Origin of the sequence: Georgenia yuyongxinii (genome assembly GCF_006352065.1) — a bacterium.
Classification (GTDB): Bacteria; Actinomycetota; Actinomycetes; order Actinomycetales; family Actinomycetaceae; genus Georgenia; species Georgenia yuyongxinii.
Genome location: NZ_CP040915.1, coordinates 1,026,387 through 1,084,057 on the forward strand (window position 1 = coordinate 1,026,387; position 57,671 = coordinate 1,084,057).

General features: G+C 72.7%; 51 protein-coding genes (2 of these 51 cut by a window edge). 28 read left to right on the forward strand and 23 right to left on the reverse strand.

All coding sequences use genetic code 11. The features are described from left to right. From FE374_RS04615 to FE374_RS04635, 5 genes are all read left to right on the forward strand, one after another. Positions 1-1,166: the 3' portion of a PIG-L family deacetylase gene (locus tag FE374_RS04615; protein WP_139927450.1), read on the forward strand. The gene continues 13 nt to the left of window position 1, outside the view; the window shows 1,166 of its 1,179 coding nt (coding positions 14-1,179); its start codon lies off the left edge, out of view; its stop codon occupies positions 1,164-1,166. Beyond that, positions 1,163-1,576, forward strand: coding sequence for a hypothetical protein (locus FE374_RS04620; protein ID WP_139927451.1), 414 nt, complete (start codon positions 1,163-1,165; stop codon positions 1,574-1,576). Before FE374_RS04615 ends, FE374_RS04620 begins: the two co-directional genes overlap by 4 nt. After that, a complete protein-coding gene (locus tag FE374_RS04625; protein WP_139927452.1) occupies positions 1,569-2,093 on the forward strand; it encodes a flavin reductase family protein in 525 nt (174 codons plus the stop codon). The genes FE374_RS04620 and FE374_RS04625 overlap by 8 nt, the downstream gene beginning before the upstream one ends. Positions 2,094-2,228: 135 nt before the next feature. Beyond that, positions 2,229-4,901 carry a VanW family protein gene (locus FE374_RS04630; RefSeq protein ID WP_139927453.1) on the forward strand — a complete coding sequence of 891 codons (2,673 nt, stop codon included), beginning with the start codon at positions 2,229-2,231 and terminating at the stop codon, positions 4,899-4,901. A gap of 42 nt (positions 4,902-4,943) precedes the next feature. Next, complete coding sequence (locus FE374_RS04635; protein WP_139927454.1) at positions 4,944-5,459, forward strand: GNAT family N-acetyltransferase; 516 nt, start codon at positions 4,944-4,946, stop codon at positions 5,457-5,459. On the opposite strand, the gene FE374_RS20375 is transcribed toward FE374_RS04635, so the two are convergent. Further along, the gene (locus FE374_RS20375; protein WP_139927455.1) at positions 5,383-5,649 is read right to left on the reverse strand and encodes a putative acetyltransferase; all 267 of its coding nucleotides are present in this window, start codon (positions 5,647-5,649) and stop codon (positions 5,383-5,385) included. The genes FE374_RS04635 and FE374_RS20375 overlap by 77 nt on opposite strands. A 450-nt stretch (positions 5,650-6,099) precedes the next feature. Between FE374_RS20375 and fdxA the strand changes: the two genes are divergently transcribed. From fdxA to FE374_RS04660, 4 genes are all read left to right on the forward strand, one after another. Beyond that, complete coding sequence (gene fdxA, locus FE374_RS19485; protein WP_168205596.1) at positions 6,100-6,417, forward strand: ferredoxin; 318 nt, start codon at positions 6,100-6,102, stop codon at positions 6,415-6,417. A 2-nt stretch (positions 6,418-6,419) separates the two neighbouring features. After that, positions 6,420-7,556 (forward strand): succinyldiaminopimelate transaminase, encoded by a 1,137-nt coding sequence (gene dapC, locus FE374_RS04650; protein WP_388042907.1) that lies wholly within the window; start codon positions 6,420-6,422, stop codon positions 7,554-7,556. A 245-nt stretch (positions 7,557-7,801) separates the two neighbouring features. Next, positions 7,802-9,103 (forward strand): citrate synthase, encoded by a 1,302-nt coding sequence (locus tag FE374_RS04655; RefSeq protein WP_139927458.1) that lies wholly within the window; start codon positions 7,802-7,804, stop codon positions 9,101-9,103. A 128-nt stretch (positions 9,104-9,231) separates the two neighbouring features. Then, on the forward strand, positions 9,232-10,002 hold the full coding sequence (locus FE374_RS04660; protein ID WP_139927459.1) for a DUF554 domain-containing protein: 771 nt from the start codon (positions 9,232-9,234) through the stop codon (positions 10,000-10,002). A gap of 130 nt (positions 10,003-10,132) precedes the next feature. Here the strand turns inward: FE374_RS04660 and FE374_RS04665 are convergent, their stop codons facing one another. Together FE374_RS04665 and FE374_RS04670 are read right to left on the reverse strand one after the other, a co-directional pair. Then, positions 10,133-11,116, reverse strand: coding sequence for an ABC transporter substrate-binding protein (locus FE374_RS04665; RefSeq protein WP_168205597.1), 984 nt, complete (start codon positions 11,114-11,116; stop codon positions 10,133-10,135). A 79-nt stretch (positions 11,117-11,195) separates the two neighbouring features. Continuing rightward, positions 11,196-11,636, reverse strand: coding sequence for a MarR family winged helix-turn-helix transcriptional regulator (locus tag FE374_RS04670; RefSeq protein ID WP_168205598.1), 441 nt, complete (start codon positions 11,634-11,636; stop codon positions 11,196-11,198). Positions 11,637-11,810: 174 nt separating this feature from the next. Between FE374_RS04670 and FE374_RS04675 the strand changes: the two genes are divergently transcribed. The 5 genes from FE374_RS04675 to FE374_RS04695 are packed head-to-tail and all read left to right on the forward strand — an operon-like array spanning position 11,811 to position 16,983. Then, positions 11,811-12,752, forward strand: coding sequence for an SDR family oxidoreductase (locus FE374_RS04675; RefSeq protein ID WP_139927462.1), 942 nt, complete (start codon positions 11,811-11,813; stop codon positions 12,750-12,752). Further along, positions 12,749-13,726 carry an amidohydrolase family protein gene (locus tag FE374_RS04680; RefSeq protein ID WP_139927463.1) on the forward strand — a complete coding sequence of 326 codons (978 nt, stop codon included), beginning with the start codon at positions 12,749-12,751 and terminating at the stop codon, positions 13,724-13,726. Before FE374_RS04675 ends, FE374_RS04680 begins: the two co-directional genes overlap by 4 nt. Continuing rightward, entirely contained in the window at positions 13,719-15,263 is a 1,545-nt protein-coding gene (locus FE374_RS04685) for an acyl-CoA synthetase (protein WP_139927464.1), read from the forward strand. Before FE374_RS04680 ends, FE374_RS04685 begins: the two co-directional genes overlap by 8 nt. Continuing rightward, positions 15,260-15,712: a MaoC family dehydratase gene (locus FE374_RS04690; RefSeq protein ID WP_139927465.1), complete on the forward strand. Its 453-nt coding sequence runs from the start codon at positions 15,260-15,262 to the stop codon at positions 15,710-15,712. Before FE374_RS04685 ends, FE374_RS04690 begins: the two co-directional genes overlap by 4 nt. A gap of 11 nt (positions 15,713-15,723) precedes the next feature. Next, positions 15,724-16,983, forward strand: a complete 1,260-nt coding sequence (locus tag FE374_RS04695) for an acyl-CoA dehydrogenase family protein (protein ID WP_139927466.1) — start codon at positions 15,724-15,726, stop codon at positions 16,981-16,983. A gap of 156 nt (positions 16,984-17,139) precedes the next feature. Here the strand turns inward: FE374_RS04695 and FE374_RS04700 are convergent, their stop codons facing one another. From FE374_RS04700 to FE374_RS04720, 5 genes are all read right to left on the reverse strand, one after another. Then, on the reverse strand, positions 17,140-18,081 hold the full coding sequence (locus FE374_RS04700) for a hypothetical protein (protein WP_139927467.1): 942 nt from the start codon (positions 18,079-18,081) through the stop codon (positions 17,140-17,142). A gap of 201 nt (positions 18,082-18,282) precedes the next feature. After that, positions 18,283-19,383, reverse strand: a complete 1,101-nt coding sequence (locus FE374_RS04705) for a hypothetical protein (protein ID WP_230978453.1) — start codon at positions 19,381-19,383, stop codon at positions 18,283-18,285. Then, positions 19,376-20,338 (reverse strand): 2,3,4,5-tetrahydropyridine-2,6-dicarboxylate N-succinyltransferase, encoded by a 963-nt coding sequence (gene dapD / locus FE374_RS04710; protein ID WP_139927468.1) that lies wholly within the window; start codon positions 20,336-20,338, stop codon positions 19,376-19,378. The genes FE374_RS04705 and dapD overlap by 8 nt, the downstream gene beginning before the upstream one ends. 68 nt (positions 20,339-20,406) lie before the next feature. Then, positions 20,407-21,306 (reverse strand): NUDIX domain-containing protein, encoded by a 900-nt coding sequence (locus tag FE374_RS04715; protein WP_139927469.1) that lies wholly within the window; start codon positions 21,304-21,306, stop codon positions 20,407-20,409. 26 nt (positions 21,307-21,332) lie between these two features. Then, a complete protein-coding gene (locus FE374_RS04720; RefSeq protein ID WP_139927470.1) occupies positions 21,333-23,180 on the reverse strand; it encodes an acetyl/propionyl/methylcrotonyl-CoA carboxylase subunit alpha in 1,848 nt (615 codons plus the stop codon). 458 nt (positions 23,181-23,638) lie between these two features. Between FE374_RS04720 and FE374_RS04725 the strand changes: the two genes are divergently transcribed. Further along, positions 23,639-24,484 carry a uracil-DNA glycosylase gene (locus FE374_RS04725; protein ID WP_139927471.1) on the forward strand — a complete coding sequence of 282 codons (846 nt, stop codon included), beginning with the start codon at positions 23,639-23,641 and terminating at the stop codon, positions 24,482-24,484. 27 nt (positions 24,485-24,511) lie between these two features. On the opposite strand, the gene FE374_RS04730 is transcribed toward FE374_RS04725, so the two are convergent. After that, positions 24,512-25,159, reverse strand: coding sequence for a Maf family protein (locus FE374_RS04730; protein WP_139927472.1), 648 nt, complete (start codon positions 25,157-25,159; stop codon positions 24,512-24,514). Between the two features lie 281 nt (positions 25,160-25,440). Between FE374_RS04730 and FE374_RS04735 the strand changes: the two genes are divergently transcribed. The 6 genes from FE374_RS04735 to FE374_RS04760 all read left to right on the forward strand — a co-directional run bounded on the left by FE374_RS04735 (position 25,441) and on the right by FE374_RS04760 (position 36,503). After that, the gene (locus tag FE374_RS04735; RefSeq protein ID WP_139927473.1) at positions 25,441-27,471 is read left to right on the forward strand and encodes an Hsp70 family protein; all 2,031 of its coding nucleotides are present in this window, start codon (positions 25,441-25,443) and stop codon (positions 27,469-27,471) included. A 24-nt stretch (positions 27,472-27,495) separates the two neighbouring features. Then, entirely contained in the window at positions 27,496-30,009 is a 2,514-nt protein-coding gene (locus FE374_RS04740) for a helix-turn-helix transcriptional regulator (RefSeq protein ID WP_230978454.1), read from the forward strand. A 352-nt stretch (positions 30,010-30,361) separates the two neighbouring features. After that, the gene (locus FE374_RS04745; protein WP_139927474.1) at positions 30,362-31,525 is read left to right on the forward strand and encodes an IniB N-terminal domain-containing protein; all 1,164 of its coding nucleotides are present in this window, start codon (positions 30,362-30,364) and stop codon (positions 31,523-31,525) included. A 238-nt stretch (positions 31,526-31,763) separates the two neighbouring features. Continuing rightward, positions 31,764-32,981: an IniB N-terminal domain-containing protein gene (locus FE374_RS04750; RefSeq protein WP_139927475.1), complete on the forward strand. Its 1,218-nt coding sequence runs from the start codon at positions 31,764-31,766 to the stop codon at positions 32,979-32,981. A 103-nt stretch (positions 32,982-33,084) separates the two neighbouring features. Beyond that, positions 33,085-34,986, forward strand: coding sequence for a dynamin family protein (locus tag FE374_RS04755; RefSeq protein WP_139927476.1), 1,902 nt, complete (start codon positions 33,085-33,087; stop codon positions 34,984-34,986). Then, positions 34,983-36,503, forward strand: coding sequence for a dynamin family protein (locus tag FE374_RS04760; RefSeq protein WP_139927477.1), 1,521 nt, complete (start codon positions 34,983-34,985; stop codon positions 36,501-36,503). The genes FE374_RS04755 and FE374_RS04760 overlap by 4 nt, the downstream gene beginning before the upstream one ends. Here FE374_RS04760 and FE374_RS04765 read toward each other — a convergent pair. The 7 genes from FE374_RS04765 to FE374_RS04790 form a co-directional block, all read right to left on the reverse strand. Then, positions 36,471-36,965 carry a hypothetical protein gene (locus FE374_RS04765; RefSeq protein ID WP_139927478.1) on the reverse strand — a complete coding sequence of 165 codons (495 nt, stop codon included), beginning with the start codon at positions 36,963-36,965 and terminating at the stop codon, positions 36,471-36,473. The genes FE374_RS04760 and FE374_RS04765 overlap by 33 nt on opposite strands. Positions 36,966-37,446: 481 nt before the next feature. Next, the gene (locus FE374_RS04770; protein ID WP_139931347.1) at positions 37,447-39,081 is read right to left on the reverse strand and encodes a DUF885 domain-containing protein; all 1,635 of its coding nucleotides are present in this window, start codon (positions 39,079-39,081) and stop codon (positions 37,447-37,449) included. 192 nt (positions 39,082-39,273) lie between these two features. Further along, complete coding sequence (locus tag FE374_RS04775; protein WP_223173645.1) at positions 39,274-40,062, reverse strand: class I SAM-dependent methyltransferase; 789 nt, start codon at positions 40,060-40,062, stop codon at positions 39,274-39,276. A gap of 244 nt (positions 40,063-40,306) precedes the next feature. Continuing rightward, positions 40,307-40,678, reverse strand: a complete 372-nt coding sequence (locus FE374_RS19735) for an acyl-CoA carboxylase subunit epsilon (protein ID WP_230978455.1) — start codon at positions 40,676-40,678, stop codon at positions 40,307-40,309. After that, positions 40,675-42,207 carry an acyl-CoA carboxylase subunit beta gene (locus FE374_RS04785; protein ID WP_230978542.1) on the reverse strand — a complete coding sequence of 511 codons (1,533 nt, stop codon included), beginning with the start codon at positions 42,205-42,207 and terminating at the stop codon, positions 40,675-40,677. The genes FE374_RS19735 and FE374_RS04785 overlap by 4 nt, the downstream gene beginning before the upstream one ends. A gap of 265 nt (positions 42,208-42,472) precedes the next feature. Beyond that, positions 42,473-42,631, reverse strand: a complete 159-nt coding sequence (locus FE374_RS19105) for a hypothetical protein (RefSeq protein ID WP_168205600.1) — start codon at positions 42,629-42,631, stop codon at positions 42,473-42,475. Then, the gene (locus FE374_RS04790; protein WP_139927479.1) at positions 42,631-43,398 is read right to left on the reverse strand and encodes a class E sortase; all 768 of its coding nucleotides are present in this window, start codon (positions 43,396-43,398) and stop codon (positions 42,631-42,633) included. The genes FE374_RS19105 and FE374_RS04790 overlap by 1 nt, the downstream gene beginning before the upstream one ends. Before the next feature lie 78 nt (positions 43,399-43,476). Here FE374_RS04790 and FE374_RS04795 point away from each other — a divergent pair, with 78 nt between their 5' ends. From FE374_RS04795 to FE374_RS04810, 4 genes are all read left to right on the forward strand, one after another. After that, a complete protein-coding gene (locus FE374_RS04795) occupies positions 43,477-44,391 on the forward strand; it encodes a biotin--[acetyl-CoA-carboxylase] ligase (RefSeq protein ID WP_139927480.1) in 915 nt (304 codons plus the stop codon). Between the two features lie 86 nt (positions 44,392-44,477). Further along, positions 44,478-45,656: an adenylate/guanylate cyclase domain-containing protein gene (locus FE374_RS04800; RefSeq protein WP_223173646.1), complete on the forward strand. Its 1,179-nt coding sequence runs from the start codon at positions 44,478-44,480 to the stop codon at positions 45,654-45,656. Positions 45,657-45,783: 127 nt separating this feature from the next. Continuing rightward, positions 45,784-46,470: a response regulator transcription factor gene (locus tag FE374_RS04805; RefSeq protein ID WP_139927481.1), complete on the forward strand. Its 687-nt coding sequence runs from the start codon at positions 45,784-45,786 to the stop codon at positions 46,468-46,470. Positions 46,471-46,506: 36 nt separating this feature from the next. After that, positions 46,507-47,799 carry an ATP-binding protein gene (locus FE374_RS04810; protein WP_230978456.1) on the forward strand — a complete coding sequence of 431 codons (1,293 nt, stop codon included), beginning with the start codon at positions 46,507-46,509 and terminating at the stop codon, positions 47,797-47,799. On the opposite strand, the gene FE374_RS04815 is transcribed toward FE374_RS04810, so the two are convergent. Further along, positions 47,711-48,376, reverse strand: a complete 666-nt coding sequence (locus tag FE374_RS04815; protein ID WP_230978457.1) for a GtrA family protein — start codon at positions 48,374-48,376, stop codon at positions 47,711-47,713. The two genes, FE374_RS04810 and FE374_RS04815, sit on opposite strands and share 89 nt — an antisense overlap. 34 nt (positions 48,377-48,410) lie before the next feature. Here FE374_RS04815 and FE374_RS04820 point away from each other — a divergent pair, with 34 nt between their 5' ends. Then, positions 48,411-49,649 (forward strand): 5-(carboxyamino)imidazole ribonucleotide synthase, encoded by a 1,239-nt coding sequence (locus FE374_RS04820; protein ID WP_139927484.1) that lies wholly within the window; start codon positions 48,411-48,413, stop codon positions 49,647-49,649. A 27-nt stretch (positions 49,650-49,676) separates the two neighbouring features. Here FE374_RS04820 and FE374_RS04825 read toward each other — a convergent pair whose 3' ends face one another. Further along, entirely contained in the window at positions 49,677-51,041 is a 1,365-nt protein-coding gene (locus FE374_RS04825) for a UTP--glucose-1-phosphate uridylyltransferase (RefSeq protein ID WP_139927485.1), read from the reverse strand. A 192-nt stretch (positions 51,042-51,233) separates the two neighbouring features. Between FE374_RS04825 and purE the strand changes: the two genes are divergently transcribed. Both purE and FE374_RS04835 read left to right on the forward strand, forming a co-directional pair. Beyond that, positions 51,234-51,761 (forward strand): 5-(carboxyamino)imidazole ribonucleotide mutase, encoded by a 528-nt coding sequence (gene purE / locus FE374_RS04830; RefSeq protein ID WP_139927486.1) that lies wholly within the window; start codon positions 51,234-51,236, stop codon positions 51,759-51,761. 151 nt (positions 51,762-51,912) lie between these two features. Next, the gene (locus FE374_RS04835) at positions 51,913-52,725 is read left to right on the forward strand and encodes an exodeoxyribonuclease III (RefSeq protein WP_139927487.1); all 813 of its coding nucleotides are present in this window, start codon (positions 51,913-51,915) and stop codon (positions 52,723-52,725) included. 125 nt (positions 52,726-52,850) lie between these two features. On the opposite strand, the gene FE374_RS04840 is transcribed toward FE374_RS04835, so the two are convergent. The 5 genes from FE374_RS04840 to galK all read right to left on the reverse strand — a co-directional run. Further along, on the reverse strand, positions 52,851-54,050 hold the full coding sequence (locus FE374_RS04840) for an ABC transporter permease (RefSeq protein ID WP_139927488.1): 1,200 nt from the start codon (positions 54,048-54,050) through the stop codon (positions 52,851-52,853). Then, complete coding sequence (locus FE374_RS04845; protein ID WP_139927489.1) at positions 54,047-54,793, reverse strand: ABC transporter ATP-binding protein; 747 nt, start codon at positions 54,791-54,793, stop codon at positions 54,047-54,049. The genes FE374_RS04840 and FE374_RS04845 overlap by 4 nt, the downstream gene beginning before the upstream one ends. Next, positions 54,793-55,833 carry an efflux RND transporter periplasmic adaptor subunit gene (locus FE374_RS04850; protein ID WP_139927490.1) on the reverse strand — a complete coding sequence of 347 codons (1,041 nt, stop codon included), beginning with the start codon at positions 55,831-55,833 and terminating at the stop codon, positions 54,793-54,795. The genes FE374_RS04845 and FE374_RS04850 overlap by 1 nt, the downstream gene beginning before the upstream one ends. 259 nt (positions 55,834-56,092) lie before the next feature. Further along, a complete protein-coding gene (locus FE374_RS04855) occupies positions 56,093-56,452 on the reverse strand; it encodes a TraR/DksA family transcriptional regulator (RefSeq protein WP_139927491.1) in 360 nt (119 codons plus the stop codon). Then, positions 56,445-57,671 carry the 3' portion of a galactokinase gene (gene galK / locus FE374_RS04860; RefSeq protein WP_139927492.1) on the reverse strand. The gene runs 33 nt beyond the window's last position, so 1,227 of the gene's 1,260 nt are visible here — the last part of the coding sequence; its start codon lies off the right edge, out of view; it ends in the stop codon at positions 56,445-56,447. Before galK ends, FE374_RS04855 begins: the two co-directional genes overlap by 8 nt.

The window sequence follows — 57,671 nt, forward strand, 5'->3', positions numbered from 1 at the left end:
AGGGCACCCGCACGGCCGAGCTGCCAACCGGCGGTGTGCTCGGCGTCTTTGCGCACCCCGACGACGAGACGCTCGGCGCGGGCGGGCTGCTCGCCTCCGCCGCGCGGGTCGGGCTCCCGGTCACCGTGGTCACGGGTAACCGGGGCGAGCGTGGTCAGGTCATCCCGCGCGAGCTCGCCCATCTCGACGGCGACGCGCCCGCCCTTGTCCACGAGCGTGAGCGCGAGCTCGCCCGCGCGTGCGCCGAGCTCGGTGTGCGCGCCCGCGTCTTCCTCGACCAGCTGCCGGGCCTGGCTGCGCGGCGGCCGCCCCGGTTCACCGACTCCGGGATGGTGTGGACGCGCCCCGGTCTCGCCGGACCCGTGCCGGACGTCGGTCCGGACGCGCAGAGCAGCGTGCCCGTCGAGGTGGCCGCCCGCCTGCTCGCCGGCCTCGTGCGCCGCACCCGCCCGCAGGTGGTCATCACCGAGGAGCCGCACGGCGGTTACGGCCACCCGGACCACGTCCACGCCCACCAGGTCACGATGCGCGCGGTGGAGATGGCGGCCGACGCCGCTGAGGTCGACGACGCTGACGACCCCCTCACCGGGCTCGAGCCGTGGCACGTCCCGGTGGTGCTGTGGGCGGTGGAGAGCGAGATCCGGATGCGTGCCGCGCTGCACTGGCTGGAGGAGAAGCTCGCCCGAGCGCCTCAGTTCGGCGCCCGTGGGGACGCGCTGGCCACCCTGCCCGCCGGCAGCGAGCTGCCCTCGCTGGCCTTCCCGACGTCCAAGGTCGACCTCACGATCGACACGACGGCGGTTCTCCCGGCCGTCGTCGCCGCGATGCGCGCCCACCGCACCCAGCTGCAGAACGTGCACCTGGAGGATCTCAGCCGCAGCGAGCAGCGCGACCAGCCGGCGTGCGGGTGGGTCGCCGTCAGCAACGGGCTCCTCCTGCCCATCATGGGCTCGGCCAGCATGCACCTCGTGCCCGGCTTCGACCGGGTGGACGAGCTCGTCGTCGAGCCGGTCCACCACGCCTACACGGAGCCGGTCCCGGTGGCCCAGCGGTATGGGCTCGCGGGGACGTTCGGGCTGGCGGCCCTCGACGTCAAGAACCGCCTGGCGGAGACACGAGGCCCCGCACGACTCGCCGCCTTCCTCGGCGGGGCGGTCCTCGCGTGAGCAGTCCCGCCAGGCCGGGGGCGGCCGCGACCGCCGCGGCCGCGGTGATCCTCGGCGTGGTCGTGGCGGCGTGCGGCACGCTGGTCCACCGCTGGGAGGCCGCTTCGCTGCCCGGTGGGGTGATCCTTGCGCTGGTGGCCGTGTTGCTGGGCGCCGTCGTCGCACGTGCGCTGGCCGACGGCGGCGGCGTCGCCCTTTACGCCCTCGCCGCGATCCTGACCAGCCAGACGATGACCTTTTTCGGCCCTGGTGGGGACGTGCTCGTGACAGGCGAGCTGCTCAGCAACGTGTGGCTGCTCGGCGTGCCCGTGGCGGCCGCGGCCGCAGCCCTGACGCCGCGGTCCTGGTACGCCGGTGCGCCCGCCGTACCGGCTCGGCACAGCGGCGGCCCGCACCTCGGCGATGTCTGAGGCGTCCGGCGCGGCGGCAGTGACCGACCCCGAAGAGCTCGTCGAGCGGTTCCGTGCGACCATGGGTCGGCTCGCGGGCGGGGTGACCGTCGTCGCCGTCCGCAGCGGCTCGTCGGATCTGGCGATGACGGCGACCGCGGTCGCGTCGGTGTCGCTGCGGCCGCCGATGGTGCTGTTCTGTGTGTACTCCGACGCTCGGCTGCGTGAGGTCCTCGACGAGGTCGAGACCTGGGCGATCAGCCTGGTCGACGCCGGTGCGCTCGTTCCGGCGGAACGGCTCGCGATGCCGGGGCGTCCTGCGGTCGGCCAGCTCCTCGGGGTGCCGCACCACCGCGGGCCCCTGTCCGGCGCCGCACTTCTCGACGGCGCCCAGGGTTGGCTGGAGTGCCGCACGGCATGGATCAAGACCGCCGGGGACCACGACGTGGTGGTCGGCGAAGTCCTCGACGCCACCCTCGGGCCGGCCGGGGGCGGGGCGCTCGTGCACTATTTGGGCCGGTTTCGCGGCCTGACCTGACGGACGGTCATCCTGGTCAGGTACGTCACAACATGGTGACGGGACGCGCGCCGTGAAACGGTCGCGGGCGCGGGAGATTACCATTCACTGGTCGTGCGCGCGGTGCGGCGGCAGGGAAGAGGAAGCAGCGAGCGAGTGGCACAGGACTCCACACCCGGCCGGCCCCAGGAGGGCGGCACGAGCCCCATGCAGGACGGCGCCACGGCCCCAGCCGCGGATGTGCAGCCCGTCCCGACCACCCCGGCCGAGGACGAGGGCGCCGGCCGCGCGGGGAACGGCTCCGAGGGTATGCACGACCTCGACGCCGTACTCACCGCCCGACGTCAGCACGCCGAGCTGGCGGCGGAGTCTGCTGAGCCCGCTGCTGAGGCCGGGGAGCCCGCCGTCGCGTCGGGCGAGCCTGCCGCTGAGGCCGAGGATTCCGCGGTCGATGAAGCGTCAGGCGACGAAGCGTCAGCCGACGACGCGGCGCCCGCGGTCGATGAAGCGTCAGGCGACGACGCGGCGCCCGCGGTCGATGAAGCGTCAGGCGACGACGCGGCGCCCGCAGGCGAGACCCAGGTGCTTCCCACGGAACCGCTGACCCGCACCACTTCCGAGCAGGCGAAGACCACCGAGGTCGAGGAGCCCACCGCTCAGGCCGAGCCCACCCCCGCGGCGGCCGCCCCGACATCCGCGCCCGTCGCCGAACCTGCCCCGACCGACCTCGACGAGACTCAGCCGGCCGAAGCGCAGACCGCGGATGCCGCGCCGGCCACCACCGCTTCGCGGATTGAAGAGGCCGGCGAGGCGTCGGCTTCGCCAACGGTCAGCGCCGAGGAGCCCGCGACGGCGGAGACCGAGGTCGTGCCAGCGCAGCGCGAGCCGGACCCTGAGCCCGCAACCGAGCCGTTGCCGGCCACCGAGCATCTGAACCCCGCCGAACCGTCGGCACCGACCGAGGCCGTGCCGGCGGCCGGGCGTCCGTCCGTTGACGCCGCCCCGGCTGCCGACCAGCCGACCGAGCGGCTCCGTCCCATGGAGGAGCCGATGCCGGCCGCGTCCCCGCTAGCCGTGTTCCCGGCCGAGCGAAAGCCCGATCAGCGCACCGGCCGACGCCGCCGCCGCGGCCTGATCGCCGCCGCGATCGTGGTGGGCGTGCTCGCCATCGCCTACGTCGCGGGCGCCTGGTTCCTCGGCGACCGCGTGCCCGGTGGCACCGTCGTGGCCGGGGTGCACATCGGCGGACTGGCGGAGGACGAGGCGCGGGACCGGCTGCAGACCGAGCTCGCCGCCGTGCAGACCGAACCGGTCCCGGTCACCATCGGCGAAGAGGCGATCGCCACGATCGACCCCGCCGCCGCGGGTCTCCAGCTCGATGTGGACGCCACCCTCGACGACCTGGTCGGGTTCTCCCTCGCCCCCACGACGATGTGGAGCCACCTGTTCGGCGGGGGCGAGGCGCCCGCCGTCTCCACCGCCGACGACGACGCGCTGCGCACCGCGGTCGAGGCCGCGGCCGGGGCGCTCGACCTGGCGCCGGTCGAGGGCTCCATCTCCTACGTGGGCACCACCCCGCAACCGACCGAGCCGGCACCCGGCAAGGCCGTCGACATCGAAGCGGCCCAGGAGTACCTCCTCACGAGGTGGCTCGCCGACGAGCGTCCCCTGAGCCTCCCCACCACCGAGGTGGCGCCGCACGTCGGGGCCGACGCCGTCGACGAGGCCATGTCCAACCTGGCCGAGCCGCTGGTCTCGGGTCCCGTCGCGGTCAGCGTGGACGGTCAGCTGGCCGAGCTCACCCCCGAGGCCCTCGCCGCACACGCGACGTTCGTGGACGTCGACGGCGCACTCGATCTGCAGCTGGACGGCGCCGCACTCGCCAACGCCGTGCACGACGTCAACCCCGAGATCGGGGTGGCCGGCGAGGACGCCAAGATCATCCTCAACGCCAACGCCGAGCCGGAGATCGTGCCCTCCACCTCCGGCCAGGGCCTCGACCCCGACGCCCTGGCCTCCGCCGTCACCGCGGCCGGGACGTCGACGGACCGCACCGCCACGGTCGAGCTCGTGGACGCCGAGCCGGAGTTCACCACCGCCGAGGCCGAGGCGCTCGGCGTGAAGGAGATCGTCGCCGACTTCTCCACCCCGATGCCGTACGACCCCGTCCGCACCCGCAACCTGCAGGTCGGGGCGGAGAAGATCACCGGCGTGCTCGTCATGCCGGGTGAGGAGTTCTCCCTCCTCGAGGCGCTCGGGCCGATCACCGCGGCCAACGGGTTCGTCTCCTCCGGCGTCGTCGAGGACGGGTTCTCCTCCACAGCGCTGGGCGGCGGGCTGTCCCAGCTGTCCACGAACACGTACAACGTGGGGCTCATGGCCGGCATGGACGACGTCGAGCACAAGCCCCACTCCCGCTGGTTCTCCCGCTACCCGGCAGGGCGCGAGGCCACGCTCTGGGAGCCCACCGTGGACATGGTGTGGCGCAACAACACCGACTACGGGATCCTCGTCCACGCCTGGGTGACCAGCAACGCGGTGCACACGCGGCTGTGGAGCACCCAGGTGTGGGACGTCGACATCTCCACCTCGAACCACTACAACATCACCCAGCCCACCACCGTCTACAACACCAACGAGCCGTGTGTCGCCGAGTCGGGCGGCCAGTACGGCTTCACCGTGACCGTCACCCGGGAGCGGTCGCGTGCCGGGCAGGCGCCGGAGACGCAGGACTGGAGCTGGACCTACCAGCCGTGGAACCGGGTGGTTTGTGGGGAGAAGCCGGCGCCGGAGCCTGAGCCCGCGCCGGAAGCCTCGCCCGCGGCCTGATACGGCCGAGGAGCGGGCGTGCGATTTGCGTACAGTGCGCCCATGGACCCGATCCGCCGCGCCCGGCCCGACGACGTCCCCGCCGTCCTGCAGCTCGTCAGGGACCTTGCCGCCTACGAGCGTGAGCCTGACGCCGTCCGGCTGACCGAGTTCGGGCTGCACGCGGCGCTCTTCGGCGAGGAGCCGGCCGTGTTCGCTCACGTCGCCGAGGCCGACGGCGAGATCCTGGGCTTCGCGCTGTGGTTCCGGAACTTCTCCACCTGGGAAGGCGTCCACGGTATCTACCTCGAGGACCTCTACGTCCGGCCCGAGGCGCGCGGCCGCGGCTACGGAAAGGCGCTGCTGCAGACCCTGGCCCGCCACGCCGTCGCGCAGGGCTACGCCCGGATGGAGTGGAGCGTGCTCGACTGGAACGCCCCGTCCATCGAGTTCTACCGCAGCCTCGGGGCCCGCCCGCAGGAGGAGTGGTCCGTGTTCCGGCTCACGGGGGAGGCGCTGGCCGAGGTGGGCGCTCCCGCGGCGGTAACGACGGCGGCGGAGGCACCCGTTTCCCGGTGACCATCGCCGTCGCCGGGACTTCCACCGGCCCGCGGCGGGTGCCCACCACCACGCGGTCCGGGTGGACCTCCAACAGCTCGCCGAGCGCATCGGAGAAGCCGTCCGGCACGCGGTAGCGCACCACCACCCGCTCGCCCACCCGCCACTGCAGCCAGGGCAGCGGTGGCGGGGCGCCGTCGTCGGTCGTCATGGAGTAGAGCCTGCCCCCTCGCGCCCCGCCCCGGGTGTAACCGCTCTTGATGGGCGCGGCTACCCACGGTCGCCATCTGCAGCCGGTCAAAGCCGGCCACGGGCGAGGCACCGAACGCTGGCCTTCCTCCCCGAGACAGGCAACAGCAAGTCGACGAGATGGTCCGGATGGTCGTTTCAACGACCAATCTGGCCACTTCGTTCGGCTAGCCGCCAGGGTTGGCCTTGCACCGCCGACCGACCGTGCGGCGCGTCCGCCAACGCCACACCCGACGTAGTGAGCATGTGCGAACGGCCAGACGGTTGTACTCCATGCGTACGGCTGCACTCCACGTGTCAAGACGCCACAAAGCCGAACCGTCGGCAGTTCGTGAACCCGTCGGGACTGCGCGATACTGAAGGCCGACGTCGCCGCGGCGCCCGCGCCGCCACCAGCGAGGAGGAACTTCCCGTGACCTACGTGATCGCCCAGCCCTGCGTGGACGTCAAGGACAGGGCGTGCGTGGACGAGTGCCCGGTCGACTGCATCTACGAGGGCGCGCGGATGCTGTACATCCACCCCGACGAGTGCGTGGACTGCGGCGCATGCGAACCCGTGTGCCCCGTCGAGGCCATCTACTACGAGGACGACACGCCCCAGATCTGGGCCGACTACTACCGCGCCAACGTCGAGTTCTTCAACGACCTGGGCTCGCCCGGCGGCGCCGCGAAGATGGGCGTCATCGACAAGGACGACCCCATGATCGCGGCCCTGCCCCCGCAGGCCTGAGCGTGCCGCTGCACGGCCGGGCGCTGCCGGACTTCCCCTGGGACTCCCTCGCTCCGGCGAAGACCCGCGCCGCCGCGCACCCCGGCGGCATCGTCGACCTCTCGGTCGGCACCCCCGTCGACCCCACGCCCGCCGTCGCCCAGGACGCGTTGCGAGCCGCCGCCGACGCCCCGGGATATCCCACGACCGTCGGCACCCTCGCTCTGCGCGAGGCCGTCGTCGCCTGGTTCGCCCGCCGCCGCGCGGTCCCCGGCCTGGGCGTCGACCAGGTCCTGCCCACCATGGGTTCGAAGGAGATGGTCGCGCTCCTGCCGGCCCTCCTCGGGCTGGGGGAGGGCGACGTCGTCGTCCACCCGCGGGCGGCGTACCCCACGTACGACGTCGGTGCCCGGCTCGCCGGGGCCACCCCGGTCCCGGTCGACGACGACCCCGCCACCTGGCCGGACGCGCGCCTGGTCTGGCTCAACTCCCCGGGCAACCCCCACGGGCACGTGCTTGGCGTCGACCAGCTTGCCGCCGTCGTCGCCTGGGCACGCGAGCGAGGCGCCGTCGTGGCCTCGGACGAGTGCTACGCCGAGCTGCCCTGGGCCGAGCCGTGGGCCAGCGACGGGGTGCCCTCGCTGCTCGACCCGCGGGTGACCGGTGGGGACCACCGTGGCCTGCTGGTGCTCTACTCGCTGAGCAAGCAGTCCAACCTCGCCGGCTACCGGGCGGCGTTCGTCGCCGGCGACCCGGCGCTGATCGGGCCGCTCACCGAGGTGCGCAAGCACTCGGGGATGATCGTGCCTGCCCCGGTGCAGGCGGCCATGGCGGCCGTCCTGGGCGACGGCGCGCACGTGGACGCCCAGCGCGAGCGGTACCGCGCGCGGCGGGCGGTGCTGCTCGGCGCCGTCGAGCAGGCCGGCCTCGAGCTCGACCCCGCCACCGTGGCCGGTCTGTACCTGTGGGTGCGTGCGGCCGGGGCGACGACGGCGTCCTGGGAGCTCGTCGACGCGTTGTCGCACCGCGGCATCCTCGTGGCGCCGGGATCGTTCTACGGCGGCGACGGCGGCGGGTACGTGCGGATGGCGCTCACCGCGACCGACGAGCGGATCGACGAGGCCGCGCGGCGGCTGCGCGAGGGCGGCCCGCTCGTGTGACCGGCGGGCAGGCGCCGGCCCGGACGCCGTGGTGCGGCGCTCGCGCGTGCGACCGGCCGCGAGATGCGGGCGCCCGCCAGATATGTCCGGACTCGGGCTGCGGTTCAGCCAGTGGGCGGATTCCGTCGTTACCGAGTGCATGGCCTATCTTTGTGTGACGGATCACCTCCCCCGGGGGCCAGCAGCTACCCGGGGCGCAACGAGGCGCTCGGACCGAGTGCCGCCCATTCCCGAGGAGGGGACACATGTCGATTGCCGAGCAGAACGCGGCGGCAACTTTCCAGGTCGACGGTAAGGCGCTGCAGTTCCAACGCGTCGACGCGGTCGAGGGCAACGACGGGATCAACATCTCCTCACTGCTCAAGGAGACCGGGTTGGTGACCCTGGACCCGGGCTTCATGAACACCGCCTCGACCACCTCGGCGATCACCTACATCGACGGCGACGAAGGCATCCTGCGCTACCGCGGCTACCCGATCGACCAGCTCGCCAAGGGCTCCACCTTCCTGGAGGTGGCGTACCTCCTGATCTACGGCGAGCTGCCCGACGCGGAGACGCTCGAGGCGGTGACCCGGCGGATCAAGCGGCACACGATCCTGCACGAGGACTTCAAGGCGTTCTTCACCGCTTTCCCGGCCAACGGGCACCCGATGGCGATCCTGCAGTCGGGGATCTCGGCGCTGGCCACGTACTACCAGCACACGCTGGACCCCAAGGACCCGTACCAGATCGAGCTCTCCACGGTGCTCCTCATGGCCAAGGTCCCCACGATGATCGCGTCGATCGCCAAGCGCGCCACGGGCCTGCCGCTGCTCTACCCGGACGCGTCGAAGTCCTACATCGAGGACTTCATCCGGATGACGTTCGGCCTGCCTTACCAGCGTCACGACGTGGACCCGGCCATCACCCGGGCCCTCGAGATGCTGCTGATCCTGCACGCGGACCACGAGCAGAACTGCTCGACGTCGACGGTGCGGATGGTGGGCTCCTCCCACGCCAACATCTATGCCTCCGTCGCCGCGGGCGTCGGCGCGCTGTCCGGCCCGCTGCACGGCGGCGCCAACGAGGCCGTGCTGGAGATGCTCAACCGCATCCACACCGGCGGCGACACCGTCGACCAGTTCATGACCAGGGTCAAGAACAAGGAGGACGGCGTCCGCCTCATGGGCTTCGGGCACCGGGTCTACAAGAACTACGACCCGCGGGCCGCCATCGTGAAGGAGGCCGCCCACGACGTCCTCCAGCGCCTGGGGAAGAACGACCAGCTCCTCGACATCGCCATGGGCCTGGAGGAGATCGCGCTGCACGACGAGTACTTCATCGAGCGCAAGCTCTACCCGAACGTGGACTTCTACACCGGCCTGATCTACAAGGCGATGGGCTTCCCCACGCAGATGTTCACGCCGCTGTTCGCCCTCGGCCGCCTCCCCGGCTGGATCGCCCAGTACCGGGAGATGATCGCGGACCCGACGACGAAGATCGGGCGCCCGCGCCAGGTCTACACGGGCCAGCCCGAGCGGCAGTACCAGCCGACCGACAAGCGCTGACGCTGCCCGGGTGGCGGCGGTAGCCAACCCCGAGGCGCCCGCACAAGACGCCCCCGCACGGCTCCGGCCGTGACGGGGGCGTCGTGCACGCGGACCGAGGCGGCGGGCCAGGAAAGTAATGTGACGGGGTGGATGGTTTCCCTGGGCTCGGCACGCTGATCAACGTCGGCGCGATCGTCATCGGCTCGACGGTCGGCATGGCCGTCGGGCACCGGCTGCGGGAGGCCACCCGCACCGTCATCACCGACGGTCTCGGCCTCATCACGCTCCTGCTCGCGGCCTCGATGTGCGTCTCCATCGCCGACCCCGCCCTCGTGGCCGCCGTCGGACCCGGGGTGCCGGTGCTCGTCGTCCTGGGGGCCATCCTCATCGGCGGGCTCACCGGGTCGGTGCTGCGCATCGAGCAGGGTCTGGAGGGGGCCGCGGCCCAGCTCCAGGCCTGGGCGTTCCGGCGCAGGGTCGGGGGGCCCGGCGACGCCCACGTCGCCCGCGAGCGGTTCGTCGAGGGCTGGCTGACGGCGTCGCTGGTCTTTTGCGTCGGCCCGCTGGCGATCCTGGGGAGCCTGTCCGACGGGATGGGCAACGGGATCGAGCAGCTGGCGCTCAAATCCGTCCTCGACGCCTTCGCGGCGCTCGCCTTTGCCGCCACCTTCGGGTTCGGCGTCGTGCTCTCCGCGGCGTCGGTGGCGGTGGTCCAGGGTGGCCTGACGCTCGTCGGGGTGCTGCTCGGCTCGGTCGTGCCGGACGCCCACATCGCCGCACTGACCGTGACCGGCGGGCTCCTGCTCGGCGGGATAGGGCTGCGGCTCCTGAACATCCGGAACATCGCGGTCGGGGACATGCTGCCCGCCCTCGTCGTCGCCCCGATGCTGACCCAGGCAGTGGTGCTGCTCCGCTGACGCGGACGGCCCGCAGCCAGATTGCCATTCTGGTCGCAGCGACATTGCCACTGTGGTCGCGGAGTCGGGGGCGACGCGGACGGCCCCGCTCTCGAGGCGAGAGCGGGGCCGTCCGCGGTGCGGGTGAGCGTCAGGGCATGAACGTCGCCATGTCCACCGGCTCCTTGAGCAGGCCGTACTTCACCGACAGGTCGGAGAGCGCCTGCAGGCTGTCCTCGTTCATCTGGGCGCCGAAGTGCTCGACGAGCACCTTGTTCGCGAGCTCCTCGTCCATGTCGAGGAACGTGGTGAGGGTGGCCCGGACCTTGTCCGGGTTGTCCTCGGCGAACGTGGTGACCTCATCGACCGCCGCGACGAACTCCTGGACCATGTCCGGGTCGCTCTCGGCCAGCGGGCCGGCGGTGATGACCGACATGGTCGGCACGCCGGGCATGGTCTCCTGGTAGTTGTACGCCACCAGGTTGGCGCCGGAGTCCTTGAAGATGGTCTGGAAGGGCTCGGGCACCCATGCGGCGTCGATGTTGCCGGACTCGAGCGCCGCCGGCATGTCCGGGAAGCCGAGCTCGACGAAGTTGATGCTGTCCGGGTCGCCGCCGGCCTTGCTGACGATCTCCTTGATCGAGATCTCGCCCATGGTCTTGAGCGTGTTGACCGCGACGGTCTTGCCGGCGAGGTCGGCCGGGGACGCGATCCCCGAGTCGGCCTTGGCCCACACGCTGGTGACGTCGTCACCCTCGGCGTTGGAGTGGGAGTAGCCGGTGACCATCCGGATGTCGAGGCCCTGCTCCTGGGCCAGCATGATGCTCAGCGGGTTGGAGATGGCGAACTGCAGCTGCCCGGACATCACGGCCGGGAGCAGGGCCGCCCCGCCCTGACCCGTCTCGAGGCTCACGTCGAACCCGTGATCGGCGAAGATGCCCTCGTCGATGCCGAGCTGGAGCGCGGCGCTCGGCACGATCGGCAGGACGCCCATCTGGATCTCGGTGGTCTCGGTGGCGGCGCCGGACTCGCCGGAGCCCGTGGTGGAGTCGGCCGGGGCGTCGCTGCCCCCGCTGGAGCAGGCTGTGAGGGCGAGGAGGACTCCTGCCGTCAGGACACACATCCTTGTGCGCATCGCTCGTTCCTTTCGTCGATGGTCGAGTCGATCGGGCATTCGCCGATCGGTTCGGAGGGGTGGCCACCCCGTGGTGGGGCTAGCTCGCGTTCTCGAGCCGGGCGGCGTCGTGCCGCACGATGCGTTGCAGGAGGCCGCGCAGCGTCTCCCGCTCGAGGTCGTCGAGGCCGGCAAGGACCTCGTCGACCGAGGACTCCACCAGGGCCCGAGCCCGGTGGAAGAGGGTGCGGCCCGGGCCCGTGATGACCACCGACTTCTGCCGCCGGTCGGCCGGGTTGGGACGGCGCTCGGCCAGTCCGCGACGCTCGAGGCCGTCGATCATCGCGACGATCTGGCTCGGGTCGAGACGGATGGCGTCGGCGAGCGCACGCTGGCTGACGCCGTCCGTGCCGGCCAGCTGCTCGAGCAGCGAGTAGGAGCGGGAGTTGAGCTCTACCGGGCCCAGCGCGACGTTGGCCGAGGCCACGCCGCGCGCACTGGCAAGGCTGAGCAGCAGGCCGATGTTCTCCGGCGCCCTCATCGGGTGGTGCCCCGGTGTTCTGACATGTGGCGATCGTGGCATGAACGATTGAGGAGGTCAATGATTGACGGAGTCCATGAACTGGGTTCACACTGTCCTCGGACGTCGACGGGGACGGTCCGCCGGCACATCCCGGGCCGAACCGTCGTCAGCGAGGACAAGAAGGAGCCAGAAATGAGCCTGACCGGAAAAGTTGCCATCGTCACCGGTAGCGGCCGGGGCCTCGGCCTCGCCTACGCCCAGGAGCTCGCCCGGCACGGGGCCCGGGTAGTCGTCAACGACGTCGACCAGCAGGTCGCCGACGACGCCGTCGCCGCCATCACCGCAGCCGGGGGCGAGGCCGTCGGCGTCGTCGCCCCGGTCGGCCCCACCGAGACGGCCAAGGCCCTGGTGGCCGCCGCCGTCGAGCACTTCGGCCGCCTCGACATCCTGGTCACCAACGCCGGCGTCCTGCGCGACACGGTGCTGTGGAAGATGTCCGACGACGACTTCGACACCGTCATCAACGTGCACCTGCGCGGCACCTTCACCTGCGTGCGCGAGGCCGCCACCTACCTGCGCGAGCAGGGCGAGGGTGGCCGGATCATCTGCATCGGCTCCCCGACCGGCCAGCGCGGCAACTTCGGCCAGACCAACTACGCCGCCGCCAAGGCCGGCATCGTCGGCATGGTCCGCACGTGGGCCCTGGAGCTGGCCCGGGCGAACATCACCGCCAACGCCGTCATCCCGGTGGCAGCCACCGCGATGACCGAGACGGTGCCCTTCTTCAAGGACTTCGTCGACGCCGCCGCCCGCGGCGAGCAGATGCCGCCCTTCGCCCGTCGGGTGCTCGGGTTCGGCACCCCCGACGACGTCGCCGGCGTCGTCGCGTTCCTCGCCTCCGACGCCGCCGCCGGCATCAACGGCCAGGCCGTCGGCGTGGGCGGGGACCGGCTGGCCGTGTGGTCCCACCCGCAGGAGGTCACCACCGCCTTCACGGACGGCGGCTGGAGCTACGAGGCCCTCACCGAGGACTGGGAGTCGCTCTTCGGCGGCGCCCTGCAGTCCGTCGGCCAGCCCATGCCCGCCCCGCCCGCCAGAGCGGGCACCGAGCCGGGGGAGAAGGTGCGGTCATGACGTACACCTCGGCCCTTGACGTCGCCGCGCTGACCGCGATCGACACCCACGTGCACGTGGAGAAGGACACCCACGGGCACCTCTCCTTGCCCGGGGAGGTGCTCGACGCGGCCGCCAAGTACTTCAAGGCCCCCACCGACCGGCTGACCATCGACGAGACGGCCGACTACTACCGCGAGCGGTCGATGGCCGCGGTCGTGTTCACCGTGGACGCCACCACCAAGCTCGGGCACGCGCCGAACAGCACTGAGGAGATCGTCGCCGGCGCGGCCCGCAACAACGACGTCCTCATCCCGTTCGGGTCGGTGGACCCCCACGCCGCGGACGCCGTCGACCGCGTCCGTCGCCAGATCGAGGACCTCGGGGTGCGCGGCTTCAAGTTCCATCCCTCGCTGCAGGACTTCGACCCGTCCGACGAGCGGTACTTCCCGCTCTACGAGGTCATCGCCGCCGCCGGGCTGCCGGCCATCTTCCACACCGGCCAGACCGGCATCGGCGCCCGGCTGCCGGGCGGCTTCGGGCTCAAGCTGGGCCTGTCCAACCCCATGCTGCTCGACGTCGTCGCCGCGACCTTCCCTGGCCTGACCATCATCATGGCCCACCCGTCCGTGCCCTGGCAGGACGAGGCGATCTCCGTGGCCACCCACAAGGGCAACGTGTACATCGACCTGTCCGGCTGGTCGCCGAAGTACTTCCCGCCCGCGCTGGTCAAGCAGGCCAACTCGGTGCTGCAGGACAAGGTGCTCTTCGGCTCCGACTTCCCGCTGCTCACCCCCGAGCGGTGGATGCGGGACTTCGCGGCGCTCGAGCTCAAGGACGAGGTCCGCCCGAAGATCCTCAAGGACAACGCCGTGCGCGTGCTCGGGCTGGGCGGGCCGTCGTCGCCGACCGCACCGAATCCGGCGACCCAGGCCGCGCCGAACCCGGCGACCCAGGCTGCGCCGTCGTCCCCGCGAGGTGCCGCCCGTGCGTGATCAGGGCATCGGCTCGTGGCCGGCGCGCCGCTGCAAGAACGGTGCGCACCGCACCGCGCTCGTCCACGGGGAACGCACCGACACCTACGCCGACGTCGAGCGCCGCACCCGCCAGCTGGCGAACGCGCTGCGGGCCGACGGCGTGGGCCGGGGCGACCGGGTGGCGTTCGTCGGGTTCAACCACCCGGCGCTGCTGGAGACGTTCTTCGCCGTCGGGCAGCTCGGTGCCATCTGGGTGATCATCAACGCCAGGCTGACCGCCCCGGAGGTGGAGTACATCCTCGCCGACTCCGGCGCCACGGTCGTGGTCTACGGCCCCGAGCACGCCGGGCACGCCGCGAAGCTGGCGCATCTGCCGGGCGTGCGCACGTGGGTCGCGGTCGAGCCCGACGACGGCGCCGCCGACGCGCCGTCGTCCGCCCTGAGCTACGAGGCGTTCCTCGCCGCCGGTGCCACCGACGTCATCGACGAGCCGGTGAGCTGGGACGACCCCGCGATGATCATGTACACCTCCGGCACGACCGGCCGGCCGAAGGGCGCCGTGCACACCCACGGCAGCCTGCACATGCAGTACTTCAACGTGCTGGTGGACCTGGACGTGGCCCGCGACGACGTCACCCTCGCCGTCGCGCCCATGTTTCACGTGGCCGGCCTCAACATGCTCACGCTGCCCACGTTCCTCAAGGGCGGGAAGATCATCATCCAGCCCGGCTTCAAGCCGGACCGGGTCCTCGCCACCATCGCCGCCGAGAAGGTGACGTCGGTCTTCGCGGTGCCGGCGATGATGGACGCCCTCGCCTCACACCCCGACTTCGCCGCGACGGACCTGTCCAGCCTGACGAACGTCGTCGTCGGCGGCTCCCCGCTGCCGGACCGCATGCTGCGCACGTGGGCCGCGCGCGGGATCGGCATCCAGCAGGGCTTCGGGATGACCGAGACGGCGCCGGGCATCTACCTGCTCACCGCCGAGGACTCGCTGCGCAAGCCCTCCTCGGCCGGCCGCAACCACTTCTTCACCGAGGGCCGGGTGGTCCGGCTCGACGGCACGGACGTGGCGCCGGGGGAGAACGGAGAGGTCATCGGCCAGGGCCCCAACGTCATGCAGGGGTACTGGAACAACTCCGGCGCCACCGCCGAGGCGATCGTGGACGGCTGGTACCACACCGGCGACGTCGCCACCGTCGACGAGGACGGCTACATCTACATCCGCGACCGGCTCAAGGACATGTACATCTCCGGCGGCGAGAACGTCTACCCCGCCGAGGTGGAGAACGCCCTGCTCGACCTGCCCGGCGTCGCCGAGGCCGCCGTCATCGGCGTCCCCGACCCCCGCTGGGGCGAGGTGGGCCACGCCTATGTCGTCGCCGCCGAGGGGGCCACGCTCACCGCCGAGGACGTGGTCGCCCGCCTCACCGAGCGGCTCGCGAAGTACAAGGTTCCCAAGGAGGTCGTGTTCGTGGACGAGCTGCCCCGGACCGCCACCGGCAAGCTGCAGAAGCACCTCATCCGAACCCGATTCCAGGAGTCCGCGCTATGACCACCACCGTCTCCCTCACCGAGCTGCCCTCCCTGATAGGCGTTGACCTGGGCTTCACCGAGTTCCGCGAGGTCACCCAGGAGCAGGTGAACACCTTCGCCGACGCCACCGACGACCACCAGTGGATCCACACCGACCCCGAGCGCGCCAAGGACGGCCCGTTCGGGGCGCCCATCGCCCACGGCTACCTCACCCTGGCCCTGGTGATCCCGTTCTGGGGCGAGCTGCTCGACGTCACCGGTGTGGGCACCAAGGTCAACTACGGCCTCGACAAGGTCCGCTTCCCCGCACCGGTCAAGGTCGGCTCGCGCATCCGCATGGGCGCCACGGTCAAGGACGTCACCGAGATCCCCGGCGGTGCGCAGATCACGATCGACGGCGTCATCCAGGTCGAGGGGCAGGACAAACCTGCCGTCGCCCTCACCGGCCTGTACCGGTTCTACTCCTGAGGGGCGGCGCCATGACGACGACTGACGGGGCGGCGGTGACGACTGGGCCACGGGCGACGGCAGGGGCGGCGGTGACGACGCAGAGCTCGGCCGCGGACCTGTACGCCCGGTCCGACCAGTACGGCTACGCGAACCTCCTCACCGATGACGAACGGGCCGTGCTGGCCACGCTGCGGACCTTCCTCGAGACCCAGGCCGCCCCGCTTGTGGCCGACCACTGGGAGCGCGGGGAGTTCCCCACCCAGCTCCTCGGCCCGCTCGCCGGCCTCGACCTCATGGCCCCGCCGTCGCTGACCGGGGGTGGGGCCCGGCCGCGGCAGCTGTTCGAGGGCTTCCGCGTCTTCGAGCTGGCCCGCACCGACGCCTCTCTCGCCACATACTTCAACGGCCAGGCCTCGTTGTTCCGAAGCAACGTGCTCCTCGGGGGCAGCGCCGAACAGGTGGCGAGATGGGACCCGCTCATCACCCGGTTCGAGATGACCGGGGTGTTCGCCCTGACCGAGCCCGAGCACGGCAGCGACATCGCCGGCGGGCTGGCCACCACCGCCCGCCGGGAGGGCGACACCTGGGTCATCGACGGCGCCAAACGGTGGATCGGCTCGGCCGCGTACTCCGACTACCTCACGGTCGTCGCCCGCGATGAGGCCGACAGCAAGGCCAAGGCGTTCCTGGTGCGCACCGACGCCCCAGGGGTGGAGCTGCGCAAGATCGGCGGCAAGATCGCGCTGCGGATGGTCAACAACGCCGACATCACGCTCACCGGGGTCCGGGTCAGCGAGGAGTACCGGCTGCAGCGGGTGAACTCCTTCGCGGACATCGCCGCGATGCTGCGCGCGATGCGGGCCGGTGTCGCGTGGATCGCCACCGGCGTCCAGGCGGGCGCGTACGAGGCAGCCCTGCGGTACGTGCTCGAGCGGCACCAGTTCGGCCGACCCATCGGCGGGTTCCAGCTGGTGCAGGACAAGCTGGTGCGCATGCTCGGCAATCTCACCGCCTCCCTCGGCATGGTGGTGCGCCTGGCCCAGCAGCAGGACGCCTCCGTCTACCGCGACGAGGACTCCGCCCTGGCCAAGGCGTGGGTGAGTGCCCGGATGCGCGAGACCGTCGCGCTGGCTCGGGAGGTCGCCGGCGGTGAGGGCATCACCCTTGCCACCGACGTCGCCCGGTTCTTCGCCGACGCCGAGGCGGTCTACACCTACGAGGGCACCAACGAGATCAACACCCTGGTGGTGGGACGGGCGATCACCGGGCTCAGCGCGTTCACGCGGTGAGCGGTCAAGGCGCCGCTCTGACCTCGGCCGCGGCGTAAGCGGCCGCTCTCGGCGTCCCCTGGTGGCGAGAGCGGCCGCTCTCGGCGAGCGCGCCCGTTCGCGGCTCGGGCGGGTGGCCCACCGGGCGCCCGAGCCGCGAACGGGCGCGCCAGTGGATCATGGACGCACACCCGGCCGAACGGGGTAGATGCCGGCGCCCGCAAGCAGGCGGCCGAACCCCGATGTGTTGAGCGCCTCGGTCCACACCCATCGGACGACGCCCTCGATCTGACGCCGCAGCCGGTCCTCGCGGCGCTTCTCGCGCCACACCACCTTCTCCGGTGGAAGACCTCCGCTGCGCTCCGGCGGCTGGTATTTGATCCGTCCGTCGAACTCGCCGACCTTTCGCTCCTCGACCCACCAAAAGTCCGTCCGGCCGATGAACCCGTCGGCGTCATAGAACACATGCTGCAGCTCGGGGATCGGCACGCCGAGGAGATGCATCTGGGCCCGGCTGAGCGATTCCCCGACCGACTCGGCGCGGGCGTCTGCCCGGTCGATGACCGCGCGGGCTCGCCGGGCACCGCGTTGACCGGCCACCTCGTCGAGGGCTTCATCGAGATGGGCGCGCGCCACCAGCCCGACCCTCAGGACGTAGTCCGCCGCCACGAGCCCGGCGGTGAAGGGGCGCGATCGGGCAAGATCGACCACCGTCCTCGCGGCGCTGGTGACCGCGACGCCGTCGACGAGCGTGATCGCCGGCATGGGACGAACGACGTGACGCTGGATGCAGGCGCTCGACCTCCCGCCGCTCGCGCTGTCGCCGGCGACGTGGACCTTCTCGGGGGGCGGCCCCATGAGCGGAATGCCGAGGAGGACGGCGGCCGATTCGTGTGAGAGCACCGGTGGCGTGCGCATGCCCGCCATTGTCGACAGGACGAACAGCCGATGACGCTCGGAGTTGGTCGCGGTCGCCCAGGCACGCGCATCGGCATAGGCACCCCGCCGCACGCGGGTGAGTGCGCGGCTGCGTGAGGCGCGCTGCGTCGAGCGTGGATCCCGGCCAAGCGCGGTGAGATCCCGGACCAGGATGAGTTCAGGGCCCTCATTGGTGTTCATGGCATCACGGTGGTGCCTTCGGCGAGCCGGTTGCTGGCGGGGTGTGGACAGCCGACGGTCCAGGCTCTGCCATCACGCGTGTGTTGGCGGCTCGCGCGGGTGGTCGACCACGCGCGCGAGCCGCGAGTCGCAGCCGACGGCGCGAGCGGCCGCTGCCGGCGACCCGGTACGAGCGCGAGCGGCCGTTTCTGGCGCCTGCGTTCAGCCGATGAGCACGGCCCCCGGCGCCGCCGACGCCGTGGCGTCGTGCAGCGCGGCCGGCAGCCCTGCCTCGGCGAGCGGCAGCCAGGCGGCGTCGTCGCCGTCGTCGCGCACCCACACCTGCCCGTCCACGGCGACCACGCGGGCCCCGGTCTGGCTTGCGGTGGCCACCGCCCACTGGGCCACCGCCCAGCCGCGCCGCGCGGGCGCCGGGTCGAGGCCGGCGGGCAGGGAGGTGGCGTCCACCTGCAGCACACCGGCGGGCACGACGGTCGCGGAGATGTCGACGAAGTCGCGGGTCAGACGCTGCTGGATCGTGGCGAGCCGGGCGGGTGGGGTCGCACCCGCGATGGGGCCGGCGCTCGCGGTGCCCTCGACGACGGCGGTCGGCGTGCTCTCGCCGTCGCCCGCAGACCCAGGGGCCCCAACGCCGTCCGGCGCTTCCACCACCGGGTCCAGGTGGCAGCTCAGCGAGGCGGGGGAGTAGCCCGACAACGCCGAGGCGAACGCCCGCCCGCGGTCCTCGTGCTGGGCGTAGGCCAGCGGGAACCCCGAGCGCTGCACCCGCTGCGCGGCGTCGGTGATCTCCTGGCTCTCCCACCCCTGGACGGTGACGAGCACGTCGTAGAAGGCGTTGGTGGAGTAGACGGGGTCCATGATCTGCTCGACCGTGCCCCACCCCTGGGAGGGGCGCTGCTGGAAGAGGCCCACGGAGTCACGGTCGCCGTAGTCGATGTTGCGCATCTTCGACTCCTGCAGCGCCGTGGCGATCGCGATCGTCACGGCGCGGGCGGGCAGGTCGCGGTGGGCGGCGTTGGCGGCGAAGAGGGCGGCGTTGTCGGCCTGGTCGGCGTCGAGGCGCTGGACGCCGCCGTCGGCCAGCGCCACGGTGCACGTGCCGGAGGCGGGGGAGTGCACGAAGGTGTTCAGCGCGAGGACGACACCGGTGATCGCCACTCCCAGCGCGCCGAGGGCGAGGACGGCGCCGCCGGTGCAGCCCAGCGCGCGAGAGGACGCCCGGCGCCGGGTGGTGGTCCGCTCACGGCCGGTGCGCCCACCTCCACGCCCGGCCCGGCCGGCCGGGCCCCGCGCCCTAAGCATGCAGGGCGGCGTTGAGCTCCGCCCCGGTGCCGGACCGCGAGATCGCCTCGACTGCACCCGAGAGGGAGTTGCGCCGGAAGAGGAGGTTGTCGCGACCTGAGAGGTCGCGGGCGGAGACCACGGCGGGCTCGTCGAGCTGGCCGTGCCGGGGGCGGGCACCGCCGCCGATGATGACGGAGACCTTCGTGCCGGCCGTGAGGTACAGGCCCGCCTCGACCACGCAATCGGCACCGAGCGAGATGCCCAGGCCGGCGTTGGCGCCCAGCAGCGAGCGCGGCCCCACGGAGATGACCCGCTTGCCGCCGCCGGAGAGGGTGCCCATGATCGAGGCCCCGCCGCCGACGTCGGCGCCGTCGGCGACGACGACGCCCTGGGAGATGCGCCCCTCCACCATGGAGCGGCCGAGCGTGCCGGCGTTGAAGTTGACGAACCCCTCGTGCATGACCGTGGTGCCCGGCGCCAGGTGGGCGCCCAGCCGCACCCGGTCGCCGTCGGCGATGCGCACACCGGCAGGGACCACGTAGTCCACCATCCGGGGGAACTTGTCCACCCCGTAGACGGTGAGGACGCCGCGGGCGCGCAGCCGCGCGCGGGTGGCCTCGAAGCCCTCGACGGCGCACGGCCCGGCCGAGGTCCACACCACGGTGGGCAGCACACCGAAGATCCCGTCGAGGTTGATGCTGTTCGGCTGGACCAGGGTGTGGGAGAGCAGGTGCAGGCGCAGGTAGGCGTCGGCGACCGAGGCGGGGGCTGCGTCGAGGTCGATCTCGGTGCGGACCACCTCGGTGCGGACCAGGCGCGAAGCATCGACGGACGTGGCCGCGGACAGCTCGGCGGGCGCCGCGGCGTCCTGCGGCGGGGCACCCAGCGTGGGCGCCGGGTACCAGGCCTCGAGGGTGTCACCGGTGTCGGTGATCGTGGCCAGCCCGAAGGCCCAGGCCGTGCGCTCGGTCATGCGCCCCAGGGTACGGGCCACCGCTGACACGGCAGCGGGTCCGCCCGTGGCGCGTCCCGCAGATGTGGTCAGTGCCGCACGAGCAGCGGACCCAGCGTGCGCGCCCCGAGTGCTGCCACCCGGGCGGACAGCTCCCGGTCGGCCGTGGCGACCGCGACGTCCGTCACGCCGTCGCCGGTGGCGCCCAGCACGGCGGTCACGGTCTGGACGACGGCGTCGTCACCGCTGCCATGAGCGGTCACCACCCGCACGCCGTCCGTGGGGTCGACGCCGCGGGCGGCCCCCTCGGTCACGAGGACGACCTCGGGGTACCAGCGCTGGCCGGGCAGGTCGACGGCCACGGCATCGAGGCCGTCGCGAGCGAGGGCCGCGAGGTGGTCGCGCAGACGGACGGTGGCACCGGCACGGTCGGCCCACCAGCCGTCCGGGCGCGAGCCCACGACGTTAGCCGCGTCCACCACGAGCACCAGTCGGCGCAGCATCGTCCGCAGCTCGGGCAGGGCGTCCCCGAAGGCAGGCAGCAGATCGAAGCCCTCGATGGAGGCCAGGTCGACCCAGCGGACCTCGAGGCTCTCAGGGTCGGTGACCGCCGGCTCGAAGGGGGCGGTAGCCTGGGCCAGCACGGTCGTGTACGCCCAGTCCGGGTGGACCAGTGCCCGGGCGGCGGTGACCTGGAGCCCGGCGGGGACCACCCCGGCCTCCTCCCGCGCCTCGCGGACCGCGCCGTCCACCGGGGTCTCGCCGTCGCTCAGCGCCCCACCGGGGAGGCCCCAGGTGCCGCCGTGGTGGGACCACAGGGCGCGGTGCTGCAGCACCAGCTGCGGGCCGGCCGGGCCGGTGCGCCACAGCAGCAGACCGGCGGCGCCGTTGAGGCCCCAGTGCCGGCGGCCGCACGAGCACTCCACCCAGCCGTCGCCGGGCTGGCGGTGCACCCGTGCGTCGGGCGGACGGGAGGCGGAGGCGGTCATCCGTCCAGCCTCGCACACGGCCCCGGTCAGCCGGCGTCCGGCGCAGCCTGCTCCACCGGCTCGATCTGGCAGATCACCGCGCCGGTGGCGACGTTGCGTCCCACCGCCGCGGCCATGCCGCTTACCCGGCCGGCGCGGTGCGCCACCAGCGGCTGCTCCATCTTCATCGCCTCCAGGACGACGACGAGGTCGCCCTGTGCCACCACCTCGCCGTCGCCCACGGCCACCTTGACGATGGTGCCCTGCATGGGCGAGGTCAGCGCGGCGCCGTTGGTCCCGCCGGTGCCGCTGGACCGGCCGACGGTACGGCGCACGGGCCGGCGCGCGGCACCGCGGGGTCCGGTGGAGATGCCCAGCCCGGCGGGGATGACGACCTCCAGCCGCTTGCCGCCCACCTCGACGATCACCCGCTCGGTGGCCTCCGCGGGCTCCTCGGCCGGCGCCGCGACGGCTGGGGCCGGCCGGGTGGAGGGCAGCGACCGCAGGTGCTCCGCGTAGTCGGTCTCGATCCAGGTGGTGTGCACCCCGAAGGAGGATGCGCCGTCGTCCGCGGTGAAGTCCGGCTCGGTGAGGACGCTGCGGTGGAAGGGCACCACGGTGGGCAGCCCGACGATCTCGGTCTCGCGCAGGGCGCGGCGGGCGCGCTCGATGGCCTGCGTCCTGGTGGCGCCGGTGATGATGATCTTGGCGAGCATGGAGTCGAAGGCGCCCGAGATGGTGTCGCCGGCGACCACGCCGCTGTCCACGCGGACGCCCGGGCCCGAGGGCCAGGACAGCGAGCTGATGGTGCCCGGCGCGGGCATGAAGCCCGAGGCGGGGTCCTCGCCGTTGATGCGCAGCTCGATGGCGTGCCCGCGGGTGGCGACCTCGGTGTAGCCGAGATCTTCCCCGGCGGCGAGGCGCAGCTGCTCGCGGACCAGGTCGATGCCGGTGACCTCCTCGGTGACCGGGTGCTCCACCTGCAGGCGGGTGTTGACCTCGAGGAAGGAGATCGTGCCGTCCTGGCCCACGAGGAACTCGCACGTGCCGGCGCCGACGTAGCCGGCCTCCCGCAGGATGGCCTGCGAGGCGTGCACCAGGGTCTGCTCCTGCGCGGGGGTCAGGAACGGTGCGGGCGCCTCCTCGACGAGCTTCTGGTGGCGGCGCTGCAGCGAGCAGTCACGGGTGGAGACGACGACGACGTTGCCGGCGGCGTCGGCCAGGCACTGGGTCTCGACGTGCCGGGGCCGGTCGAGGAAACGCTCGACGAAGCACTCGCCGCGCCCGAACGCGGCGACCGCCTCGCGGACCGCGGACTCGTACAGCTCGGGAATCTCTTCGCGGGTGCGGGCCACCTTCAGGCCACGGCCCCCGCCGCCGAAGGCCGCCTTGATCGCGATGGGCAGGCCGTGGGCGTCGGCGAAGGCGAGGACCTCCTCGGCGCCGCTGACGGGGTCGGGAGTGCCGGGCACCAGGGGGGCGCCGACCTTCTGGGCGATGTGCCGGGCGGTGACCTTGTCCCCGAGCGCCTCGATCGCCGCGGGTGGCGGTCCGATCCAGATCAGCCCCGCGTCGAGGACGGCCTGAGCGAACCCGGCGTTCTCGGAGAGGAAGCCGTAGCCCGGGTGGACGGCGTCGGCGCCGGAGCGGCGGGCGACGTCGAGGATCTTGCCGGCGTCCAGGTACGTCTCGGCGGCACGCTGGCCGTGCAGGGCGAAGGCCTCGTCGCTGAGCTTGACGTGAAGGGCGTCGCGGTCGGAGTCCGCGTAGACGGCGACGGTGGCCACACCCGCATCGGCGCAGGCACGGGCCACCCGCACGGCGATCTCGCCACGGTTGGCGATGAGCACCTTCGTGAGCCCGCGAGGGCTCAGCTGGCTCGAGGTGCTCGTCATGCCATGCTCCTGTTCTCTCCCGCGGTCACGGGGTGTGCGGTTGCCGGCCGTGCGGGGCGGCGGCGGCCGGTCCCGGCAGCGTGCCGCCGGGAGGTGAGCCGGCGCGTGGCCCGGTCCTGCCGACCGGCCAACGTTAGCCGGGGGTGGTGCGCCGGTCCTATTTCGACGTGCGGACGCGGCCAAGATTGTCCATCCTGCCAACCAGCACCCCGCCCGGTTGTCGGATACCCACAAGGGTCAGGCACCGGTTCGGGGTGTCTCGGTGTGACTTTCGTAGCACACCCACAAACGAGGCCCCGCCGACGTCCGGCTGCGCCTGGCGCTTCCCCCCGGGCCGGGGGCTTCACGCGCCGAGACTTGCAACTTGCGCCGAGACCTGCCGGTGGAACGGCAGGTCTCAGTCGGAAAGCGCAGGTCTCGCCGCGTCGGACCGGCGAGCGCAAACCCACGGCGGCAGGATGGCCACCGTGTCCACCGCCCCCGACCTGCGTCCACATCCCGTCACGGGCCGGCTCTTCCCCTCCCCGGTCCCGCCGGGCACGGGCTGGCCCGAGGACCCGGCCGACGCCGGCACGCCGGTGGCCACCACCGTGCCGGCCGTCGTGGACCTGGCCCGGGCGGCCGCGGACGTCGGCGAGCTGGACGCGCGGGTCTCCGTCTGCCGGGCGTGCCCGCGTCTTGTCGCCTGGCGTGAGTCCGTGGCCACCACCGGGCGGCGCGCCTCCTTCGCCGACCAGCCCTACTGGGGCCGCCCGGGGCCGGGGGTGGGGGACCCGGCACCGCAGGTCCTCGTCGTCGGCCTGGCGCCGGCGGCCAACGGCACCAACCGCACCGGCCGGATGTTCACCGGCGACCGCAGCGGCGACTGGATCTACGCCGCCCTGTACCGGGCGGGGTACGCCAGCCAGCCGGACAGCTGGGCGGCGGGCGACGGGCTGAAGCTCGCCGGTGCGCGGATCGTCGCGGCCGTACGCTGCGCGCCGCCGGCCAACAAGCCCACCCCCGAGGAGCGGCGCACCTGCGGGCACTGGCTCGATCGGGACCTCGAGCTCGCGGCTCCGGGACTGCGGTCGATGCTCGCGCTCGGTGCCATCGGCTGGGACGCGGCGCTCGCCAGTGCCCGCCGCCTCGGCTGGACCGTGCCGCGCCCCAAGCCCCGCTTCGGGCACGGCGCGCAGACCGAGCTCGTGGCCGCTGACGGGCACCCGATCCGCCTGCTGGGCAGCTACCACGTCAGCCAGCAGAACACCTTCACCGGCAGGCTCACCGAGGCGATGCTCGACGCGGTGATCGCCCGGCTCTGACGCGGCGTGGCAGATCAGCCCCGGCCGTCAGTCCGCGGCCGGGCGCCACAGGTCGGTGATCGCCACCCCGAGCTCGGCCAGGAGCACGCGCAGCAGCGGCAGGCTCACGCCGACCACGCCGTGGTAATCGCCCTCGATCCCCGCGACGAACGGCCCGCCCAGGCCGTCCACCGTGAAAGCGCCGGCCACCCAGAGCGGCTCACCGGTGGCGACGTAGGCGTCGACCTCGGCGTCGGTGAGGTCGGCGAAGTGCACCACCGTGGACGAGGTCGCGGACGCCTCGCGGCCGTCCCGGTCGAGCAGGCAGTGGCCGGTGTGCAGCACGCCGGTCCGGCCTCGCATGCGCTGCCACCGCACGACGGCGTCGGCCGCGTCGGTGGGCTTGCCCAGCACCTCGCCCTCGAGCTCGAGCATGGAGTCGCAGCCGAGCACCACATCGGCCTCGCGGGCGAGTGTGGGGTGCTCGCGCACGTCGTGGGCCTTGGCTCGGGCGAGCAGGAGCACCTGGTCCGCCGGGGGCACCGGCGCCGAGCCGGCGCGGTCGGCCTCCGTGGTAGCGGTGGCGAGCAGCTTCGCCTCGTCGACGCTCGAGGCCGCGACGAGCGGGTCGAGGCCCGCCGCGCGCAGCGTGCTCAGGCGGGCGGGGGATGCGGAGGCGAGCAGGAGCGTGGTCACAGCCGCCCAGGTTAGAGGAGCCGACAGTCGTGGCAGCGAACCCGGTATCCGCCGGGTGATCTTTAAAGGTGACCGAACTGGTTTGTCACAGGTTTGTCACAGCGCCTGGCCTGCATGTATTTGCGGGGGCGAATTGCGCTATACCACCTTTCCCGGCGCGGGAGCAACTATTTCGGGTCAAGTTCCCTAGATCTCCTACAGCCGTCGCAGTACGGTGAGCACCGGTGCGCGGGCGCCTCGCGCCGCCGACTCGGCAACGACCACTGCCATCTGGGGGTTCAATGACGTACTCGGTTGGCGTCGACATCGGCACGAGCTTCGTCGCCGCCGCCATCACCCGGATCGTCGACGGACGCCCGCAGGCGCCTCAACCGCTGCACCTGGGTGCACGGTCGACGGCGACGCCTTCGGTGATGTACTTCGGCGACGACGGGCAGGTCCTGGTGGGGGACGCCGCCGAGCGCCGCGGCACCACCGACCCGGACCGGGTGGTGCGGGAGTCCAAACGACGGATCGGCGACTCCGTGCCGGTCGTCGTCGGGGACCTGCTGGTCGCTCCGGAGGATATCTACGCGACCATGGTGCGCTGGGTGGTCGACCGTGCCGACGAGCAGGAGGGCGCTCCGCCGGACAGGGTCGCCGTCGCGCACCCGGTGGGGTGGGGTGCCTACAAGACCGGGCTGGTGCGCGAGGCGCTGGCCGGCGTGGGCCTCGGCGAGGTGGAGCTCATCAGTGAGCCCGAGGCCGCCGCGCTTCACTACGCATCATTCGAGCGGGTCGAGGTCGGCAGCACGATCGCCGTGTACGACCTCGGTGGAGGGACGTTCGACGTCGCCATCCTTCGCAAGGCCGAGACGGACACCTTCGACGTGCTGGGCCGACCCGAGGGCATCGAGCGGCTCGGCGGCGCCGACTTCGACGAGGCGGTGTTCCGCCACGTCACCGCCGGGCTCGGAGAGGGCTTCACCTCACTGGACCGCACCGACCCCGGCGTCCTCGTCGCGTTGTCCCGGATGCGCCGGGAGTGCACCGAGGCCAAGGAGGCGTTGTCGTCCGACTCCGAGACGGTGGTCCCCGTGCTGCTGCCGGGGATGCAGACCCAGGTTCGCCTGGTGCGCTCGGAGTTCGAGGAGCTCATCGCCGCGTCCGTGCGCGAGACCGTGGCCTCCGTCGAGCAGGCCCTCCGGACGGCGCAGGTCGAGCCGGAGGACCTCACCGCCGTCCTGCTCATCGGCGGGTCCTCGCGTGTGCCGCTGGTCGCGCAGCTGCTCTCAGCCGAGCTTGGCCGGCCCATCGCCGTCGACGCCGACCCCAAGGCGAGCATCTGCCTGGGCGCCTCCCTCGCCGCCGCCTACCCGGGCGCCATCGAGGGCACCGCAGTGCTACTGGGCGACGACGACGTAACCGTGGCGCCGGCGAGGGCGCAGGCCGGCGACGGCGTCGCGCCCGTGACGGAGCCGCCGTCGCCCGCAGGCGCCGCACTGGCCCCGGCTGCGACCGCGTTCGTGGCCAACGCGCCGCACCAGCACATCGGGTCTCGCCGCGGCATCAAGATCGCGGCCATCGCCGGATTGGTCGCGAGCATCACCGTCTTCACCACGGTGGCGGGCCAGACCCCCGAGGTTCAGGAGCTCATCAAGTCCTCGCTCAGGGTGAGTGAGGCGCAGGCCGGGACGCCAGCGGCCGACGGCGGTGAGGCGGTGGCCGCCGGCGAAGACGGTCGGGGCGGCGCCGGCGGCTCGGGCGAGGGCGCGTCGTCCGACCGGTCCGGGGTGGCCAGGCTCAACACGGTCGCGCCGAAACCGGGCGACCCGACCGGCAAGCCAAAGCCGACACCGACGGACGAAGCGTCGACCAAGGTCTCCGCTACGGGCAGCCCCACCACCGGGGTGCCGGGCACGACCTCGACGGGTGGCAAGACCACGCCAGGGACAAACACGCCCGGCGGTACTGCGACGGGTGACGGCAGCGGCACGGGCGGAGCGCCCACCGGGACACCCGATGGCGCTGGCACGCCCACCACGGACCCGACCACGCCCAGCCCGGACCCGACGACGCCCAGCCCGGACCCGACGACGCCGAGCCCGGACCCGACCACGCCGAGCCCGGACCCGACCACGCCGAGCCCGGACCCGACCACGGAGCCCCCACCCGAGCCGGAGCCGACGGCAACGGCAACGGCAACGGCAACGGCAACGGAGGAATCGACACCGCCCCAGGACCCACCACCACCTGCCGACACGCCGCCCGCGGAGGAGCCCCCAGCCACCGGCGCCGCCATCACCGTCCCTGCCGATCCAGTGCTCGGCTGACCTATGGAGGTAGGAGCACGAGTCATGTCGCCCCTTCGCGGCCTACGCGGGCCCGCCGCCGCGCTTCGTGAGGAGCTCGCGGTCGATGCCCACCGACGGCTGCTCGTCGGCGTCTCCGGACCGGGCGGAACCGGGAAAACCTCCCTCCTCACCGACCTGATGTCCGTGTACAGGGCCGCCGGGTTCGAGATCCGCGACGGGCGCGACCCGGTCGCCGACGCCTCCGAGTACACGGCGGTGCTGGTCGACGACGCCCACGAGCTCGCGCCGGCGGTGACTGACCGGCTGCACGGACTCGTGGAGGGGTCGGAGTGCCACCTCGTGGTCGCGTCCCGGCCGTGGCCGCAGACCCCGCCCCTGCGGGCGCTGCTCGCCACTCTCGACCTGCAGCATCCGCCGGTCTCGCTCGGGCCACTGAGCCGTGACGACGTCGCGCTGCTGGTCGCTCACCCGCGCGGACAGGCGCTCCCGGCCGCCGTCGTGGAGAGCCTCACCGAGGCCACCGGAGGGATGCCGTGGCTCGTGCAGCGCGTGGTCGCGGCATGGTCCCGCGAGGGCATCACCCTGCAGCCGGCCGAGGTGCTCGCCCAGCTCGGCCGTCAGCTCGAGCATCTCGACGACCCCCTGCGCGCGTTGCTGCTCGACCTCGCCGTCGGCTTCGACCCGGCGGGTGCGACGCCGCCGCCGGTGCTCGACGCCGACCCCAGCGGCACGGAGGAGGTCCTCGCGCAGGCCCGGGCTGCCGGCTTCATGTCCCCGAGCGGGTCGCTGATCCCGCTGGTGGGAGATGCGATGGTCGCGGCGACGCCGACCCACCAGGTCCGGTCGCGTCAACGTGCGCTCCTCGAAGCCATCGACGTCTCGGGGCGCCCGCTCAACGGCGTCGCCTCCCGGCTGGCTCGCAGCGGCATCGAGGACCCGCGCGTCGCCGAGGCGCTGGTGGCTCAGGGCGACACGCTGCTGCCCCGAGACCCCGCCAAGGCCTTCGAGGTCTATTCGCAGGCCGTCGCGGCAGGCGCAGACCACACCGCCCTGGCAGCGCGTCGCGCTCAGGCGGCCGCGCTCTCGGGCAACCTCGACCCCGCTGGGCGGCTGGTCGACGAGCTGCTCTCGCTGCCCGAACCGCCCGACCTGGGCCGGGCGGTCGACGTCGCAGCGGAGGTCTGGTCGCGCCGCGGGATGCTGTCGCGAAGCGCGGACGTCTACCGCTGGCTGGGCCCCGATAGAATTGGTGCTTCTGCCCCGCTCGCCGCGATCGCGCTGGTCGGCTGTGGCGACCGCGCCGGCATGGACGACATGCTGGCGGCAGCCGGCCCCCCGACGTCACCCACCCTGCTGGCCGCGGTGCCCACGTTGGTGTGCGAAGGCCTGCGCGAGACGCTCGACAGCGCGTCCACGAACGCCATGGGCTCCCTGGTCCGCGCCTCGGACATGATGACGGCGAGCGGTTCTACGCTGCCGATGCCGATGAACCCGGCCGCGTTGGCCGCGCTGGTGGCCCTGCACCTGGGCGAGCTGGCGGTTGCGGAGTCGGTCACCGAGGACGCGCTTGCCGGAAACCAGGGCGGAGCCGGCTGCCGCCCGCGGCTGTTGCTCATGCGGGCCTGGACCGCGATGCTGCGCGACCGTCCCGACCACGCCCGCGCCGCGATCACCGAGGCCCGCTCCGCCGGCGAGGTCCTCTCCCCGCGCGACGAGCTGTTCCTTCGGGCGCTCGAGGTAGGGCTGGCCCGGCGTACGGACGACCCCCCTGGCCTCGTCCAGGCGTGGGGTCGCGCCCGTGAGTCGATCCTCCACTTCCCGGTAGACCTCTTCACGCTGCTGCCGCTGGGCGAGCTGCTTGTCGCCGCCGCGCGGCTGCGGGACTCCGCGCGCATCGAGGGGCACGTCGCCGAGGCGTGGGCGCTGCTCGGCAGGCTCGGTGACCCGCCCTTGTGGACCGTGCCGCTGCACTGGGCCGAGGTCCATGCGGCCATCCTCGCCGAGCGCCCCGGACAGCTCGGGCCACACGCCGCAGCGCTCGTGCGGGCATCCGGGCAGAGCCACTTCGCCGCGGTCCTCGCCGCGGCGGGCCGAGTCTGGGTCAGCGTGCTGGCCGGCGACGTGGATGTCGAGGCAGTGGAGATCGCCGCGCGTGGCTTGGCATCCGTCGGCCTGACGTGGGACGGCTCCCGCCTGGCCGGGCATGCCGCCGCCCGGGCACCCGAGCGCAAGGACATGGCCCGCCTCCTTGCCCGCGCGCGCGACCTGCACCCTGCCGCCGCACTCGCGCCCGAGCAGGCACCCACGGCACCGCCTGGCAGCAACCGGTCCGGCACCCTCTTGGACGACAGCGGGCTGAGCCCGCGCGAGCGGGAGATCGCCGCCCAGGTGCTGGCCGGCAGGACCTATCGCGAGATCGGCGACGCGATCTACATCTCGCCCCGCACGGTGGAGCACCACGTTGCCCGGATCCGGCGCCGACTCGGTGCCTCCTCCCGGTCCGAGCTCCTCGCCCGCATGCGTATCGCGCTCGGCGAGGAGAGCTGGACGTCCTGACGGCGTTCTCACCCGAGGCCGTGGTGGCCTCGAATCGGCGTGCTTCCGCCCGTTGACCGCTGCTCTGGCGACCTCTGTCCCTTCCTCTGGCGGCCTCGCGCGTGACCGTCGCCGCTCAGGACGTGGAGCCTCCCGGCCCGCATCGGACGATCACCCACCCCCCTCACCCCTGATGCCTCACCCCTGGGTAGTGGACCGGCGTCCGTAGGGGGTTTGGTTGCCCACCCCGCAACGTCGGTAATGCTGAGGGGATCAACTCCCGATGTGGCGCTGACCAGCCCGGTCATACGTTCACGGCAGGTCGAGCGGGCCGCCGCTCGACCCTACGTACTCAACGACGAGGAGAAACCCCATGGCAACCACCATCGCCAGCCAGCTGCTCGAGTTCCTGATGAACCTCATGCGAGACCCCCAGGCCGCGGCCGAGTTCCGCGCCGACCCCGAGGCCGCACTCGACTCCGCTGGCCTCGCCGACGTCTGCAGCGCCGACGTGGACGCGGTCATGCCCGTCGTGATGGACCACGCGGTGAAGGTTGGCTCCTCCTTCGGACGCGAGGCCCGGGACGGCCGCGACGGCCGTGACGGTAGGGATGGGCGCGACGGCCGGGACGGCCGGGATGGTCGTGACGGGCACGGACACAAGGACGACGACAAACACGACCGCGACGACGACCACGGTCACGGTCGCGACCACGGTCATGGTCGGGACGACGACGACCACAGCCACGCCGTGCAGCAGATCTCTCACGTGGTGAACAACTACTCCTACACCTCCACGGTCGACGACCGGGACACCATCACCGACCAGTCGGTCAACCAGAACATCTGGGCAAAGGGCGACGTGAACCAGTGGTTCGACAACGACGCCATGATCGCCTCCGGTGACGACTCGATCGCGGCCGGCGGTGACGTGGACGTGGACAACTCCACGAACAACTCCATCAACGTGCTGGCGCACGACTCCAACGTGGAGATCGGCAACACCGACGTCGACATCAACGACTCGTTCAACGACGACCACTCCACGGACAACTCCGACCACTCGACGAACGTCATCAACGACTCGTTCAACGACAACTCGGACAACTCCACCAACCTCGACGTCGACATCGACGACTCCTTCAACGACGAGTCGGTCGACGTGGACGTGGACGTGGACGACTCCTTCAACCAGGACAACGACGGCGTGGACATCGAGGAGGTCGACGTCGACGACTCCTTCAACCAGGACAACGACGGCATCGACGTCGAAGAGGTCGACGTCGACGTGGACAACTCCAACCAGGACAACGTCACGATCTCCGACAACGAGGTCGGCAACACCGAGATCTCGGACAACGTCGTCATCGCGGACAACGAGGTGGGCAACACCGAGATCACAGACAACGTCGTCATCGAGGACTCCTTCGACGACAACTTCTCGAACAACTTCACCGACGACGACGTCCTCGACATCGACGACCAGGACTTCGTGGACGTCGACAACACGGCCAACGACAACGAGCTGGAGCTCTGACGCTCCGACCGACCCGCCGGCCGGCCGTCGCAGCAGTCGCGAGGGCCGGCCGGCGTCTCCACCAGCCCCTACGGGCGCCCCGGGAGCGAACCCCTAGTCCCCGAATCGGTGATCCCCCTCCAGGTACTCCCAGGCAGGGGGCCACTCCCCGATGTGACCGCTTTCGCGCCGGACATACGTTCACAGTCACCGGACGGGCCGCCGTCCGCAAGACCGTTCCCAAGGATGAGGACACTTCATGACCAACATCGCCACCTCGCTGCTCGATTTCATTCTGGGCTTGCTCAGGGATCCCGAAGCGGCGGAGAAGTTCAAGGACGACCCGGAGGGCGAGCTGCACAAGGCAGGCCTGGACGACGTCAGCAGCGACGACGTCGACGCGGTGCTCCCAGTCGTGCTCGACTACGCGCCGGTCCGGGTCGACTCCTCCTTCGACCGCAACTACGACACCGGCGGCAACAGCTCGTGGGCTGGGCAGAGCGGCGGCCGCGACGGCCGTGATGGTCGCGACGGCCGCGACGACGACCATGGTTCCGGTGGTGGCCGTGACCACGGCGGTCGCGACGACGACCACGGCCACGGTGGCCGGGGCGACGACGACCGCGACGACGACCACGGTCGCGACCACGACCGCGGTGGCCGCGGCGACGACGACCACAGCCACGCGGTGCAGCAGATCACGCACGTGGTGAACAACTACTCCTACACCTCCACGGTCGACGACCGGGACACCATCACCGACCAGTCGGTCAACCAGAACATCTGGGCCAAGGGCGACGTGAACCAGTGGTTCGACAACGACGCCATCGTCGCCTCGGGCGCCGGTGCGATCGCCGCCGGCGACGACGTCTCGGTGGACGACTCCACGGACAACTCCACCAACGTGCTGGCGCACGACTCCAACGTGGAGATCGGCAACACCGACGTCGACATCAACGACTCGTTCAACGACGATCACTCCACGGACAACTCCGACCACTCGACGAACGTCATCAACGACTCGTTCAACGACAACTCGGACAACTCCACCAACCTCGACGTCGACATCGACGACTCCTTCAACGACGAGTCGGTCGACGTGGACGTGGACGTGGACGACTCGTTCAACGAGGACAACGACGGCGTGGACATCGAGGAGGTCGACGTCGACGACTCCTTCAACCAGGACAACGACGGCATTGACGTCGAAGAGGTCGATGTCGACGTGGACAACTCCAACCAGGGCAACACCACCATCTCCGACAACGAGGTGGGCAACACCGAGGTCTCGGACAACGTCGTTATCGCGGACAACGAGGTGGGCAACACCGAGATCTCCGACAACGTCGTCATCGAGGACTCCTTCGACGACAACTTCTCGGACAACTTCACCGACGACGACTTCGTCGACTACGACGACCAGGACGTGGTCGACGTGGACAGCTCCCTGAACGACAACGACATCGACGCTCCCTGAGGCTTGACGTCACGCTGAAACACCACGGCCGGCCCTGCGCGATTTCCAATTGCGCGGGGCCGGCCCTGTGGTGCGATAGGGGTCCAGCGCCGAAGGGGGCACCGTGGCCGATCTGGTGAAACTTGTCGAACAGACCATCGCGCTGGTGCGCGACGGAGATCGGGCAGACCTGAGCCGCCGCCTCGAGCACACCCGGCAGCGGCTGCTCGACCCGAGCATCCGCGTCATCGTGGTGGGGGAGTTCAAGCAGGGCAAGAGCATGCTCATCAACGCCCTCGTCGGGGCGCCGGTGTGCCCGGTGGACGACGACATCGCCACCGCGGTGCCCACCGTCGTGCGCCACGGCGCGGCACCGTCCGCCGTCGTCCTCGTCCCCGACCCCGGCGGGACCGACGCCGAACCGACGGTGCAGCGACGGCCCGTCCCGCTGGAGGAGCTGCCCGCCTACGTGGGGGAGGCGGGCAACCCCGGCAACGTCAAGGGCCTCCTCGGTGCGGAGGTCACCCTGCCGCGGGCGATCCTCGCCGGCGGCCTCGCGATCATCGACTCCCCGGGGGTCGGCGGGCTGGACTCCGCGCACGCGCTGACCACCCTCACCGCCCTGCCCACCGCGGACGCCATGCTGCTGGTCTCGGACGCCTCCCAGGAGTACACCGAGCCGGAGGTCGCGTTCTTGCGTCAGTCCATGCGGGTGTGCCCCAACGTGGCCGGGGTGCTGTCCAAGACGGATCTGTACCCGCAGTGGCGCCAGGTCGCGCAGATCGACCGCGGCCACCTCGCCAAGGTGGACGAGGAGATCCCGCTGTTCCCCGTCTCCTCGGTGCTGCGCCTGCAGGCCGGTCGGGCCAAGAGCCAGGAGCTGAACGAGGAGTCCGGCTTCCCCGGGCTGATCGGCTACCTGCGCCGCGAGATCGTGGGCCAGGCCGAGCGGCTGCAGCGCCGGTCCGTCGCCCAGGACCTGCGCTCCACCGCCGAGCACCTACGCCTGTCGTTGAGCTCCGAGCTCGCCGCCCTGGAGAACCCCGAGGGCACCCCGCAGCTGCTCGCCGAGCTGGAGGTCGCCAAGGAGCACGCCGACGAGCAGCGCAAGAAGTCCGCCCGCTGGCAGGTGACCCTGAACGACGGCGTCGCCGACCTCATCTCCGACATGGAGTTCGACCTGCGCGACCGGCTGCGGGCGGTCCAGCGTGATGCCGAGGCGGCCATCGACGCCGGAGACCCCGGCCCGGTGTGGGACCAGTTCACCGACTGGCTCGAGCAGCGGGTGGCCGCGACCGTCTCCGAGACGTTCCTCTGGACCTCCGAACGCTCCCAGTGGCTGGCCGAGCAGGTGGGCGCGCTCTTCGCCCAGGACGAGCTGCGCCTGCCGGTCCTCCGCGTCGACGACACCGACGACGTGCTCGACCCGGTACCGCTGGTGCCGGACCTCGACGCCGGGCATCTCTCGGTGACGCAGAAGGTGCTCATCGGCATGCGAGGCTCCTACGGCGGGGTGCTGATGTTCGGTCTGCTCACCGGCATCGCCGGCATGGCGCTCATCAACCCCATCTCCGTGGCCGCGGGGGTCCTGCTCGGCGGGAAGGTTTATCGCGAGGACAAGGAGGCGCGGCTGCGGCGGCGGCAGGGCGAGGCCAAGAGCATCGTGCGCCGGCAGATCGACGACGTCAGCTTCCAAGTGGGAAAGCAGCTACGCGACCGCCTCCGGATCGTTCAGCGCACCATCCGCGACCACTTCACCGAGATCGCCGAGGAGCACCACCGGTCGCTGAGCGACTCCGTGGTCGCGGCACAGCGGGCAGCCAGCATCTTCTCGGCCGAACGCGACCAGCGCATCGCCGTGCTCAAGATCGACCTCAACCGGGTGGACGCGCTGGCCCGCAAGGCGGACGCGCTGGAGACGGCTGACGCCGAGGCACCAGAGCCCAGGTCGGCTCGCGCCGGCCGGGCGGGGACTCCGTCGCGGGTGGGACGACCTCGTGGCGGTGCGGTGGTGGCCGAGGCATGAGCACCGAGGGTGGGGTGCGGCTCCTGCTCCGGGAGGCCTTGGAGGTCTACGCGGACGACCCCGTTGCGGCCACGTCCTTGCACGGCTGGGCGAGCCGCCTCGACGGCCCGCTGCGGGTGGCCATCGCCGGGATGGTCAAGGCCGGCAAGTCCACCCTGCTCAACGCCATCCTCGGCGAGGAGCTCGCACCCACGGACACCGGTGAGTGCACCCGGGTGGTCACGTGGTACCGCCACGGGGCCACGCCCCGCGTGACCCTCTACCCCCGCGACGGCGAGCCGCGGCAGCTACCGCTGCGCCGGGTGGAGGGCCGGTTGCGCCTCGACCTCGGCGGGACGCCCGCGGAGGAGGTCGCTCGCCTGGTGGTGGACTGGCCCACAGCGGGCCTGCGGGACCTCACGCTCATCGACACACCCGGCATCGCCTCGCTCTCCACGGACGTCTCGGCACGGGCGACGGCGTTCCTCACGCCCGAGGACAGCCCCTCGGAGGCCGACGCCGTCGTGTACCTCATGCGGCACATGCACGGCTCCGACATCCACTTCCTCGAGTCCTTCCGCGACGCCGAGGCCGGCCGCTCCGGCACGGTGAACGCGCTGGCGGTCCTCTCGCGCGCGGACGAGGTGGGCGCCGGCCGGCTGGACTCGATGATCTCCGCGCGGGACGTCGCCCGCCGCTACCGTGAGGACCCCTCGCTGCGGCCGCTCGCCCTCTCGGTCGTCCCCATCGCCGGGCTGCTGGCGCAGAGCGCCCGGACACTGCGCCAGTCCGAGTTCGCCGCGCTGCGCGAGCTCGCCGAGCTCGGGCGCGAAGAGCGTGAACGGTTGCTCCTGTCCGCCGACCGGTTCACCCGCGCCGAGATCACGCCGGCCGTCGACGTGACCATGCGGGCCGCGCTGGTGGAGCGGCTGGGCCTGTTCGGGCTGCGGCTCGCGCTGGTGCTGATCCGCAGCGGACTGGACGACCCGACCGACCTGGCCCGCGAGCTGGCACGGCGCAGCGGCCTCGGCGAGCTGCAGCGCCTCATCGACGGGCAGTTCCAGGCCCGGTCCGCGCAGCTGAAGGCGCGCACCGCGCTGGTGGGTTTGGAGACCCTGCTGCGGACGCGTCCCCGGCCGGGGACCGAGCGGCTGGCCACCGAGCTCGAGCGCATCCAGGCGGGGGCGCACGAGTTCCGCGAGCTGCGGCTGCTGGGGACCGCGCGGACCGTCGGCCTGGGGCTGCCGCGGGACCTGGAGGCCGAGGCCGAGCGGCTCGTCGGGGGCCGGGGCGTGGCACCCGCCCGGCGCCTGAACCTGGCCGACGGTGCGAGCGACGCGAAGATCCGGGCCGCCGCGCTCGAGAGCCTGCGCCGCTGGCGAGCACTGGCGGAGAACCCGCTCACCGACCGGTCCACGGCTGGTGCGTGCGAGGTCGTCGCGCGCAGCTGTGAGGCCCTGGTCGTCGCCGCCCAGCCGGTCGCGGGGCCCACCACCCGCCCGCAGCTACGCCCGGAACCAGCGCGAGGCGGCGGGTGACAGGCTGACGATCCAGGCCACGACGGCCAGCCCGAGCTGGATCAGCAGCGGCCAGCGCACCGCGGCGCCCGCACCGCCCGGCGCCGCGAGGTAGGCCTCCGCCAGCACCATGACCGCCGCGTGGACCACCAGGACGAAGAACGCGGCCACCCGCGGCCACGCGCGCCGGCGCATCATCGTGCGCAGCAGCAGCGCCTCGAGGACCACGACGAGGGCGATCGCGCCGAGCGAGCCCCAGAAGACCAGGTTCGCCAGCGCCTCGAGGGTGGCGGCGTCCCGTCCGGGGGCGAGGTCGGTGACCGTCTCGAGCAGCCGCTGCTTGCCGTCGTCCCGATTGAGCCAGGAGAAGCCGACGGCGACGAGGCCGGCCACGAAGCTGAGCAGCCACAGCGTGCGGCTGGTGCGCAGGGCGCCGGGGGCCTCGACCTCGCGGTGGACAGGCGCGTCCGCCTGGTAGGTCACGGGCGGCCGCTGGGGCGGTCCGGGCTGGCTTCCCGGCTGAGGCGGCCCCGGCTGCGACGGGGCGACGTGCACCGTCGTCTCGTCACCAAGCGGCTGCGGGCCCGGCACGTTCGACCCCGGAGGCTGCGCCGTCGGGCCTACCGCCGCCGGCCCTGAGCTCGACGGCGGCTCTGCGGCCGGATCTCGCGGGTCGGGGATTCGTGGGGTGTCGGCCGCGTGACGACCCGCCGGCCCCCCGCGCCGCTGCTGCCGTGAGAGGTGGGACCCCTGCTCCTCGGACATGCGGGCAATCTAACCCGCCCTGCCGTGGTGCGTCCGCCGATCCGGGGAGGCGGGGACATCTGTCCGGCGATCCGGTTCGGACCCTCGCCCACGACCGGTCGTCGAGCGACTGTCGTCGGGCCGGGCGACCGTGGCCCACCACCCTCGCTCGGCCCGACGACCCTCGCTCGACGCGCTACGAGCTCTTAACGACCGAGCGCTACACCAGCGCCTCGCGCAGCACGTCGAGGCCGACCGAGCCGATGTCCAGCGCCCGGCGGTGGAACGCCTTGAGGTCGAGCTCGCCGCCGTCCCGCCGCGCGGCCGTCCCCGCGTCGTCGCGGATCTCCTCCCACAGCCGCTGACCGATCTTGTAGGCCGGGGCCTGCCCCGGCCAGCCGAGGTACCGGTCCAGCTCGAAGGCGAGGAAACCCTCGGCCATGTTGGCGTTGGCCTTGAGGAAGGGCCACGCCTTGGCGGCGTCCCAGGTGCCCCCGCCCCACTCGTCGGGGGCCGGCTTGCCCAGGTGCACCCCGATGTCGAGCACCACCCGCGCGGCACGCAGCCGCTGCCCGTCGAGCATGCCCATCCGGTCGCCCGGGTCGTCGAGGAAGCCCAGATCGGCCATGAGCCGCTCGGCGTACAGCGCCCAGCCCTCGCCGTGGCCGCTGACCCAGGAGGCCATCCGCCGCCACATGTTCAGCAGGCCCGAGCGGTAGACGGTCTGCCCGATCTGCAGGTGATGCCCCGGCACCCCCTCGTGGTAGACGGTCGTCTTCTCCCGCCAGGTGGCGAAGTCGGTCACGCCCGCCGGCACCGACCACCACATCCGCCCCGGGCGGGAGAAGTCGGCGCTGGGCCCGGTGTAGTAGATGCCGCCGGACTGGGTCGGGGCGATCATGCACTCCAGCCGCCGGACCGGTTCGGGGATGTCGAACTGCGCGTCCGTCAGCGCGGCGACGGCCTCGTCGGAGGTGGCCTGCATCCACTCGCGCAGGGCAGGCGTGCCGTGCAGCATGCGGTCGGGGTCCTTGTCGAGCCGGTCCATCGCCTCACGGATGCCGGTCCCCGGGCCGTAGAGCTCCTCGGCCACCGCCTGCTGCTCCGCGACGACCCGGGCCAGGTCCTCCTGCCCCCAGGCGTAGGTCTCGTCGAGGTCGACGACGGCGCCCAAGAAGTACCGCGACCACAGCCCGTAGCGCTCGCGGCCCACGGCGTCGAGCTCCGGGGCGTCGGGGGCGAGCTCCTCGCCGAGCATCCGGGCCAGGTCGGCGTAGGCCTGCCGGGCGTCACGCGCCCCGGCCTCGAGCTCGGCGGCGAGCGCCCGGTGTGGGGCCTCGCCGTCGGGCTGGGCGCCGGCGGTGAAGGTGGTGAAGAAGGAGGTGTCGGCGTCGGCGAGCTCGTCGGCCTGCTTCAGGCACGCCTCCACCTGGCGCAGGGCCGCCACGTGGCCGGCGCCGCGGGCGGCGAGGAGGGAGTCCTGGTAGCCGTCGAGCGCCGCGGGCACGGCGCGCAGGCGTTCGGCGATGGTCTCCCAGTCGGCAGCGGTGGCGGTGGGCATGAGGTCGAAGACCTCGCGCACGGCCTGGACCGGAGAGGCGATGACGTTCAGCTCGCGGGTGAGCTCGCCGGCGTCGGCCAGCTCGACGGCGACCCCCAGGCGCTCACGCATCGCGGCGTGGGTGACGCGGTCGACGCCGTCGACCGGCGCGACGGCCTCGAGCTCGGCGAGCGTGGCCCGGTCGAGGTCGGTGCGTGCGGCGAGCCCGGCGGGGGAGAGGTCGGGCATCTCGTGGTCGTGGCCGGGCAGGCCCAGACTGGTGGCCTCGAGCGGGTCGAGCGCGATGCGCCGCATGACGTAGGCGTCGGCGACGGCGTCGGTCGGGGTGGGCTGGCGTGTCTCGGTCACCCGACGAGCCTACGGCCCCCTCCCCGCCGGGCGAGAGGTCACCCTCTCCGCCGCCGGTCACCTGTTCCGCGAGATGTCATCTTCCGCCACAAGCCAACTTCTCGGCGACATGTCATCTTCTCCGTCAGATGTCACCGCTCAGCGGCGGCGACCACGGACCGCCCAGGCGCGCGCCGTCAGCTCGATGGCGCCGTCGGCCGAGGGGTGCAGACGCCGCCGGAGCTCGCGTGCCAGCGCGGGGCGGCGCTCCGGCGTGAGCGAGCCGACGTAGGCCGGCGCGGGACCCTGTCCGCCGAGGAACGGTGCCCAGAGGTCGTCGAAGTCGGGAAAGTGCGTGCTGACGGTCAGCGGGCGCGACTCCACCCCGTCCAGGCCGGCCGACCGCCACAGCTCGCCCAGCGGACCGGGCGCGCAGAGCGGGAACCGGTGACGCTCGTCCATCTGCGCGGCACCCGGGTCGACCGTCACGGCAGCGGCCCAGAACTCGCGTAGCAGCTCCATGCCGCCGGCGTAGTCCCACACGTAGGCGGCGACCCAGCCGCCGCGCCGGGTCACCCGCCGCATCTCGGCAACGGCGGCTGACGCGTCCGGTAGGAAGTTGACCACGAGGCCGCTCACGCATCGGTCGACGGCGTCGTCGCCCATGGGCAGGGTGGCCGCGTCACCCACCGTGAAGCGAGCGAGTGGCGAGGCGGTGAGCCGGCGGGCGGTCGCGACGAAGCCGGGTGAGGGGTCGATCGCCAGCACAGCGGAGGGCGCGGCGCCGGTCACGATCGCCGCGGTGACCGCACCGGTGCCGCAGCCGACGTCGAGCCACTCGAGGCCGTCGGGTGCGCCCAGCCACTCGACGAAGGCGGCTGCGAGCGGGCGGCTCCAGCGGCCCATGTACCCCTCGTACGCGTCGCCGGCGTCCCACACGTCCGCCACAGCACGAGCGTACGGGCGGGTCGGTGGGCGGTGCGCGGCGGGGGCCGCGGCGGCTCGCCACCTGGGGCTGCACCGAGGGCTGGTCGGCGGACCGAGGGCTGATGGTCAACCATCAGCCCTCGGTCCGCCGATGCGCCGTCGGCGACCATGGCACCGGCGACGCCCCGACAACATGGCACCGGTAACGCCCTCGATGAGAACATCGCACGGGCCACGTCTCAAGAAACCGGCGGAGCGGACGGTCTCAGGGGTGCAGCGACCAGCGCCACGCGCCGGCGTCCGGCGCCGTGGCCATGCCGAGCACACGCGCGCGCTCGCTCCAGCGGCTGCGCACGCACTCGGCTGCCTCGTCGGGCAGCCCGCCGAGCTCGTCCGCGCGCCCGCGCGCCGCCACGATGCCCGCGACGAGTGCCGCCAGCTCCACCTCGTCCGGCCGGCCGCGCAGCACCCGCACCGCGGGCGAGGTCATCAGCGCCGGGCCGGCGTCCAGCGCGGCCCGGTCGGAGGCGTCGAGCGCCGCCGCGACCACGTCGTCCTCCCCGCCCGAGGACCACTCGGCCGGGGAGACCGAGGTGGGAGCGTCCTGCGGGGGCATCGCCAGGCCCGACGTGCTCACAGCGGGATGTTCCCGTGCTTCTTGGCCGGCCCGCTCGCGCGCTTGGTGCGCAGAGCGCGCAGCGCCTTGACGACCTGGACGCGGGTGTCGGCGGGGGTGATGACGGCGTCGACGAAGCCCCGCTCGGCGGCCTCCCAGGGGTTGACCAGCGTCTCCTCGTACTCGGCGACCAGCCGGGCCCGCTCGGCCTCGACGTCGCCGCCCTCCTCGGCGACCTTCTTCAGCGCACCGCGCTGGAGGATGTTCACCGCCCCGCCGGACCCCATCACGGCGATCTGCGCCGTCGGCCAGGCGAGGTTGACGTCCGCGCCGAGCTTCTTGGACCCCATGACGATGTACGCGCCGCCGTACGCCTTGCGGGTGATGAGCGTGACCAGCGGGACGGTCGCCTCCGCGTAGGCGTAGATGAGCTTCGCGCCGCGCCGGATGATGCCGTTCCACTCCTGGTCGGTGCCGGGCAGGAAGCCGGGCACGTCCACGAACGTCAGGACCGGGATGTTGAACGCGTCGCAGGTGCGCACGAACCGGGCGGCCTTCTCCGCGGCGTTGATGTCCAGCGTCCCGGCCATCTGCTGGGGCTGGTTGGCGACGACGCCCACCGGCCGGCCCTCGACGTGTCCGAACGCGGTGATCATGTTCGGTGCGTAACCCGGCTGGACCTCGAGCATCTCGTGGTCGTCGAGGACGTGCTCGACGACCACGCGCATGTCGTACGGCTGGTTGTCCGAGTCCGGCACGAGCGTGTCGAGCTCGCGGTCGGTGTCGGTCACCTCGAGGGCAGCCTCCGCCTCATCCGCCGAGACCGGCCAGCTCGGCGGCTCGGAGAGGTTGTTGCTGGGCAGGTAGGACAGCAGGGCGCGGACGTAGTCGACCGCGTCGTCCTCGTCGGCCGCCTGGTAGTGGGCGACGCCGGAGCGCTGGTTGTGGGTGGCCGCGCCACCGAGCTCCTCGAAGCCCACCTCCTCGCCGGTGACCGCCTTGATGACGTCGGGACCGGTGATGAACATGTTCGAGGTGCCCTCGGCCATGACGATGAAGTCCGTCAGGGCGGGGGAGTACACCGCGCCGCCGGCGGAGGGTCCCAGGATCAGGGAGATCTGGGGGATCACCCCGGAGGCGGCCACGTTGCGGCGGAAAATCTCCGCGAACTGCGTCAGCGCCGCGACACCCTCCTGGATGCGGGCGCCGCCGCCGTCGGAGATGCCGATGAGCGGCACCCCGGTGGTCAGGGCCATGTCCATGACCTTGGTGATCTTCTGGCCGTGCACCTCGCCCAGCGAGCCGCCGAACACGGTGAAGTCCTGGGAGTAGATGCACACCTGGCGGCCGTCGACCGTGCCGTACCCGGTGACGACGCCGTCACCGGGGATGCGTTTCTTGTCCAGCCCGAAGTTGGACGAGCGGTGGGTGGCGAAGGCGTCGAGCTCGGTGAACGAGCCCGGGTCCAGCAGGGCCTCGATGCGCTCGCGGGCCGACTTCTTGCCGCGCTTGTGCTGCTTCTCGACGGCGGTGGCGGCGGCGTCGGTCAGGTTCTGCTCGCGGGCCGCGAGGTCCGCGACCTTGGCCGCGGTCGTCGGCGGCTGCGCGGGGACGGCCGTCGGGGGCGTTGCCGGCGAGTCCCCGGCCGGGCTGGCCCCGGCAACGGGAGCCGAGAGGTCGATGCTGGAGTCGGTCACTCACGACAGGGTAGTTGTCGCTTCCCTATGACCCGTTGCCGGAGGCGTGCGTGTTCGCTCACGCGCGCTTGTGGGAGTCCCACAAACGCGCGCTGTCGCCGGAGGCTGTCCCGGTGCGCTACCCGGCGACCGTGGTCTCGAACAGCCCGAGACCGGTGGTGACGGCCGGGAACACCCAGACGAACAGGGCCGCCGTCACCGCCGCGACGAGGGTGAGAGCCTGGAGCGCCTTCAGCCACCGCGGGCCGGGCAGCCGCCGCCAGATCGCGGCGTACATCAGGCCACCTCGCCCAGCTCGGCCGGCACGCCGGCCGCGCGAGGGAGCCAGCCGGCGAGCTCGCCGTGGGTGACCCACCGCTGTGCGGTGCTCCACAGCGGGTGGCACGTGGTGAAGGTGATCATCCGGGCCGTCGCCGCCTCGCCCGGCGCCCCGGGGACGGGGGCGATCACGGAGACCTCCTCGGGGGCCACTACGCGGTCTGCGGTGACCCGATAGACCAGCCACGCCTCGGCGGTCTCCACCACGATCGGGTCACCCACCCGCAGCTCGTCGACGCGACGGAACGCCGCGCCGTAGGTCTGCCGGTGCGCGGCCAGCGCGAAGTTCCCCACGGCGCCCGGCGGTGCCGTGCCCGGATAGTGCCCCGCGGCTCCGGTGTCGAGCACCGCCCGCGCGTCGACGCCCTCCAGAACGGGGAGCGCGTGGTCGGTGCCCCACCGAGGCACGTGCACGACGGCGAACCCGGTCCCGGCGGGCACCTCGGCGAGGGTGGGTGGGGCGTCGGTGCGCAGCGGCGAGGCGGGGGAGTCGGCCGGCGTGGCCGGGACGGTCGGGAAGCTGGTCTCGATCGCGACGACGGCGGCCACCTGCGCACGGCCCCCCGTGACGTCCGTCCACCACACCTGCCACACGACGAACAGGGCGAGCACCGCCGCAGCCGTGATCAGCAGCTCACCCAGCACCGACGCGCCGCGGTGGGCGCTGACAGGCGCGGTCACCGCCCGCGGTGCCGGCGGTGCGGCCGCGCCGGTGAGTCTGGTCACATATGGAGGCTAGTTCTGGTCGGACACCGGTCGTATGGCTTTGGCGAGGGTCGGGGATCGTCGTGGTTGGCTGGAGCCATGCCCGACGACGCAAGCCCTCTGCCGCCCTTCACCCGTGTGGTCCGCGTGGTGCAGACCGGCTCGACCAACACCGACCTGCGCGAGGCCGTGACGGCGGAGCCCGGCGCCTGGCCCCACCTGTCCGTCCTGGTGGCCGAGACCCAGGACGCCGGCCGCGGCCGGGCGGGCCGCAGCTGGGACACCGCGCCCGGCACCGCGCTGACGGCCTCGGTCCTGCTGCGCCCGCGCGTGCCGCCGGGCCGGCTGCCGTGGCTCACGCTGCTGGCCGGGCTGGCGGTGCAGCGGGCGACGGCCGAGCTGACGGGCGTGCGGACCGGCCTGAAGTGGCCCAACGACGTCCTCGTTCTGGACGTGGGCGAGGAGGTCGACGGCTGGGGCACCGACCGGAAGGTGGCGGGCATCCTCGCCGAGGCACTCCCAGCCGCGGACTCGCACGACGCGGGCCCGCACGCCGCGGGCCCGCACGCCGCGGGCCCGCACGCCGCGGGCCCGCATGCCGGCGCCGGCCACGCCGGGTCGCTCGCCGTCGTCCTCGGCATCGGGGTCAACGTCGCGCAGACCCGCGATCAGCTGCCGGTGCCGTGGGCGACGTCGCTACGCCTCGCCGCCGACGCTCGAGTCACAACACCCGGCGCGGAGGAGCTGCTCAGCGCCGTCGGACGGCACCTCGCCGACCTGCTGAGGCGGTGGGAGGCGGCCGCGGGGGACGCGGGTGCCGCCGGTCTCGCGGAGGACGTCGCCCGCGTGTGCGTCACCCTCGGCCGTTCGGTGCGTGCGGAGCTGCCCGGCGGGATCGAGGTGACCGGCACAGCAACGGCGCTCGACAACGACGGTCACCTCCTCCTGCGGACACCCGAAGGAACTGAGCGGACCGTCCGGGCGGGGGACGTCCGGCACGTGCGGGCGGGCTGAGACCCGTCCACGTGTGTACCGGCGAGACGTCACCGCGCTCGCTTCCCCCGGGCCAGGTCCCACGTGACGCGCGTTACGCTCGGACGGTGAGCACCGAAGGCACGGCCGTCCCCGAGCGCGCCCGGGCGACCCGCCCCTCGGACGACCACGCCGCACCACGGCAGGACGAGGTCGACCAGCTGTCCGCAGACGGCACCCCGCTGCCCGAGCGGCTCCCGCCCCCGGAACCCGACGAGCAGGTTCCGGACACCCAGGAACCGCCGTCGTCCACCGTCACCGCCCGCATCGACTCGCTGCTCGGCGGGCCACGCACCCTGACGATCGTCCAGCTCGCGGAGCGCGCGGGCGTGAGCGTCGGGTTCGCACGCACCTTCTGGAAGGCGATGGGGTTCCCCACCGTCGGGGACACCAGTGTGATCTTCGGCGACGGCGACATCCAGGCGCTCAGCACCATGGCCCGGCTGATCGAGAAGGAGGTCGTCGACACCACGACCGCCATCTCGCTGCTGCGGGCGCAGTCGCACATGACCGACCGCCTCGCGCTGTGGCAGACCGAGGCTCTGGTCGAGGGTTCTGTGCGCCGGCGGGGGCTCGACGACGTCTCCGCCCGGCTGGTGCTGCTGGACCGGATCACCTCGATCGTCGACGTCCTGCAGTCCCAGCTGGACTACGCCTGGCGCCGGCAGCTTGCCGCGCTGATCGCCCGGACCGACGCGGAGGTGTCGCAGAGCCGCCGGCCCAGCACCGACCCGTTCCGGATGCCGCTGCAGCGCGGCCTGGGTTTCGTGGACATGGTCGCCTACACACGCCGCTCCACCGAGATGGGCAGCCACGCGCTGGCGAACCTGGTGCAGACGTTTGAGTACACCTGCCGGGACGTCATCACCTCCCGCGGCGCCCGGGTCGTCAAGACGATCGGCGACGCCGTGCTGTACATCGCCGACGACCTGCCCACCGCGGCGGACGTGGCCACCGAGCTCGTCGCCGCGCTGCAGGCGGAGGAGGACATGCTGCCTGTGCGGGCGTCGATGGTGTGGGGCGGGGTGCTCTCGCGCAACGGCGACGTCTTCGGGCCCACGGTCAACCTCGCCTCCCGGCTCGTCGACGTCGCACCCACGGGCACCGTGCTCATGGACAAGGCGACCGCGGACGCGATGGCCGCGAGCCCGGTCGCCCGGCGGTACACGATGGTGCCCCACCGAGGTGTCGAGGTGAAGGGCCTGGGTGAGGTGCGCCCGATCGAGCTGCGCAGGCTCCCGGGCTGATCGGCCCCCTCCTTGCTCACGTGACCTCGGTCTCGCCGAGCCTCCCGGCGCGCGTGTGACCTGCGATCTCGCACGCCTGTGATACGCACTTGACCGAACCTTGACGTTCTGCCGTACGATGACCAGCGTGACCAACGTGCTGCTCGTCGAGGACGACCCCGCCATCTCCGAGCCCCTCGCCCGGGCCCTCGGACGGGAGGGCTACGAGGTGCGACCCCATGGCACCGGACAGTCGGCCCTGGACGACCTGTCCAACGGCGCCGACCTCGTGGTGCTCGACCTGGGGCTGCCGGACATGGACGGCCTGGACGTGGCGCGGCACATCCGCAGCCAGGGCCTGACGCTGCCCATCCTCGTGCTCACCGCACGCGCGGACGAGGTGGACCTCGTCGTCGGTCTCGACGCCGGCGCGGACGACTACGTGACCAAGCCGTTCCGGCTGGCCGAGCTCCTGGCCCGGGTGCGGGCGCTGCTGCGCCGCGCCGGGGGTGAGGTCACCGACGAGGACGAGCTGAGCGCGCAGGACGTGCGCGTCGACGTCGCGGCCCACCGGGCCTTCCGTGGCACCCGCGAGCTGCACCTGACCGCCAAGGAGTTCGAGCTGCTGCGGGTGCTGGTGCGCGACGCCGGCTCCGTCGTCGGCCGCGAGACCCTCATGCGGGAGGTGTGGGGGACGGACCCGACCGGGTCCACGAAGACCCTCGACATGCACGTCTCGTGGTTGCGCCGCAAGCTCGGCGACGACGCCAACGACCCGAAGTACATCACGACCGTGCGCGGGATGGGCTTCCGGTTCGAGACCTCCGCGAGCTAGTCCGCCGTGCGCCGTCGCGCGGTTCAGATGATCGTCATGGGCGTGACCGTCGCGGTCCTGCTCCTCGGTGTTCCGATGGGGATCCTGGGCGCCATCTTCGTGTGGAACAGCGAGCAGGCCAGCCTCGACCAACGGGCCTCGGCGCTGGGCCGTTCCGTCGAGCGGCGCCTGGTCAACGGCGAGGACCTCGACGTGGACATGCTCGAGGCCTGGGTGGGGAGCACCGAGCAGTACGACGCATCCATCCTCGTCCAGGGGCCTGACGGCGAGCAGTACCGCGCCGGGCCGCGGCTGCCCGACAAGGTGGTCCGCTCCCTGCACATCACCCCGTCGGGCGCGACCGTGCGCATGGACGTCGACGCCGGCGACGTGCGCTGGCAGGCCACGCAGGTGGTGCTGCTCGTCGTCGCCGCCGCGGTGCTCGCCCTGGGGGTAGGGATACTCGTCGCCCGGCATCAGGCGCGACGGTTGTCCGCGCCGCTGATCTACCTGGCGGCCTCGGCCGAGCAGGTCGGCTCCGGGCAGGTGCGACCCCGGATGAAGCCCTCCGGGATCGAGGAGATCGACCTCGTCGCCGCGGAGCTGGTGCGCACCGCGGACCGGATGGCCGGCCGGCTGGCGGCGGAGCGGCAGTTCGCCGCGGACGCCTCCCACCAGCTGCGCACTCCGCTCACCGCGTTGTCCATGCGGCTGGAGGAGATCCTCGCGCTGAGCGACAACGAGGAGGTCCGCGAGGAGGCTCGGGTGTCGCTCGAGCAGGTGGAGCGGCTCACCGGTGTGGTGGAGGACCTGCTGAGGTCCTCCCGCTCGGCCGGTGGTGGCACCACGGAGGCGGTCCACCTGGACGAGGTGTTCGCCCAGCAGCGGGAGGAGTGGGGCCGCGCGTTCCGCAAGGCCCGCCGCGAGCTCGTGCTCGACGACGCCGCCGGGCTGGCGGTGCTGGCGAGCCCGGGCGCCCTGGCACAGGTGCTGGCCACCTTGCTCGAGAACGCCCTCAAGTACGGCAGCGGCGCCACCAGAATCGGGACGCGGCCCGCCTCGGCCGGGCACGGGGTGTTCATCGACGTCTCGGACGAGGGGCCCGGTGTCTCCGACGACCTCGCCCCGGACATCTTCACCAAGCACGTCTCCGGCGGTACCGGAACCGGCCTGGGCCTGGCCCTGGCCAAGGATCTCGTCGCCGCGGACGGCGGCCGGCTCGAGCTGAGCCAGCGCCGCCCTGCGGTGTTCACGATCTTCCTCAACGCCGTGCCGCGGGCGCTCGATCCCGACGTCGTGCTGCCCCAGGGGGCGCTGGTCTCGGTGGGCCGGCGCCGCCGTCGCCGGTGAACACGACATAGCGGTAGCACACGTACCGGAACGCGGTCCCGAGCACCAGGCCCACGCCGTTGGCGGCGATGTTGTCCGCCAGCGGCGAGGTCAGGCCGAGCACGTAGTGGCTCACCGCGAGGCAGCCGACCGCGATCACCATGCCGCCGAGGTTGACCGCGACGAACAGGGTCAGCTCCCGCCCTCGGGAGTCACGCTTGTTCCCCGCGAAGGTCCAGTACCGGTTGCCGAGCCAGGCCACCAGCACCGAGACGGCGACCGAGAGCACCTTCGCAGTCAGCGGCTTCTCGCCGAGCAGCTCCCCGGGGCCGAATCGCAACAGGTTGAACAGGCCCACGTCGACCACGAACGCGGTCCCGCCGACGGCGCAGAACCGGATGACCTCGAGCAGCCAGGCGCTGAAGCTCTGACCACGCAGAAGCCGCCGGACCAGGCCGGGCGGGGTCGGACCAGCGGCCGGTGACGCGACCGGCTCGTCCACCGCAGGCGCCGCCGTCGGCTCATCCACCGCAGGCGCCGCCGTCGGCCCGTCAAGACCCGACGGGCGGGCACCGGGCACGGCGCGGGACGAGGTCACCTCCGAAGCGTATCCGCGGTTACCCTCGGTGACCGTGGGAGCACCGGTAGTCGCAGTCGTGGGCGGGGGCCAGCTGGCCCGGATGATGCAGCAGCAGGCCATCGCGTTGGGGGTGCACCTGCGGGTGCTCGTCGAGTCGCCGATCGTCTCCACCGCCCAGGTGGTGCCGGACGCCCCGGTCGGCGCGGCGGACGACGCCGACGCCATCCGCCGCCTCGTCGACGGCGCCGCCGTGCTCACCTTCGAGCACGAGCACGTGCCCAACGACCTGCTGCGCGAGCTCGAGGCCGACGGCGTCCCGGTCCGGCCCGGGCCGGACGCCCTGGTGCACGCCCAGGACAAGCTCGTCATGCGCCGCCGGCTCACCGAGGTCGGGGCGCCCTGCCCGGCGTGGGCCGCCGTCACCACCGAGGCCGAGCTCGCCCGGTTCGGCGACGCGACCGGCTGGCCCGTCGTGGTGAAGACCGCCCGTGGCGGCTACGACGGCAAGGGTGTGCGGGTGGTCCGTTCGGCCACCGAGGCCGCCGACTGGCTCGCGGCATTGGCTCCGGGCGACGCACTGCTCGCCGAGGAGATGGTGCCGTTCACCCGCGAGCTGGCCGTGCTGGTGGCACGCCGGCCCTCCGGCGGACCCGACGGCACGGGCGAGGTCCGCGCCTGGCCGGTGGTGGAGACCATCCAGGAGGACGGAGTGTGCGCCGAGGTCCTCGCGCCCGCACCGGGACTGTCTGATGCCACCGCCGCCCGGGCCCAGGAGATCGGCGAGCGCATCGCCTCGGGCCTCGGCGTCACCGGCGTCCTCGCGGTGGAGATGTTCGAGGTGCACCACGACGACGGCACCTCCCGCCTGGTCGTGAACGAGCTCGCCATGCGCCCGCACAACTCCGGCCACTGGACCATCGACGGCGCCGTGACCAGCCAGTTCGAGCAGCACCTGCGGGCGGTCCTGGACCTCCCGCTGGGCGAGACCCAGCCCACCGCGCCGCACACGGTCATGGTCAACCTGCTCGGCTCGGCGCTGGACGACCCGCGCGAGGCCTACCCCACCCTCATGGCGCGCCACCCTGAGGCCAAGGTGCACCTGTACGGCAAGGAGGTGCGGCCGGGCCGCAAGCTTGGCCACGTCACGGTGACGGGTGCGGCCCTGGCGCACTCCCGCGCGACCGCCAGGGCCGCCGTCGCCCTGCTGCGTGGCGACGGCGGTGACGGCGACGGCGGCGCGGGCGGCGCGGCGGCCACCTCCGGGGACGACGCCGACCACGTGGACCGGTAGCTCAGCCCGCCCCGCCGCCTCACCCGTTCATCCCCGCAGGGCCTCCCCGTCGGCGACGTGCCGCGGGCCGGTGACCCGCACGTCGCCTTCCACCACCACCTCCGCCCCGAACGTGACGTCCCCCTCGACCGCAAGGGACGTGCACCGGCGCAGCGACGGAGCCCCGGAGGGGAACCGGGCCTCGAAGTCGGCCATGAGCTTGTAGTGCGCCCGATCCAGCGAGACGTGCGGCGCGGTCCCGTCGAACGTCGGCGCCAGCACGCCGTCGGGTCGGAGCTCGTAGGCGTCGGAACGGACCACGAGCAGGTCGTCGGTGGTCTTCACCGGGGCGAACCTGGTGCGCGGGACCTCGACGGCACGGGCGCCCTCGATCGCGCCGACCGCCGCGCCCATGGCGGTCTCGAGCTGAATCACCGGGGTGCTCGCGGAGTCCGTGGGGTCCACCGTCTTGCGGTTGACGATGAGCGGGAGCGCGGGGGCCCCGGGGTCCCTCTCCTGCAGGTCCCGCAGCGCCTCGAGGTCGACCCAGAGGTTGTTGGTGTTGTAGTAGCGCCACCGGTCGATGTCCCCGAAGGAGGGGTCGCCGTCGGGCACCTGCGCGGTCTCGCGCAGCACGGTCCGGCCGCGGTGGCGCGCGAGGTGGCCACCCTTGCGGTCGGCCGGCGTGCCGCGCACCGCCTCCATCACGAACGGCGCGCGCTCGCGCGCCATCCAGGCGGCCAGCCGCGGGTCCGCCAGCGCGCCGAGGTTGTCGGAGTTCGACACGAAGCACCAGCGCAGCCCGGCCGCCAGCAGCGCGTCGAGCGCACCGGAGACCGCCATGGCCGTGTACAGGTCGCCGTGGCCCGGCGGGCACCATTCCAGCTCGGGGTCCGCCGGCCACTCGACCGGCAGCAGGTCCGTCTCACGGAGCTTGGGCTCCCGGCCCTGCAGGAAGTCCAGCGGCACGCCGTCGACGTCGATCTCGTGCCGTCGCAGCGCCGCCAGCGACGCATCCCGCGTGCCCGCGGAGTTCATCAGCACCAGCGGCAGACGTGCCCCGTGCCGCTCCCGCAGGGCGAGTACCTGGCGGGCGATGATGTCGAGGAACGACTGGCCGGGCTTGACCTCGAGCAGCGACTTCGGCCCCGACAGGCCCATGCTCGTGCCCAGGCCGCCGTTGAGCTTGAGCACCACCAGCCGGTCCAGGACCTCCCGGGCCTCGGCGTCGGACGGTTCGGGCAGATCCGTCAGGCGGGGCAGGTCCGGCATCGGCTCGAGCCGGGCGCCGGGCAGCTGCCCGGCGCCCGGCTCGGTCAGCTGCTCGAGACGACGGCGCAGTGCAGCGAGCTCGGCGGGGTGCGCCCCGCCCTCACGTGCCTTGTCCAGTGTCGCGGCGATGTGGTCCGCCATGTCCCTCCTCCTGCTCGTGCGCCCGCGTGCCGGGCCGGTCCCAGCCCAGCATCGGATCCCGTCGTCCGCACCCGGACGCGCCGCGGCCGCTCATGAGCTCCCCGGAAATGTATCGGTGCGCCCCCGCTACGGCGCCGGTGCGAGACTGACGACAGGACCGGCGGCCACGCCGGACGCACTCGGGAGGACAACATGGGCGCAGCTGTCGGGATCGTCATGGGCTCGGACTCGGACTGGCCGGTCATGGAGGAAGCCGCGGACGTCCTGCAGGATTTCGGCGTCGAGGCCGAGGTCGACGTCGTCTCCGCGCACCGGATGCCCACCGAGATGCTCGACTACGGGCGCACCGCAGCCGAGCGGGGCCTGCGGGTGCTCATCGCGGGCGCGGGCGGCGCGGCCCACCTGCCCGGCATGCTCGCGGCCGTCACCCCGCTGCCCGTGATCGGCGTCCCCGTGCCGCTGCGCCACCTCGACGGGATGGACTCCCTGCTCTCCATCGTCCAGATGCCCGGCGGGGTGCCGGTCGCCACCGTGTCGATCGCCGGCGCGAAGAACGCCGGCCTGCTCGCGGTGCGCATCCTCGCGGCCGGCACGGACGACGGCGCTACCCGGCTGCGCGAGCAGATGGTCACCTACCAGGAGGGGCTGCGCCAGGTGGCCCAGGAGAAGGGCACCCGGCTGCGCAACCAGCGCGGCCACAAGACCGGGTTCGGCAGCTGACCTACCGGGCACCCACCGGACCGTCCGACGGACACCCACCGGACCGTCCGGCGGACACCCACCGGACCGTCCGACGGCGAACGTGACCCACGAGGCCGGCACACCGTGGACGCCGGCCGGCCGTGTCGGTGCCCTCGGCGATACTGGCCGGGTGCTGACCATCGCCACCGTCAACGTCAACGGCATCCGGGCCGCCTTCAAGCGCGGCATGGACGCCTGGATCCGCCACCGCAACCCGGACGTCATGCTCCTGCAGGAGGTGCGCGCCAACGACGAGATCCTGGCCGAGCACCTCGGTGACGGCTGGCACATCGCCCACCAGGCCTCCGACTTCAAGGGCCGTGCCGGCGTGGCCGTCGCGTCCCGGCTGCCCGCCTCCGCGGTGCGGGTGGGCCTGGGCGACGGCGAGCCCCCGATGGACACCGGCCGCTGGGTGGAGATGGACCTCGAGGTCCCGGGCTGGGACCGGCCCCTGACGGTCGTCTCCCTCTACATCCACTCTGGGACCCTCCGCACCGAGAAGATGGACGCGAAGTTCGCGCACCTGGAGAAGGTGACCGCGCGGATGGGGCAGCTCGCCGAGCAGGCCCGGGACGGGCAGCGGGAGGTCGTGGTCGCCGGCGACATCAACATCGTCCGCAGCGAGGCGGACCTCAAGAACTGGAAGGGCAACCACAACAAGACCTCCGGTGCCACCGACGAGGAGATCGCCTACCTCGACAAGTGGTTCGCCGACGGCTGGGTGGACCTGGGCCGTGAGCTCGGCGGCGACGGGCCCGGCCCGTTCACCTGGTGGTCCTGGCGTGGCAAGGCCTTCGACAACGACGCCGGCTGGCGCATCGACTACCAGATCGCCACGCCCGGGCTGGCGGCGCGGGCCGCCAGCGCGGAGGTGGACCGGGCCGCCAGCTACGACGCCCGGTTCTCCGACCACGCGCCGGTCGTCGTGGGCTACGAGGTCTGACGGCGCCCCGGGCGTCCCCGCCTACCCCTCCGCGACATGTCATCTTCTCCGTCAGATGTCATCGAAGGCGGCCGAGTGGATGACATGTGGCGGAGGAGATGACATCTCGCCCGTAGAGGGCCGGGTCAGTACCGGATCGCGTCGATCGGGCGCACCCGCACGGCGACGACGGCGGGCAGGAGCCCGGCCAGCGCACCTACCCCCGCCGCGGCGAGCAGCCCCGTCAGCGCCGCCGAGAGCGGGAACGGCGGGACGTCCTCGATGGTGAAGCCCAGCCACGTCTCCAGCGGCAGCGCCTGCACGATTGTGATCGCCAGGCCCACCCCGACCACGCCTGCCACCGCCGTCGCCACCACGGACTCGAGCATGATCGAGAAGAAGACCCGGCCCGACGACGCTCCGAACGAGCGGCGGATGCCGATCTCGCGGATGCGCTGCCGCACGGTCACCAACGCGATGTTGACCAGGCTCAGCGCGCCCAGCAGCAGCACGAGCGCGCCGATACCGACGACCACGAGCCGGAACGTGTCGTTGAAGGCCTGCTGGCCGAACTGGTCGTTGCGGTAGACGTCGACCATCGCGCCCTCACCCAGCGCCCCGGTGAGGTCGGCTCGCACCCGCCGGTCGGCGTCCTCGGCAAGCTCCGGCGGCACCCACAGCTCCAGCTGGGGAACCGCGCCCATCATGGGATCCAGCTCGGGAGCCCCCGTGACCCGGGTGTATGCGTCGTACAGCGCGAATGCGGTCGCTCCCTCGCCCTCCCAACGGTCCGGCATCACACCGATGACCACCATCGTGGCGGGGTGGTCGCCGGGCACGGTGACGACCGGGCGACCGGCGAGGTCCACACCGCCCATCGCGGCGAGGAACGACTCGTTGACGACGAGCGCGGGCGCGCGGCGCTCGTCGTCGCCCGGGGAGAACCAGGCGCCCTCGCTGACCGGTACGCGGTGCATGACGCCGTACGGCTGGTCGACCAGCTGCAGCGGCGCGTCGATCGTCGTGGCACCGGCGCGGAACCGTCCCGTGGTCCACAGCACCACGGAGGCGTGCGTGACGTCGTAGCGGTCCACCATCGCGCGCATCGTCGGCACCACTTCCTCGGTGCCGGTGGCCCCCCAGGCGTTGACCGTGATCGTGGTCTGCCGCCCCGAGTCGCGGTCCATCATCTCCACCTGGGCCTGCGCGGTCATCTCGCCCACCGCCAGCACCGCCGTCATCGCGGCCACCGAGACGGCGATGCCCACCAGGGAGAGCAGCACGCGCAGCTTGTGCAGGCGCAGCTCGTCCCAGGCCTCGACCAGCGCCCCGACGACGCCGGTCATCGCGCCGCCGCCGAGTCCGAGCCGACGAGCGACTCCAGCGTGCCGCCGGTGCGTGGGGCGATGTCGATAGGGGTGAGCACGCCCTCGCCGAGGCGCAGGTGCCGCCGGGCCCGCGAGGCGACGGCGAGGTCGTGGGTGATCGCGATGAGCGCGGCGCCGGTGTCGGTGGCGATCGCGTCGAGCATGCCGACGATCTCGTTGCCGGTGTCGACGTCGAGGGCGCCCGTGGGCTCGTCCGCGAGGATCACTCGGGGCTCGCGCACCAGCGCCCGCGCGATGGCGACCCGCTGCTGCTCGCCCCCGGAGAGCCGGGCGGGCAGGGAGTCCAGCCGGTCTGCCAGGCCCACCCGGTCGAGCATCTCGGCCGCGATGCGGGTGCGGCGCCAGAAGGTGCGGCCCCGCGCATAGAGCAGCGGGGCGACGACGTTCTCCAGGGCGGTGCGCCCGGGCAGCAGGTTGAACTGCTGGAAGACGAACCCGAAGTCGTCGCCGCGGCGGCGGGCGCGACGCCGCCCGCCGAGGCGCCCCACGTCGACGCCGTCGAGGAGGTACTGCCCGGTCGAGGGGGAGTCCAGCAGGCCGAGGATGTTGAGCAGCGTGGACTTGCCGGTGCCGGAGCGGCCGACGATGGCGATGTGCTCCCCGGCCTCCACGGTCAGCTCCACGCCACGCAGGATGTGCAGCTCGCTCAGGTCGGGCAGCCGCACCGTGCGGGTGACCCCGTGCAGCTCGAGGAGCGGCATCACACGGTCCCCTCCGCCGTCAGGCCGTCGGGTCCGATGCCGGTGGGCGGGTCGCCGACCGGGATGAACTCCAGGATCTCCTCACCCTCGTTCAGGCCCTCGGTGACCTGGACCATCTGCCCGTCGGTCATGCCCAGGCCGACCGGCTTCTTGACCGGCTCGCCGTCGGCGCCGACCGTCCAGACGTTGCCGGTCGCGAACAGACCCTGGACGGCGGTGACGGGTACGAGCAGGACGTCGGCGGCCTTCCCGGCGGTGATGGTCATGGTGCCGGCGAGGCCGGCGAAGACGGTGACGTCGACCGGGACCGCGCAGCTGACCTGCACCGTCCCGCTGCCCGAAGCCTGCTCGGCGAAGGGATCAGCAAACGGGTCGGCGGGCGACGGCGCGGGGGAGACCTCGGTGCCGGTGCTCAGGCCCGTGCAGGTGAACGGGGCCGGGCCGCCGCGGACCTCGATGGTGGCCTCGGAGGGCGCGTCGAGGAGGCGGTACTGCTGCTCGGCGGAGAGTGGCCCGGCCACGGAGAACGTGCCCGGGGTGACGGCGGCTACGGCATCGCTGATGGAGACCTGCTGGTCGAGCATGACCTTCAGCGCGACCGTCCCGGCGACCGGGGCGGTGACCGTGGACCGCCGCACCCGCGGCGCCTGCTCGACGACGGTGACGTTGCCCTCGGCGTCGGTGATCTCCAGCGGGTCCCGGGGGACCTCCTGACGGATCTCGAGGAGCGGCGCCCCGGCATCGACTCGGTCACCGGCGGCGACGGCCAGGTAGCCCACCGTGCCCTCCATGGTGGCCCGGGCCTCGACCGCGGGGTCGGCGGTCACCGTGGCGTCGACGGTGACGGTGTTGGTCACCGTGCCCGTGCCGACGGCCACGACCGGGTCGGTGAACACCCCGCCGGGCTGCACCGGGGCACCGGGGTCCGCGGTCAGCCCGCCCGCGCCGTTGAAGAAGGCCAGCTTGACGAGCGCGGCGGCGATGACTGCCCAGACGAGGAGGCGGAGAGCTGGGAAGACGATGGTGCGGGCGAACGACATGTGGTCCCCAGGGGGTCGTGGGCGGTCCTCGCCGACAGCCACTTCTGGCGGAACCTATCGCGCCTCCTCCGTATCCAGTGGGAGGTCGGAGACGTGCGCCCCGCCGCCGGGACCAGTGGTGGTCTCAAGGGGGACGCCGGTGATCTCTCGGTGAGATCTCGTGACATCTCACCGAGAAGATGACATCTCGCGGCGGGTGACGGCGGGTGACGCCGGGTGACGGTGGGGGACGGCGGGTGACGGTGGGGGATCGGCGGGCTCAGCGCCGGCCGGCGCACTCCACGCACATGGTCGCGGTCGGCCGTACCGCCAGCCGGGCTGCCGGGATGTCGCGGCCGCAGCGAGCACACCGGCCGTAGCTCCCGGCGCCCAGCCGCGCCAGGGCGGCGTCGGCGTCGGCGAGGCTCTGCCTGGACTGCTCGGCCAGGGCCGTCACCTGTGCCCGTTCGAAGCCGATGGTGGCCCCCTCCGGGTCGTGCTCGTCGTCGGTGTTGGCGCCGTCCGCCGCGGCAACGACGTCGTCGAAGGACCGGTCCAGGGCGGCCAGTCGCGCCCGGGCCGCCGCCCGCACCTCCTCCAGCCGCGCCCGCGCCGCCGCCGTGTCGCCTTCGTCAGCCATCGACCCGTCCCGCCGGTCCGTGGGCGTCGGCGAGCAGGAACGCCGGTGGACGCAGTCCCGCGCCCGCGAACGCCTCCTGCACGGCGACGGCCACGGGCTCGGCGCGCTCGGCGTCGACCAGCGCGATGGCGGAGCCGCCGAAGCCGCCGCCGGTCATCCGCGCGCCGTGGGCGCCGGCGGCGCGGGCGGCGCTGACGGCGAGGTCGAGCTCGGGGGAGGAGACCTCGTAGTCCTCGCGCAGCGACTCGTGGGAGGCGTCCAGCGCCCAGGCGGACTTGTCCAGGGACCAGCCGCGCAACGCATTCGGGTCGCGCAGCCGGGCGACGAAGAAGCGCACACGCTCGATCTCGGACTCCACGTGCCGGACCCGGCGGCGCTGCTCCTCGTCGGACAGGCGAGCCAGCACGTCGTCCGGCGTCGTCTCGCCGGCCATGATGGCGTCGGCCACCTCACGCAGCGACGCCACGCCCAGGACCCGTGCGGCGTCCTCGCACACGGCGCGGCGGCGCGCGTACTGGCCGTCGACGAGCCGGTGCGGCGCCCGGGTGTCGATCACCAGCAGCGCGAGCCCGGCCGCGTTCAGGTCGAGGCGCACGTGCTCGACCGAGCCGTCGCGGCAGTCCAGCAGCAGCGCGTGCCCCGCCCGGGCACGCAGCGACGCGGCCTGATCCATCCCGCCGGTGGGCGCGCCGGCGATCTCGTTCTCGGCCCGCACGCACGCCGCGGCCAGCCGCGCCCGGCCGGCGTCGTCGGCGGCCAGGCCGAGGTGGGCGACGTCGTCCAGGGCGACGGCGATGGCGCACTCCAGCGCCGCGGAGGAGCTCAGCCCGGCGCCGTGGGGCACGCAGGAGTCGACCGCGATGTCGAAACCGGGCAGCGACCCGGCGGGTGCGAGCCCGTCGCGCTCGAGTGCCCACGCGACCCCGGCGGCGTAGGCGGGCCAGCCCTGCACCGCGTCCGCCGTGCCGGCCGGGGCGACGGCGTCGAGGTCCACCTCCCGCAGACCCGGCTGCTGCGCGCTGACCAGGCGGGCGGTGCGACCGGGGCGCGCGCGCAGCGCCACGAAGGTGCGGTGGGGCAAGGCGATGGGCAGGCAGAGGCCGCCGTTGTAGTCCGTGTGCTCACCGATGACGTTGACCCGCCCGGGCGCGGCCCACACGCCGTCGGGCTCGGCGGCGAAGGACTCGGCGAACAAGGCCCGGACCCGGGCGGCGCCATC

Excerpts from the sequence above, each read along its gene's own strand:
- FE374_RS04740 (WP_230978454.1), top strand. The coding sequence starts at position 27,496 with ATGTCGCCCCTTCGCGGCCTACGCGGGCCCGCCGCCGCGCTTCGTGAG.
- FE374_RS04825 (WP_139927485.1), bottom strand. The coding sequence starts at position 51,041 with ATGGCGGACCACATCGCCGCGACACTGGACAAGGCACGTGAGGGCGGG.
- FE374_RS04705 (WP_230978453.1), bottom strand. The coding sequence starts at position 19,383 with ATGCTTAGGGCGCGGGGCCCGGCCGGCCGGGCCGGGCGTGGAGGTGGG.
- FE374_RS04625 (WP_139927452.1), top strand. The coding sequence starts at position 1,569 with ATGTCTGAGGCGTCCGGCGCGGCGGCAGTGACCGACCCCGAAGAGCTC.
- FE374_RS04680 (WP_139927463.1), top strand. The coding sequence starts at position 12,749 with ATGACGTACACCTCGGCCCTTGACGTCGCCGCGCTGACCGCGATCGAC.
- FE374_RS19105 (WP_168205600.1), bottom strand. The coding sequence starts at position 42,631 with ATGTACGCCGCGATCTGGCGGCGGCTGCCCGGCCCGCGGTGGCTGAAG.
- FE374_RS20375 (WP_139927455.1), bottom strand. The coding sequence starts at position 5,649 with ATGACGACCGACGACGGCGCCCCGCCACCGCTGCCCTGGCTGCAGTGG.
- FE374_RS04745 (WP_139927474.1), top strand. The coding sequence starts at position 30,362 with ATGGCAACCACCATCGCCAGCCAGCTGCTCGAGTTCCTGATGAACCTC.
- FE374_RS04700 (WP_139927467.1), bottom strand. The coding sequence starts at position 18,081 with ATGAACACCAATGAGGGCCCTGAACTCATCCTGGTCCGGGATCTCACC.
- purE (WP_139927486.1), top strand. The coding sequence starts at position 51,234 with ATGGGCGCAGCTGTCGGGATCGTCATGGGCTCGGACTCGGACTGGCCG.
- FE374_RS04855 (WP_139927491.1), bottom strand. The coding sequence starts at position 56,452 with ATGGCTGACGAAGGCGACACGGCGGCGGCGCGGGCGCGGCTGGAGGAG.
- FE374_RS04635 (WP_139927454.1), top strand. The coding sequence starts at position 4,944 with ATGGACCCGATCCGCCGCGCCCGGCCCGACGACGTCCCCGCCGTCCTG.
- dapD (WP_139927468.1), bottom strand. The coding sequence starts at position 20,338 with ATGACCGAGCGCACGGCCTGGGCCTTCGGGCTGGCCACGATCACCGAC.
- FE374_RS04735 (WP_139927473.1), top strand. The coding sequence starts at position 25,441 with ATGACGTACTCGGTTGGCGTCGACATCGGCACGAGCTTCGTCGCCGCC.
- FE374_RS04750 (WP_139927475.1), top strand. The coding sequence starts at position 31,764 with ATGACCAACATCGCCACCTCGCTGCTCGATTTCATTCTGGGCTTGCTC.
- FE374_RS04840 (WP_139927488.1), bottom strand. The coding sequence starts at position 54,050 with ATGACCGGCGTCGTCGGGGCGCTGGTCGAGGCCTGGGACGAGCTGCGC.
- FE374_RS04690 (WP_139927465.1), top strand. The coding sequence starts at position 15,260 with ATGACCACCACCGTCTCCCTCACCGAGCTGCCCTCCCTGATAGGCGTT.
- FE374_RS04845 (WP_139927489.1), bottom strand. The coding sequence starts at position 54,793 with ATGCCGCTCCTCGAGCTGCACGGGGTCACCCGCACGGTGCGGCTGCCC.
- FE374_RS04760 (WP_139927477.1), top strand. The coding sequence starts at position 34,983 with ATGAGCACCGAGGGTGGGGTGCGGCTCCTGCTCCGGGAGGCCTTGGAG.
- FE374_RS04725 (WP_139927471.1), top strand. The coding sequence starts at position 23,639 with ATGGCCACCGTGTCCACCGCCCCCGACCTGCGTCCACATCCCGTCACG.
- FE374_RS04655 (WP_139927458.1), top strand. The coding sequence starts at position 7,802 with ATGTCGATTGCCGAGCAGAACGCGGCGGCAACTTTCCAGGTCGACGGT.
- FE374_RS04695 (WP_139927466.1), top strand. The coding sequence starts at position 15,724 with ATGACGACGACTGACGGGGCGGCGGTGACGACTGGGCCACGGGCGACG.
- FE374_RS04715 (WP_139927469.1), bottom strand. The coding sequence starts at position 21,306 with ATGACCGCCTCCGCCTCCCGTCCGCCCGACGCACGGGTGCACCGCCAG.
- FE374_RS04720 (WP_139927470.1), bottom strand. The coding sequence starts at position 23,180 with ATGACGAGCACCTCGAGCCAGCTGAGCCCTCGCGGGCTCACGAAGGTG.
- FE374_RS04670 (WP_168205598.1), bottom strand. The coding sequence starts at position 11,636 with ATGAGGGCGCCGGAGAACATCGGCCTGCTGCTCAGCCTTGCCAGTGCG.
- FE374_RS04850 (WP_139927490.1), bottom strand. The coding sequence starts at position 55,833 with ATGTCGTTCGCCCGCACCATCGTCTTCCCAGCTCTCCGCCTCCTCGTC.
- FE374_RS04795 (WP_139927480.1), top strand. The coding sequence starts at position 43,477 with ATGCCCGACGACGCAAGCCCTCTGCCGCCCTTCACCCGTGTGGTCCGC.
- FE374_RS04675 (WP_139927462.1), top strand. The coding sequence starts at position 11,811 with ATGAGCCTGACCGGAAAAGTTGCCATCGTCACCGGTAGCGGCCGGGGC.
- FE374_RS04810 (WP_230978456.1), top strand. The coding sequence starts at position 46,507 with ATGGGCGTGACCGTCGCGGTCCTGCTCCTCGGTGTTCCGATGGGGATC.
- FE374_RS04665 (WP_168205597.1), bottom strand. The coding sequence starts at position 11,116 with ATGCGCACAAGGATGTGTGTCCTGACGGCAGGAGTCCTCCTCGCCCTC.
- FE374_RS04770 (WP_139931347.1), bottom strand. The coding sequence starts at position 39,081 with ATGCGGCGCATCGCGCTCGACCCGCTCGAGGCCACCAGTCTGGGCCTG.